The following is a 52,124-nucleotide window of genomic DNA, read 5'->3' on the forward strand; positions in this document are numbered from 1 at the left end:
ATTATCGCTATACTTTTCCCATTTTGGCGATAACTTCCGGCATCCGGTAAAACTTACCTTTTCATTTTGATAGGCCGTATATACAATGTCTTTGCCTTCTTCACCCGAATCGTCGGGTGTAAAAAGTAGAGGTTTGGAAAAACGATATACTCCTTCCCTGAAAAAAACAGTTACCGGAGCTGATTTTTTGTTCTTTATGTTTCGCACCTCATCGCGGGCACGCTCTGCGGTTGCAAAGGGTGATTCAATGGTACCCAGATTAGTATCGTTCCCGGATGGTGAAACATAGACCTCCATCGCCTTCTTTGGTATAAAAACACAAGAGTTTAAAGCGAATAACAAAATAATGATAATAGCATTTATGTTCATATATATATTCATTTTATTTTTCAAAATTGAGTTGTACTGCATAGTTTATTTCTATTTTTTGAGGAGTTGAATATTCAACAGCCTGAGGAACCATCCAATTCTCAGGTGTAAATAACAGCTTCTCTCCTTTTGTTATGCTAACATTTTTATGATTACTCTTTGCAATGACATTAATCGGATGGAGAGGAGGCATAGCTAAAGTAACCAAAAGAGTCTGTAGCCCTGATTTATTATTCTCGGCAGAATCATATTTACAAATAAAATTTCTGTAACCGGGAATCCAATATTCTCCACCCAATTCATAGGCACCTATGTCTGGTGCTTTTCCTATATAATTATCATTGATCCCTTCAATTCGTCTGGCAGCATCTACCAAGGGAGAACCTTCACAGGGACGAAATTCCATTCCGGTTGAATTAACCAATAGAGAATCAGGGTTGGCAATAACTAGGTTGTTAGAAAGTCGAGGATCATCAGCAGGATATAGTCTGCCAATATGGTGATCGGTTATCTTATGAGTTAAATTATTCCAAACTGGTGTATGCTTGTTTTGCTCATCTAACAATGGCCACAACTTTCGGTAATGTGGTTTGTCCGGCTCCGGCCATACCTGAACATTTAATCCCCAGTTCGATGGAGATTTAGGTTTTAGCGTAGTATTGTGGTAAACATTGTTATCTTCTCCTTTTACGACCAAACTTCCTTTGCTTGACCCCCACATTACATTATGATGAATACAAACTCCCCGCGACTGGTCATCTGCACGGATACACAACTTATACATTGTACTGACCCAATTGTGGTGAATAGCAGACCCCCGAATTTGCGGCAACGTAGTATAAATCATTGAAACATCATGAACGAAATGACCACCATCGTAAACGCGGTTGTAACTGATGTCATAGTTGGGCTGTTCAAAAAATCCGAGTACAATATTTCCAGAGCCAAACAGGGTATTGTAACGGACAGCACAATTCCCTGCTGGTTTTGCCTTGTCGGGATCATGCGCAGCAACAATATTACCGGTTGAGCCACCCCATTTCACCTCTTTCAACTCTTTGGAAGTAGCTTGGGAGACTGTCTCGTTTAACATCCCTTCATATTTCAGACCACCTTCCCAGGAATAATTATCTTCCAGACTACCCATCCATACATTTGCGTAAACCAGCGCCCCCACCCAATTTACATCGTATATCAGGTTATTTTCTACGACATTATATGAACCAAGCATACGAAGTCCGAATGTAGGACTATAGGCCAAGCTGGAATTGCACACCGTATTGTGATGGCCTATCATTTGTGTACATATTGTTGGCCCCGATGGTATATTTAATTCATTTAAAGTTCTGGCAGCATTAAGAAATCGCAGGTGGCAGCCATTAACTGTACAGTTATTGCATTCGCGGAAATTGAACGTGCATGCAAAAAAATGTATTCCTTCAATCTTTAAATAATCCGATTTTTCTACTAAGAATCCATAGTTGCGTTGCTTATATTCAACATCATCTTTCCCCGGATGATCTCCTTTCGGAGTAAAAAGATAGAGATATTCGTCAATCGAATCATAAAACCACTCCTCCGGCGCATCCAGGGCCTCCAATTTCCCGGACAGATAATAAGAACCGTTACCAGCCTGGGATGGGTTTACAAATTGTTTCCATTGAAGAGCTTTTGAATAATAAAAATGATCTGCTCCCTTTTCATGATTTTCAACAATTGCGGTCCATTTATTCCAGTTAGGTCCAGTGTTTAAGGTTACTACTGCATCGGTCCAATCAATATTCATTTCTGACAATGCAGAGTCTTTTAGCATGCCAAGAGTACTTTCATGATGGGTAGTTCTCCATTTCTTATTGCTCCACCGTTGGTTAAATGAGGCATTTGGCCAACGCGCCCAAGTCATCAGTGAATCATTCAGAAACACCTGTAATATCTCATGTGTTGTTTCCAGCTTTATCCTGTATATTTTCCCTTTATAATGTTCCCATTTACCCGTAACACGTTCAGTTCCTGAAAGGATAGGTATTTCACCAGGATAAGCTTTAAAAACAATTGGCTGCTGCCTGGTACCTCCCCTGTTTACTTTTACTGTTTCACGATAGGTACCACCGCGTATAATACATGTATCCCCGGGCTGTAAATAATAGGTAGCCTTATTAATTGTTTTGAAAGGCGCATGCAAAGTTCCGGGATTATTGTCGCTTCCACCTGGAGAGACATAATATACATTTGCAGAAGAAAATTGCACAGAATATAGAAGCAAGAAAAATAATAATAGTTTCATAGCGGCAGATAATTTTTACAGAACATCAATAGCCTATTTTTCAAATTCCTCTTTCATCTCTTTAATTATGCTTAACGAGTGATCAGAAACTGTTCCATCTTCCCACATCATCAGATTTATAGAGAGCGGGACTCTTCTTTGCTTAGCACTTTTCAACCATTTTACTAAAGTGTCTATATCAATCCGCGGATTAATTTTCTGATTTGGTTTGTATATACCCCATCCATTTTCCATTGTGAACATCGAGTGCTGTAATAGTCCTTTTTGTGGGCCTGATGTAAAAATCCCATCGCCCCCAACAGGTGCGCTACCTTCTGAAATCTCACCATGGCTACCTTCTCCAAAATAAACATCCTGAAAATCGGTATACCTGGCACAAATCCACGAATTGTAGGCAACCAATCTATCGGGGTTTCCTCTTCGTGCCACAGCTCCCATTTTTTCGAAAGGCGCCGGATAATAGATCAATCCATCATCGAACCACCAGCCATCAAGGTTCTTTCCTAATTTTTTTCCGATTTCACCAACAACAGACATCCAGTTTTCAAAAAACAGTTCACGATTACCTGTTCCCGTGGCAGCAAATTGTGCCGGCCATTTTTGCGCTTGCCACCAATCGGTTTTACCTCCTATATGACTGGCATGCCCAAGGTGATAGTACAACATAAACCGGATATCACTCTTCTGAAGCTCTTCTGCCAGTTTCCCTATAAAATTATATGAACTTGTTCGCTTGCTATTCCCAACAATTTCATCGACAGCCTGCACGGGCATCATCATGTTATAATCCCACCAGGTTAAAGACCAGATGACGTACTTCGCCCCTGTTGACTTCACCATTTCGATAAATGCTGGAATGTCGAAGGTTTTGGCCAACTCATCCAGAGATTTCTTTGTGTCTCCATTTTCAGGATAAGTCCAGCCACCAAACTGAAACATTAATCCATAGCCACTATCAGACAGCCATTGAGTATCGGCTTTAAATTCCTGAATGCGTTGCAATTGTGCTGCACGTTTGCTTTTCTCAACTAATTCCAAAGATTTTATGCTGACAGATGAATTATTGGTAAGTTTTCTCAGGGCAATGGTGTTTATTCCTTTAGAAAGAGAAATAATTCCGGCCTCAGTTTTATCCCAGCCTTTTGTCGTTTTCTCGAACCTTGCAGACGATTGGTTATTGATTACTTCAATCTCAAAAGTCTCTCCAGTAGCCGAACTTAACAAGGCATCGACATAAAAGTCAGCTTCTTTTTCTGAATAGATTTCCCATTTCAGAAAATCTTCAGTCTGTTCTAATCCTTCTACCCAAAAATGCTTAGGCGGCTTATCCGGCCATTTTACCTGCAGGCCCTCACTCATTTCTGCACTGGCTGCCATCAGTACCGTGATATTATCGGTATTTCTTTCAAAATCGATGACGATTACATTTTCAGGTATTTTCGATTGACCTGAAACATCTTCATCTGCGCTGCACGACAATGAAAGGAATAGAGAAAGAATAAGATATAAATATTTCATTTTTTGAACATTATTTGAAGTTTTTATTTTACTACAGATAAAAAAATCAGGAGCTACCGTAAAATAGCCCCTGATTTAGCTATATAAATATACTCAACTCAAATTCTAGTATCCCGGATTATTGGGTGCCAGATTTGAATTTATATCAATCTCACGTTGCGGAATTGGCCATAAATAATTTTTATCGGCAAACTCGTGCGTATATGCGACATAATGGCCATCTTCATTAACCTGAATTGCACCAGTATAATTGCCAGGATCGTCAGTAATCTTAATCCCCACAACCGGACCATTCATTTTTTCTTTTACGATATCCCATCGGATTAAATCCCATAGCCGCAATCCTTCAAAAGTTAATTCGATCCTGCGTTCTCTACGCACAATCTCTTTTAGTTTGGCAACATCTAGTTCTGTTACAGGAGGCATATTTACCGATGGTCTTGACCGAAGCATATTAATTGTCTGGTCGAGCAAGGTCTGATCAATGTTATCTCCTGCTTCAATTTTAGCTTCAAGATAGCTGATTAATACTTCTGCATACCGGATATAGACGACATCTCCACCATAAAGATCAAAGGACCCAGTGAATTCTTCGTCACAATATTTTTTTATACAATAACCATTTGAACTGTTAAAAGGTACTGTATCGTCGGTTTTTGCCGAGTCGGGATGAGATTGATATACCTCGCCCCGATACAAAGTATAACCCGGCAAAAATACCGAATAATACAGTCTTGGATCTCTGTTCTCGAAAGGTCTCTGCGGATTATAAAGTGGTGATTCTTCAATGGTCTTTCCATCATTCATAAGATAATCATCTACAAGATCCTGTCTTACATTTGATTCATGGAAACCACCATATCTTGTAGGATTAATAGCTCTTTGAAGACTATGACCATAACCTGCCTCTTCGAGATAAATTCTGCTGTAGATTATTTCACTGGCTGTTTCTCCCTCTCCATCAAGAAATAAATCCTTGTATTCCGGGTAAATAGTATGCACATCCAAATCAATGATTTGTTTAAAAGCTGCTGCTGCATCTGACCATTGCTTTTGTGCCATATGCAACCTTCCTTTTATTGTAAGGGCTGCCGATTTGAGAATACGCCCCCGTTCACTTGCCGGCCTGGAAGCCGGAAGCTGACTGGCAGCATCTTCAAGCTCGTTAAACACAAATTCGATGATACTTGATTTAGGGTCTCTTGAAACTTCATTGGACTCTTCAATGGTTAAAACTTTTGTAACCAATGGCACATCACCGAAAGTCTGACTCATCCAAAAATACTGATGTGCCCGCATAAACTTAACTTCGGCAATCATTTCGGCTTTTTTCGCGGCATCCATTTCAACATTTTCTATATTATCCAGAAAATTATTACAAGCTGTAATTTTAGACCACGCCCTACTCCAATATCCGGCGGGCTGTCCATGAGAAGAAGTTAACTGGCTGTTTGACAGCCAAAGTGCATTATTATCTTTGTCGTAACTATCATCGGCAGCATTAATCATTCCTCCTTTACCGGTCATGCCTTCCCAGCCGGCATTAACGCTGTATACTCCCACCAAGGCCATCATTGCATCATCCTCGGTTTGCCAGAAAGTTCCTGATGATAATTGATTTTGTGGATACTTTTCCAAAAAATCATCATTACATGAAGAAAAAAGAATTGATAAGACAATGAAAAGTCCCCCACTTCGCTTTAGAAAATTATTTAGTTTTTTCATTTCTGATCGTTTTTAGATTAAAATTTAACATCCACTCCGAAGGTTACAGTTGTTGCCAACGGATAATGAGCCCCCCAGAACCAATCATCTACTTTAATGTCCGGGTCCCACCCTTTGGGATACTTATCGAAAGTGTACAGATTAAGGGCATTTGCATATACGCGAACATTTTTTAGTCCAACTGTCTCTGTCAGGTTTCGCGGCAAAGTATAGCCCAGTTGTACATTCTTAATTTTCAGGAAAGTTCCATCTTTTAACCAGAAACTTGATTCCCATGTTGTTGGAAGCGTATTGGGTTTATACTCCAGTCTCGGATAATCGGGATATCGGGTAGGATTTGCAGGATCCCAACTGCCTTCCCATTGCCACCTTTGTATGTTTCCAAGATTATGAAATGCTGTCCCGGTCAATCCTCCCAGCTTTCTTTTCATTCCGCCTTCACCCTGAAGTTGAACAGATAAGTCGATATTTTTGTAGGCAAATGAGAATGTAGATGCATAGATAAACTTCGGCACTCTTGATCCTATTACTTTTCTATCATAAGTAGGATCTACCATACCGTCGGGGATACCATCCGGACCACTAATATCTTTGTAACGCAATTGGCCGGGAGAAGCAGAATAGGGCTGTGTTGGATAACTGTCAATATCAGCCTGATCAAGGAACATCCCATCATATACATATCCGTAGAAAGCTCCCAGTGGTTCTCCCACAAATAATCCTTTGCTAATATCCTGTTCAACAGTAGCTAACTTTACAACTTCATTTTTAACGTAAGTGAAGTTTGGTCTTATACTATAAGAAAAATCTCCTTTCTGGTTCCTGTAATTCATAGTGATTTCAAATCCCCTGTTTCTTACTTCGCCTGCATTTACTTCGGTAGGAGATAATCCCAATAAGTTAACAACAGATATATTGTAAAGAATATCTTCTGTTTTTTTATTGAATAGTTCTGCGGTAACATCCAGTTTCCCTTTGAATAATGTCAGATCAATACCCAGGTTGGTAACATTTGTTGTTTCCCATGTAATGTCTTCATTTGCAATGGTTGTTAGTCTGGCTCCGGGAGTAATTGTACCTCCAATCGGGTAGTTATTACCTACCGCAATAGTTTGTTGATAAGGATATAGTCCGATCTGCTGGTTACCCAATTTCCCATATGAAGCCCTGAGCTTCAACTGATCCATCCATGATGCTTCAGGAAAGAAACCTTCCTCCGAAATTCTCCATGCTCCTGAAAAGGACGGGAAGAATCCCCAGCGACTGTCAGACGGGAATCTTGATGAACCATCGTAACGGAAATTTGCTTCCAGTAAATATTTATCTTTAAAATTATATTGTGCTCTTCCGAAAAAAGACCGAATGGACCAGGACGTTCCATTTCCTGTATTCGTCTGACTATCCGCATCTCCTGCACTTAATTCATGCAGATTGTTGTTAGGGAAATCTTTTCTGTATGCGTATACATAATCATTTTGAAATTCTTCCTGCTCAAAACCACCTAATACATAAATACTATGGTCGCCAAATGTTTTATTGAACTCAGCCATAGTCCGTAATGTAAGTGTATTAGAGTTCGTATTTCTGACACTCAATTGCTCAGGACCTGTTGTATATGTTTCATTCACATAAAAAGCACTATAAAAGCGTTTATCAAAATTCTGATTAAACGTATAGGCTGCCTCACCGGTAATAGCCAACGACTCCAACAATTTATATTTTATTTTTGCATCTGATAACAGATAATGGGTTGTAGCAGTACGATTATTAGGGCTGTCAAGAGCAGCAAGAGGACTTGCATAAAAAAAGTTACCGTAAGTGCCATCAGCTTTTCTTCCAGGTTGTGTGGCATTAAACCATGCAGCATTGTAAACCATCACATCGGTGGCAAGTGAGCCATCCCATAAAGTTGAATGCATTCCTAACGGTTTCGAATCAATATTCTTTATACCTGCCAGGTTTACCTTAAGATTTAATTTTTTGGTTATCTGATTATTTATATTTAACCGGATGTTGTATTTTTTTGAAACAAATTCATCAACGATACCATTGTTCTCGAGATAACCTGCTGAAAAAAAGTAAGTACTGTTTTCTCCACTTCCTGAAAAACTAAGATTATGGTTGGTTTGGAATCCGCTACCGGAACCAAATACATTTTTATAATGATTCTCATCAGGATAATTCTCCCGATCTGTTCCTGATTTGTACTTTTCAATTTCTTCCTGCGTATAAACAATACCTGAACCTACATTGATAAAAGCCTCATTAACAGCTTCGGCATATTCCCAGGAATGTAAAAAATCTGGCCATTCTATTGGCTTTTGCCAACCGGCATAAGCACTGTAATTTACTTCGAAACCTTTTCTTCCTTCTTTTGTCTCAATAAGAATTACCCCATTTGCAGCTCTGCTACCATAAATAGACGCGGAAGCTGCATCTTTTAATATAGTTACACTTTTTATATCATGAGGATTGATCCAGTTAATGCTTGTTGCAACCCCATCAATAATAATCAGTGGGTTATTTCCTGCACCACTAAATGTTCCCATTCCGCGGATTGTAATATCGGCGCCGTCTTCTCCAGGCTCACTGGATCGCTGTCTTACCGAAATTCCAGCCATTTCACCTGTTAATGCCTGCGAGGTTTGAGTAATCGCTCTACCTTCCAAATGTTCAACATTAACAGAGCTAATTGCTCCTGTTAAATTAGCCTTTCGCTGAGTACCATAACCAACAGCAACTACTTCTTCAATACCGATGGCATCTGTCTTCATTGTTACATCAATTGATCTCTGATCGCTAACAACAACTTCCTGGCTAAGCATTCCAATAAAAGAGAATAAAAGTGTACTATTAACAGGTACATCAGTAATAGAGTAATTACCATTAATGTCGGTTACTGTGCCATTATTAGTTCCTTTAAGAAGAACTGTTACTCCAGGAAGAGGTTCTCCACTTTCATCGGTAACTTTTCCTGAAACTGACTTTTCCTGTTCAACATTTATGTCGCTACCTGAAATCTCTGGAGTTGTGAGTAAAATAAACGGGTCTTTTACTTTATATACTATATCTGTGTTGGCAAAGAGCTGGTCTAACACTTTATCTATTTTTGTATTTTTAATGTCGACTGATACCGTCCTGTTTACATCAACAAGTTTTTCGCTGTACATAAAATAAAATTCGCTTTGCGCTTCAATATCCTTAAGCACTTCTTTTACAGTACCATTTTTCATGCTAAGATTTAGCACTTTTGTTTGAGAGTAGGTTTTTCCAGCAAACACACTAATTACAGAAATTAGTAATAAAAAGACAGTTAGTTTCATTACCCTTAATAATTTTTGTAATCCGGGAATTTTCCATTCCCATAGAAAACGGTTGTTTTTTTTCATACTTTTGTAATGTTAAGATTTGAAATTACCCTGTACGATATTACAGGGGTGGTTTTAAAACTCTCTTCAGGGAAGTGTTGGCGCATTTCCCTGATGTTTTAATAGTTATTTACTTCATTGGCATATTTTTTATTCGTTTAGTTTTAGTGTTCTTTTCTCTATTCGTATTTTTTGTTTTGAGAATGTACCGTTAGCAAGCTTTTTTCGAGGATAGACCTTGTAAGTTATATCAGTAACCTCCGCCATTAAATCCAGGATTAGTAAAAGCGGATCATCTATCAGAGTAACTGTATAAGTGTAATCCTTTATATTATTGGCAACTTCAATATCAACGTTAAACATACGACTAAGCTTTTCTGCCACACTGGTAATTGGTGCATCATCGAATATTAGTTTCCCTTCTTTCCAGGCAACGTATTTTTCAACGCTTCCTATTATTGAGGTTGTTTTACCTGAATTCAAGTTGTAATCTATATGCTGCCCCGGAACCATTGTTCCAACAGACTCTGTTTTCTCATCTGCCAATAATTTTTCAATAATAACTTTCCCTTCTACTAATGTCGTCGAAATAATATGGTCTTCGGGATATGCATGAACATTAAATTCTGTTCCCAGAGCTTTCACATTCAACTGTCCGGTTTTAACAATAAACGGTTTATCCGGATTATGAGCAACATCAAAATATCCTTCACCTTCCAGACTGATTTCTCTTGTATCTCCTTTAAAATGTCTGGGATATTTTATTTTACTCCCATAATTCAGGTTAACCTCTGTCCCATCAGATAATTGAACAACCGTACGTGATCCTATTGGAGCAATTATCTCAAGGGAATCAACAGCAAGATCTGTATATTGATTAAATTGAGTGTTATGGTTCGCGAACAAGTATATAACCATCCCCAGTAAAGGGATAAACAAAATTGCGGCTGCCCGGCTAAATAATGATGCCGCTTTATCCATATTTATGGTTTTGCTTTTTCGCTGTTCTTTACGCTTTATTTCGGAGTGAATTTTATTTAGCAGCAACTGGTATTTTTGATTATCCTTATTTTTCATATCAGGATCAAGAGAGTTCCAATCGTCGAAGCCCCAACTTTTACCTTCTTTACTTGCTGCTTCTTTTATTATCCAACTGACCAAAACATCAAACTCTGCATCAGTACAATTATTATTTAAATATTTATGGAGTAATTCTTTATTCATGTTTTTTAAATTATGTACCTCTCCATAAACAGAGAGGTACTAAAAACTATCTAACCAAACTAAAATCTATGCGAAAGTTTGTAAGCTGGTTTAACTATATTACGCGGAAGAATAAAAAGAGGACTAAGAAAAATTTATTTTTTTTAGCTAAAAAACAAATAGAAAATCAAAACACTGACAAACTGCCCATTAGCAATGTTACATTTAAAATATTTTAAGATAGTCACCAAATGGTTTTTTACTGTATTTTCAGAAATATCTAATTTATGGGCAATTTCTTTATGTGTGAATCCCTGCTCTCTGCTTAAAAGATAAATCTCCTTCTGACGAGGGGTCAATTGGTTAAATAAAGATTGTATTTTTCTACTCAACTCATTAAACTGGATTTCGGAAATCACGGAATCAGAAGAATTGATTTGTTGTAAGGATTTTAAATATTCTCTTGATTTCCTTTCACTAACTCTTTTTCGTAATAAACTAATGGTAGTGTTATAAGCAATAGTAAACAGGAATGATTCGAAAGACGAATAAACATCAATTTTTTCCCGATTTTCCCATATCCTTAGAAATACTTCCTGCACAACTCCTTCTGCATCTTCTTTCTGCTTTAAATACCTCAATACAAATTCATACAATTTATGGCAATATTTGTAATAGATTGTATCGAAAGCAATCATATCGCCTTTCTTCAGGAGTTTTACAAGCTCATTATTTTCTTCGCTGTTCTTCAAATTCATTTCTTCCAGCTATTTTAATTCTGCATCACAAAGTATTCCCAAAAATCCATACTGCTTCCGGCAAACGATAATGAATCATGACCTGCACCAAGGTTGTAGCGGAATGTTTTCTGATATCTTCCGTTTTCCTCCTTTTTCACACGATCCGGTTTTTATGAAAATAGCTCTTACTCTACACGAGAACATCCATTAGTAATAATGATGCTCCGGGTTGTAGTCTCTTCATAATCGCCAGTATCCTTATTTATCCCTCAATTCAAAACATGTTAATATCGCGAAATTCTAATAACTATTTGTACTGTGTCTGTAATAATCAGAATTCGACTTGAAAATATTCTTACAAAAAGTCATCATTGCGCAAGATTTGTATTTTAAACGTCAGCATGAAATCTTTTCAGTGCTAAAGCTATAAATGCCGATTTTTCTTCAGTAAAGGTATTTATGCATACTGGGTGCTTTCTTCACTTCGAATCATTATTAAGTACTTATTGCTTATTTATTCTGCCTTATCATTTCGCCAACGCGGCTCAGGGTTTTAACGTCGATATCACGAATTTTTCCTTCGTAGTTTGGTCCGACATCGATTGAAAAAATATTTCCATATTTAACCGCTCCCACGTAATCTTCATACAATTTCTCTGCAGAATGACAAAGCGTATCGTGTTTAGGCAATGAATAAAACCAGTCGGCACCGCCTTCATGTTTTGGTAGAATCGGATAAGTGAATTCCGCAACCAAGAAATTATCATAACTGTCTTTTAAATGACCTTCGTTCCAAACGGTGCTTTTATCGCCAATTGGTCCCGGGCGTCCACGTTCCCGCAGGTTTAACCGACCGGCTGTTTCTCCGGTATTAAATCCGATAAAACAGTTGGGTTGAAACTGGTGAATAAAATCGACCGTTTCTTTGTGCGATAAACCACCGTCGCCAACTGCATGGTCCATCCAGAAGAACTCGATGGGCCCATATTTTGTGCAAAGTTCCTCTAACTGGGCTTTTTTCATTTCCGGATTAATACTTTTCCCCGAGCGCCAGCTTTTGCCATCCACTGCTCCCGGCCAGTTCCAGTCGCCTTCTGAAAAATACAGTGCCATTTTAATACCGTATTTATCGCATGATTTCCGAAGTTTTGCCAAAACATCGATACCCAATTCACTATTCGTTACCTTTTTATCAGTGGTTTCTGTATCCCACAAACAAAAGCCATCGTGGTGCTTGGTCAGAAAAAGGATGTAGCCCATGCCAGCATCTCTGGCCGTTTTACACCACTGATCGGTATCACAGCCAGTGGCCTTAAAAAAGCTGGCATCTTTATCTAGTGTTGGAGTCCATTCGCTTCCGTAAAAAGTACTGAACGACCAGCAAATAAACATTCCCCATTTCATATCTTTAATTTGTTCCGCCCTTACTTCATTGTCTGCTTTAACCGAAAAGTTTGATTGGGAACTCAGCGTTCCTGCCGTCAGAAGAGATATTGCCAAGGCAATCAGAATCTTCTTTCTTGAAAATGATTTCATATTTTTTTTGATTAGTTAGTATTAAAAAGATGATCTAACAGTTATTTGTCGATATTAATCCAGGTGATAGACTTCTTCCATATCGGCCCACCACTCTCCCTTCCTGGCAAAAGGGACAGGTTCCTGACATGGATCGGTTAGCTTCCACCAGGCCAGGATAGTCGAGTCGGCAGCTAATTTTCCCATATCAGCCTCCCAGTTTGTTCCGGTATATTCCAGATAACTAAACAAATACCCGTCGCGGTAAAAAATAGAATAATTACGGATATTGCATTCCTTCAATTTTTCATTGACACTTTTCCATGGATTGGCATGAAGATCTTTATATAAATCCAGTTTGTCGGGTTTTAAGAGGATTACCGAACCTTTTCGGATGACCTTTACCTCCTGGTGTGGCTCATTCTTGTATGTTCCCGTGCACCCATAAATACTTCCCAGAATACCGAAAACAACTATTAAATATCTCATTGTATCTTTTTTAAGGTTTTCCATATATTTTCACCATCATCGCCCCTATTGGTTGCGGCGAATCATTTCTCCTGCCTCTTTAAGGATTTTCGCATTCATGTTCCTCATCTTCCCATGATAATTGGGAACTCCACTAATAGAAAAACAATTAATGTGTTTTACTGCAAACAAATAGTCATCAAACCGTTTTTCAGTTTGAAGACAAAGATTATATGCTTAAACATAGAACATAATAAATTCAGCTTTTCACATTCTCAGGCATTGCGACCTTACCGTGCCCATCGGCACCATACCTTTCCTTGTTTTTCTTGTTTTCTTCTTCCGATGAATTCAGGTTTACGATAGAATAAGGCAGCTCTGATGGAATTTTCTTACAACTTATTTTTACCACATACGCCATTTCGTCATCAAGGCTTTCGGGGATAGTAAGCTCCAATCCACTTTCTGAAACTTTCCAGTTTAACTTGTTGTTGTAGCCCACCAAATCAACAGAGGCAATATCCTTTTCCGACCATTTTGCAAGAGAGCCGATGACTGTTTTTCCACTTGGTCTATTTAGGAATATGGCGTAAAGATGCTTGTTATTCACCGTAAAGCGAATATCGCCCTCACTAAATGTTTTCCATGGGCGCGAACTATAAATAGCTTCACCATATTTGCTTAACCAAAAGCCAAAGTCTTGTAAAATTTCAAGAGAACTATCATCAAATGAACCATCGGGTTTGGGAGGGATATTCAACACAAAATTACAGTTTTTGGAGACTACATCAATCATTTCGTGCAACAAGCTTTTAGAAGTCCGGTAACCGGTTTCATTTCCATTGTAAAACCATGGCCCGGTAGAATTTTCCGTTTCTCTGGCCGGATATACAATGTTATTTTCGCGTGTCCTTTCCAGTACCACCGACGAAATTCCTTCGTAATAAAACCCGTGCTCTTTAATATCTTTAATAACCATTACCCCCTCGTTTTTGCCATTATGGCGAGAAGCATTATCGTTGTAGTAATGTGCAATAACTTCCATCCCGGATTTGCCACTGTCATTCATAAATGGAATGGCTCCATCGAAATAGAAATGATCGGGATGGTAATTGTCAATTAAGTCAAACATCCTGTTTTTCCATTCGGTCATCCATTTTTCAGAAGGAGTTAAAGGATGGCGAATTTGGCTATGGGTAGTTCCAATTTGTTCGGGTTTTGCTTTTTCAAGGTACAAATCTTCGTATGCCGGATCGTTTCCATCGTAGGCTACACCTTTTTTAGGCCCTTCAGAATCTGCACCTTTGTTGGTTTGAAACCAGCTGTAAGTTCTGCCTAAATGAGTTCTGACTCCCCAACGCAGACCTTCTTTTTCGCATGCCTGTTTCATTTGGCCACAAACATCCACTTTAGGGCCATAATTCAATGAGTTCCATTTGGGTTGATATTTTGAATCCCAGAAATCAAAGTTGTCATGATGAACAGCCATTGTTAAAACATACTTTGCTCCTGCATCCTTAAACTGGCGTACCCAATTTTCCGCATCAAACTTATCGGCATTCCAGGCTTCTATAATATCTTTATAACCAACTTCAGAAGGGTGCCCCCAGTTTTTCAAATGGTCGTTATACGCAGGATGCCCCTGCTCATACATGTAGCGGGCATACCAACCATTGTTACTGCTCTTCGATGCCGACTGGGCATTCCAATGACAGTAAATTCCAAACTTGGCATCTTTAAACCACTTCGGAGTTTCGTATTGCCGAAGCGATTTAACGGTGGGCTCAAATATTACTTTTTCGGGACGATTACACCCAAAAAGCATGAAAGCTGCTATTACAAGTAAAGGCAAACTTCGTTTCACAAAAAACATAATAATGTTTTCCATAAAAAAACATTTTATTTCCTGGTTACTTTGAACTTTATAGATTACTACAATCTGTTTGCTCAAATTACCTTCAAAAGGAAAATGAGCGCAGATTTTTACCGCTCACCTTTAATGTCCACGCATGCTCACAGGGTTTCTCTGTTGGTAACTCAATTTCAAGCCCTTTCGAGCTATACTGAAAAGCCAATTTAGCTGTCGAACCAAGTAATTCTACTTTATCAATCTTTGCTTTGTTATTTGAATTTTTAGCTAACAAACGCAAAGTTAGTTTTCCATCTTCCGGCCATTTCATAAAAAAAGCATTCAATATTTCCTCTCCCTCACACGTATAGCGAAAATCTTCGGAAGTATAAGTTTCTGCGACATCATGTGATGACGGATTAAAATCTTGTTCTTTCGTACTTTTCTTCTTTGTTGATGGGCCTTCTCCATAAACATTCCATGCTCGGGTTCCATAAAGCCCTTCTCCGTTAATTTCCATCCATTTTCCAAGCCCCTCTAAAAGGGCCCTCTCTTTTTCATCAATCGATCCGTCGGGATGTAAAGGGATATTCAATAAAAGGTTTCCGTTTTTACTAACAATATCGATTAGGATGTGTACCACATGCTCCACAGACTTATATTTCTGGTTGGCGTTATAGTACCAACCTCCAATACATGTTTCAGTCTGCCAGTAATCTTTACGTATATCATCGGCAATTCCGCGCTCAAACGATTGCATGGCCACTCCATCGCGAAAAGTACCGTGATTTGCAGCATTCTTATTGCTTAACACGGCTTCCAGCTTACCTCCATGACACTTCATGTTCGAATTGTAGTAATGAGCCATTATACGCCTTCCCACAGACGATTGCTCATTCTCCGAAACCAAATCTCCCTCATTAAAAGGAATTGATCCGTCGAAATACATAAAATCAGGCTCATATTGGTCAATCAGATCCTTGATTCGCAGATACCATTGATTTTCCCATTCTTCTGGAGGATTAATTGGGTAACGTATCTGGTAATAGTTTGTGTTTTCAGGTTGTTCAAATGGTTTGTGGTACAGTGCTTCATATTCCGGATTATTGCCATCGTATGGCACTCCTTTCATTACGCCGGAAGTGTCTGCACCTTTATTTGATTGGAACCAGCTATAACTTCGGGCCAGATGGGTTGTAACGCCAAAACGCATATCGTTTTTTAAAGCTGCATCGCGAAATTCTCCAACCAAATCACGTTTGGGACCCTTTTTTACCGAGTTCCACTCATGGTATTTCGAGTTCCACAAATCAAAATTATCATGATGCACAGCCAGAATTACCGCATATTTACCCCCGGCCTGTTTGTAGAGTTTTAACAATTCATCGTAATTAAGTTTAGTTGGATTAAACATTTCTATTAAATCTTTATATCCAAATTCTGAAGGGTGGCCGTAATGTTCTAAATGATATCTGTTTTGCCTGCTTCCCTGCACATACATATTTCGTGCGTACCAGTCGCCTTGCAAAGGCACAGCCTGAGGACCAATAATTGACCAGAATCCCAGTTTTGCATCGCGATACCATTCCGGAACATTGTATTTTTCAAGTGATTCCCAGGAACTATCAAAATCTCCTGTCTCCATAGGATAAGCTGACCAATCCCGACGTTCTCCGGTTGACGATTTTGTTATTTTCGTTTGCCCCTTGCAGGCTGAAAAAATCATTGTCAGTGCTAAAATTAGAACTACATTCTTCATTTTTTTAGTTGTTTAGCTCTTGGCTTCTATTTTGTTAAATAAAAATCCGTAAAACGATGTTGCCAGTAAAGGAATAACGACTACAATGAGAGAGGCTTGCAGACTAAAATAATCGGCAATTGCTCCAAAAAGCAGGGGAATAAAAAATCCTCCGGAAATGGCCATTATCACAAACGATGATGCCTCGTTTGTATGCTCGCCTAATCCCCTGGTGGCAAGAGCAAAAATGGAGGCAAACATAATAGAGATAAAAAATCCAATTGAGGTAATGGCATAAATTCCCGTTTTGCCTCCTATTATCATCGATGTAAGCACGAGCAAAGCAGCAATTAATGCAAAGAAACCAAGAATTTTTGCAGGATTAATTTTTGTCATTGTCCATGCCCCCAATATACGTCCAGCCATTAAACCATAAAAAATAATGGCAGACAAACGTACAGCTTCTGCATTACCAATTTGTCCAACTTCTTTAAAATAAGGTGTCATAAGCTGGTACAATATAGCCTCGGCTCCCATGTATAAAAACATGATAATAAAACCAATTACAAAATGACGGTATTTGAATGCGCCTCCCGGTTTTAGTTTCCCAATTTTTCCGTCCGAATTTGCTTCTGTTGGATTGGCAGGCATTTTAGTAGTACCAACAAGCAGCGCCAGCAGAAAAAATATACCCGCAACAGCAAGGTAAAAAATTCGAATCCCGCCAAACACATTATTTTCGAACAATTCGAGCATGAACCAGCCCCCCAGCGGGGCCGTTAATGCGGCACCAATTGCACCAATTCCCTGGGCAAAATTAATCCGTGCCTCCCGGTTTTTTGAGCTGCCCAAAACGCCAATGTATGGATTACAAACCGTTTGCAAAATGGTTACTCCGCCAAAGAGTACAAATAAACCTACCAGAAATAAATTATAACTTTCGGCCAGTGACGCCGGATAAAAAAGCAGCAACCCGAAACCGGTAATAGCCGCTCCTGTTACAATTGAATTTTTAGTACCGTATCTGTCAATAATTAGTTTTGCCGGATACGACATAAGGAAAAAGGCAAGAAACGACAATGATGTACCCAACGATACCTGAATATTGGAGAGTTCAAACGATTCCTGAAAAAAGGTAGCCAATACATTAAACAGGTTCCATATAAATCCCCACATAAAAAAAAGAAAGAACACTAATAATAGTGATAGTAGTTTTGGTTTTGATTGATTGTTCATTTTTTGGTTTTTAGCTGAAGAGTGGATAGTTATTTAGATGTTTAATCTGTTTATTAAATAAGATTTCATTCCCAAATTAATCTGAAATAAATCGGCAACTTCACGATTTGTAAAAGGTAGTGTTTGCAGGTAAGGCTTTGGTCCAAATTCAGTAGCAAGCGGGAATATTTTTGTCCCCAGCATTTTCTGATGATCTATTATTTTTTGCCACCAGAACAGGTGTTTATCCAGGGCCTCGTTATTTTCAGGCGCAAAGGGATGGTTCACCTGCGGCCCCTGACTGTACCCAACCCGCGCATGAATATATTTTGTTCTTTTTATGGCTTCGTACATAAGATCATCCTGGCCTTCGAGCAGGCTTTCAGATACACAACACCAGTGCGAAAAATCGGCACTGATTTTCAACTCCGGAAGTTCGTCAAAATACAACTTTGCCATTGGGGCCGAATACAAACACCGCCCACGGTGCGTTTCGTGATAAACGTTTACACCTGTGTTGGCTGAGATAATTTCTGCTGCCTTGATAATCCGGCAATTGTCTTCGAACGAAAAATAATCTTTACCGGTGTGCGAATTAATAAAAAGCGGATTGAACGATGCCAGATAGATGAGGTGCCTTTGCAGCTGTTCGATGTATTTTTCTATGCTCTCGTTTGCAAAAGGTATATTTTGCTGGGCAATCAGCAACAAATTGTTTTTGCCCAGTAAATCTTTCAGCTTATCGGCATATTCTTCGTTATACGGAATCGACATTTCAACGCCATGATACCCGGAGTCTTTAATTTTTTTAAAGAAATCGGGCAGGGGAAGGTGCTCATTTCCCCAACGCGGCATGAAATATTTAATTTCCATAATTGTGCATTAATTTACTTCATCCACTTTTAGCTCTGTCCAGGTAACTCCAAAACGATTGGTTACAGGTTTTCCCACAAAGGTTTCACGCAATTTTTTAAATGCTTCATACGAATTCACCACTTCATCTTTTCGGGTTTTGCTGCGCACTAAAAAATCGGCGTCGGGGGGGTAGCATGCCGAAGGCACATCAGGATTTATATTCTTTTTTGAAGCTTCCTCAGTCTTTGTTATTTCTGCATTTGTTGGCAGGCTGGCACTTTGATACCGAAGATCCATACTCCATCTAACGCCTTGGGTTTTGTTCTTAAAACTGGCATGAATTACTTTGTTCGACAACAATAAAAGCCCACCTTTAGGAACGGCACATTCTACCCAGTTTTCTTTCGGTACCAGTTCTTCTTTCACAGCTAGGTATTTTCCTGTTTTGTGCATTTCGTGCTCCACCACATTTCCTTTATGTGTTCCCGGAATGACAAACAAACATCCGTTATCGGCATTCGTATCAACTAAGGGAATCCACATGGTCATTACCAGCGAATCGTCGCAGTAAGGCTCGAAATAACCCGAATCCTGGTGCCACGGAACTTCGCCGTAACCATAATTCGGAATTTTTGGACGTAGACGGTAAACCGAACTTGCAATCAACTCTTCACCACAAAATGTTTCAGCGACATCAAGCAGTTTCGGATTTGATATTAATTCAAAAATAGCCGGGCCATGTAAAATGCCATTCCAGATTGAAACAGCCAGTTTAGGTGTTTCTGCACTTATTTTGGCCAGCCTTGTTTCAAAAGGTTCATTTGCGTACAAATCCGAAATTTCGCCCTCTGCAAACAAGTCCTTTGCCCGTTTGTCAATTTCCGAATTCAACTCATCAATTACATCCTGCAGATCACTGTTTTCAATTACTTTCTCCAGAATCAAATATCCGTTTTCCTTAAAAAACTCCTTTTGTTCTGTCGATATTTCAAGTTGCTTCATACCCATTCGTTTTAAATTATTAGACTACTTCTGAACAAATCCGGAAATTTTAATTTTTAGTCCGGCATTATCGTCCCTGAACTTCTCGATACGTTTATAATCTGCCAAATCAGATTTAGCTTGGCCCAAACTCCATGTCTTATTCAGCCGCTCGTATTTATCTTCGCAGATATCGTTAAACAAATTCATTTCCCATTCGGTAAACAGCGCTTTATATTTATCGGAAATCAGTTTTGCAATAGAATTTAAATTTTCAGCTCCATCAGTGGCTCCTGGAATAATGGGGGTTCTGAACTGTAATTCAGGACCATCATTTTTCGATTTATAAGCGATTATCCAGTGCAGCGATTTTAGTATTTTAGAAATGCCCCGTCCTGTCCACTTTATGGCCGGTTCTTCTTCCAGTATTTTTAAATCGAAAAACACCAAGTCGGTAAACGGAATAATCTTTTCAAGTGCCATATCTGAAATTTGGCCCGAAGTATCGAACGCCGTGTGAATACCCGCTTCTCTGCATTTTTCGAAAAGCCGGCCTACAAATTCCGGATAAGTCCCGGGCTCTCCTCCGGTAACTGTTACTCCGCCTCCCGAGGCATCAATAAACGGTTTGTCTTTTAGCAAACGATTAAAAACTTCATCAACCGAATAATCTTCACCAATCTTTTCGATAGCTTTCGACGGACAGGCGTCGGCGCACCGGTAACACCCCTCGCATTTATTCCGGTCTACTTCAATTTTACCATCCTTTTGCGAAAGGGCAGAATTGGGACAGGCAAGAATACAACTTGTACAGTCAATACATTTAGAATGAATAACCCAGATCTCTTTTTTCGATGAAATACCTTCGGGGTTGTGGCACCACAAACAATTTAGGGGGCAGCCTTTTAAATAAACCACAGTGCGGTATCCCGGACCGTTGTGTGTGTTCAACGATTCAATTTTAAATATCCTGCCTTTTATCTCTTTGTTTGCCACTTGCATTCCTGTTCTCCTGTTACAAGCTTTTATAATTTACCCGTTCAATAAATTCTTTCTGAAATCGTTTGTCCATACTTACAAAATGGCTCGAATACCCGGTTACTTTAACGTTTATATCGTGATAAGCCGGATTATCGTTGTCGTGCATTGCTTCTTCAAGCACCTTTAAATCAACTAGGTTAAAGTTAATTTGCACACCTCCTTTTTTGAAGAACGCAACAGAAAAGGCTTCCATCATTTTATCTTTTTCAACACCGGCCTTAAAGAAATCGGGAGTTAATTCAATTTGGAAAGAGCCACCCTGGTATTTTGCAAAATCCAATTTTGTGAACGAATTTACCGTGGCAGCTATACCATTATTATTACGTCCGTGCATCGGGTTCATTCCATGGGCTAGAGGTTCTTTTGCCAAGCGTCCATCGGGAGTTGCCCCCAACATTGGCCCAGCATAAGTGTGCCCCATGTACTGGAAAAGTGACGGGCGAAAAGGGAAACCTTTGTTGTTTCTTTTGCTCTCTAACACTTCTCTTACCTGCTCCGAAACCCAAACAGCCATTTCATCAGCCCCATCGAGGTCATTGCCAAATTTGGGCACATTCAGAAAGTGTTGTCTCATTACTTCGTTATCTTTCCAATCGTTGTTTATGGCGTTCTGCAAGTCAGCCAGCGAATATCTGTTTTGCTCAAAAACGAGTTCTTTAATTGCATAAACAGAATCGGCAACATTGGGAACTCCCAGAACATTTACCGAAGTAAAATTGTAACGTACAGCATCTTTGTCGGTGCAATCTTTTCCTTTTTCAATACAATCGTACATGCAAAACGAGGTTACCATTTCGGGCCATACTTTTGCCTGCCAATCGTAGGTTGAGTTTTTAAATTTCACCAGGGCATCGGCAGTTCGATCTACTTCATGGCAATACATCTCCCAAAACTCATCGAATGTTTTGGTGTCGTTTTCTATTGCGGCGGCAATTGCTCTTTGCATAGGCTTTACCAGCACCAAACTGTTTACATCCTGGTCGTTATATTCGGTACCTACTCCGCAATACCACTGACAACCACTATATGCCACATTCCATGCATCTTCTTCTCGGTACCCGCTTCGCACTTCACTAGCCTTTAGTACATCGTAATTTACAAGAATCGGGACTCCGCAACCATGACGCGTTAAGACATCATTGGCATAGCGGTAAAAATCCTTGTCCATATCGTCATGCCACATTACCCCCATATGATTGATTCCGCCAACCAAATCGTATGCTTCCAGACACACCCAGCTCATTTCATTTGTGGCATCTGACAAATCCTTTAATCGTCCGCCAAGGGCAGTGTAACTGCCATATTTAATATACATTTCGCCCACCAGTTCACGGGCCATTTGTCGGGTAATTTTTCCTTCGGAAATATCTTTCTGATAAAACGGTTGTAAAAGCTGGTCAGTGCGTCCGTAGCCGTTTCCATGACCATGCATCCGTTCAGCTACCTGGAAAAACCATATCCACTGAACTGCCTCGTGAAGAGTTTGTGGTGCGCGTTCCGATAAGTTCTCGCATACTTCGGCAATGGAAAGATAAAGATCGATCTGTTTGGAATCGGAAGATTTACTCGCTTTATCCCTTGCAGCGTAGGCATGACGTTTGATAAAACGCTGAATGGAAAGCGCAATAATTTCGGAGCCATTTAAATAGTTTACCTTTTCAGTTTCTCCTGCTTTCTCAAATTTGGCAATATTGTTTCTTACCTTTTCAAGTAATCCGTTCCAACCTAAACTCAGGCCAATGCTTAAATCGGGGCAGGTATGTGTAAAGCTTATTCCACCTGCTCCCAGTTCGCGTGCATCAAAACCAGCATCGCGCTGTTCCTGTGGGTATTGAAAGAATCGTGCTTCATCCAACTGCCAGTGAAATTCTCCAACGATCAGTTCATTCTCATGAACTTCTGCAGGACTGTTATCGATAAAATAAACATAGTCTTGCGCCCAGTTTAAAGGCGTATATTCAAACTTACCTTGCTTCGAAGGCATTTCTTTTGCTTTTGGGAATGGTATACCTACATCAACACGTGCATTGTGGTCGCCAATATTAATGCGGTGATCAACATCGCAGGCATGTTCGCCGGTTGCAGGCGAAAACGACGCGGCTTCGCCCGACCAGTGATAAACCAGAAACTCAGCATTATCGCAATACAAATCCCGTTTTTTTTCGATTACTAATTTTAGCCTACGGGCAATCAATGCTTTCATCCTGGCATCCGGCACAAATTTCTGATTTACATTTGTTTCCTTCATTATTCTTGTTGATATTTTGACGATCTAAACTATTTAGATAATTTTACACAATCAAATCTACACATTAACAAGTAGATATAAAATAAACAAAACAAACCTAAAACTATACTATCTTAACTTTATGGCAGCAGATTCGTTTGAATGTAAATTGATATCAGGGGGATTTAACCATTGCGACAGCTCGTGGAACAAAAGCAGTGATGAACTCGACCGGTGTTTTAAAATTTATAATCCGGTAAGCGGGAATGCAATAATCAATGTAGATAATACCGAGTACCTCATCCAGGCAGGTAATATCTATTTTATTTCAGGATTCAATATAAAATCCCAAAAGTGCACCTCTTTTATGGATATTTACTGGCTGCATTTTATCCCGGCTTCGCTTTATTTACGGCAGGTACTATTAAGTTCTAGTTCCGTTCATATCTGGGAAACAACCGACTTCCCTTTTATGAATGATTTTAACAAATTCATACAAAAGATATTTGGGAACAACAATCCCATTACATCCCATGTTCCACTTCTACCCTATTCGTATGAAGAAGCAAAAATTCATAGCTTTGTTTTGAATATTATCGCAGACATCTTACAAACGACACAGGCCATGGACGACTCTACCTCGCTGGAAATAAAAAAAATGGAACCTTCCATAAACTTTATGAACAGTGAGTTTAGAAAGAATCCTGCACTTGAAGAAATTGCATCCAAATCAGCTCTATCTCCCAATTATTTTCACCGTATTTTTAAACGAAATTTTGGGATCACACCTTTAAATTATATGATAAGACTGCGAATGGAACTGGCCATAAAGCTGCTTACCGCAACCGACAAAAGTGTAAAAGAGGTAGCATACGATACTGGTTATCAGAACGAATTTTATTTTTATCGCCAATTTAAAAAACAGTATAATTACAGTCCGGGCAAACTTAAAAAAGTGAGACCTTTCTAAATCCTCCAGATTTGATCCTGAAATTTCTTAGAGATACCAATATAGAATGCATTCGGATCAGTTTAAATTTCTGGTAAGTAAAAATTATTCTCATCTTTACTTTGTATTTTTTTCATTAGTCTCCATTAAAAGTAAATTATCTGTCCAGTCATTTTTCAGCCCCACCCTGTATGACTACTTTTGATTAACCACAAAAAAATGGGAAAACATCATGTAGCAGAGCGATATGTAAAAAAGTTTATCACCTGGCTTAAGAAGGGGATAAAAGCGTATACAATCATTAAATTTAACAACTTTAAACTCAGCAAATCCTTAGGTGTCCCTTCAACAAAACGATCATGATTCAGAGGAATCACCAACAGAAATGAAAGTGAATTAACTTGCGGTATCTATGTACCAATATAATTTTCACACTATGTCATCAGCTGTTGAAGAGTTCCCACGAATCATTGAGCGTGGCTGTGGACTTGATGTTCATCAAGGCACAGTTTTAGCCAATATCAAAGGTAAAGATATTATTGAACGTACGGTAACCTTTGCCACCTTCACTGAAGACCTTGAACGATTGGTTTGCTTTCTTCAAGACGAAGGAGTTACCCAAATTGCGATGGAGAGCACCGGGATATATTGGAAACCGGGTTATTATGTATTAGAGGAATATTTTGAGATTTTTTTGTGCAATGCCCGTCATATTAAAAATGTTCCGGGACACAAAACAGATAAGAAAGACAGCGAGTGGATCGCCAAACTTTTATTAAGCGGATTACTGAAAGGAAGTTTTATTTCCCGTGAAGAGATTCGCCAGTTTCGCGATTTACATCGCCATCGCCGTAAGTTAATCAGCCAGCGGACCGCAGAAAAGAACAGGCTTCAGAATATACTCGAAGATGCCAACATCAAACTGAGTAGTGTTGTAAGTGATGTTTTTGGAAAAACAGGAACTGCCATTATTTATGCACTGGTCGCAGGGGAAAGAAATCCGACAAAACTGGCCGGTTTGGCAAATGGCTCATTGGTTAAAAGAAAGCCGAATTGAAAAAAGCATTGTATGGGCGTATAACCGAACATCATACTTTCATATTACAACTGATTCTTTCATCTATTGAGCATATCAATCATCAAATTGCTTTGATAGAAAACCAAATAGACAAGCATCTAATTCCCATGCAAGAAGAGGTGGAACTGCTGCAAACAATCCCCGGAGTATCCGCGCAAATAGCCACGGGCATTCTGGCTGAAATCGGAAACGAAATGGAACATTTCCCCTCACATAAGTCACTGGCCTCCTGGGCAGATGTTTGTCCGGGGAATAACGAAAGTACCGGCAAGAAGTACTCCTCCAAAATCACACATGGTAATAAATACCTGAAAACAACTCTTGTTGAAGCTGCATTGGGCGCATCTCATTCGAAAGACTGCCTGATGGCTGCCAAACATAAGGCGATTGCCGCCAGAAGAGGAAGTAAGAAAGTAAACATTGCAATAGAACATAAAATCCTGACGGCTTCTTACTTCATCCTTCGAGACAAGACTCCTTACATTCAAAATAGCCAGAATAAAAATATTGCAGAGCAGCGTAGATTGAAAAAAATTGAGCGATTGGAAAAGCAGTTAAGAAACCTGAAAAGCGTCTCATTCAATTAAAAGGTCGTCTTTTTTTGGTGGTAAGTCCCCGGAAATAAAACTGACAACAGACGTTAAGAACCAACAGTTGTTGCCAAATAGAGCACGTGGGAAAAATTATACTTTGATTTTTATCGCTTACAGAAGAGACTTTCAACAAAAAAACGGAATGCCTGCAGTTGAGACATCCCGTTTTTGTAGAGCTTATTCTATACTAATCAAAATCCAAATTTTGCGGGCAACCACAAGCTAAGCTGAGGCAGGTAAGTTACCAATAACAAGACAACTACCATTGCTAAAAACATCGGGATAAGGGGTTTTATCACCTTGTCGATGCTAAGCCCGGAAACGCTACATCCAATGAAAAGTACGGAACCTACCGGAGGTGTACACAAACCGACACTCAGGTTTAGCACCATAATGATTCCGAAGTGAATCGGATCAACTCCCATAGCCGTAACAATGGGCAGGAATATTGGCGTGAAAATCAAAACAGCCGGAGTCATGTCCATAAAGATACCGACCACCAAAAGAATCAGGTTGATGAGTAGCAGGATGATGAACGGATTGCTTGATACCGATAACAGCCCCTCGCTAACATTTTGAGGAATGTTTTCATAAGCCATAATCCATGATAAGCCCAAGCAGGTAGCTACCAGCAACAAAACAATACCGGTTGTTTTAACCGAGCGTAAAAGAATTTGCGGCAAATCGTTAACCTTAATTTGGCGGTAAATGAATGCCAGAATTAGTGAGTATAACACGGCAATAGCCGAAGCTTCGGTAGCGGTAAAATAACCGGCTACAATACCTCCAATTACAATAATCAGCATCAGCAAACTGGGAATGGCATCCAATAACTTCTTGGTGCCATCCAGGGCTTTTTCTTTGTTATTTTTGGTTTTGATGAAGGCAAAAACAGCAAATGCAGCCAGTGCAACCCCAGACAGACTTCGGTTAACAGCCGGATTAAATGATTCACGAGCCAAACTGATTCCCTGGAAAGCCAGGACTAAAGCAATGGCAGACAGCACTGCAATGCCAAGGCCTTTTAGTGCAGCCTGAAGCCCTTTCCGCTTATAAATAAGCATCGTAACAGCCGTGATAATAATAGCTAACCCGGTCAAAATACCCGGCACATAGCCCGCTAAAAACAAGGCCGTAATGGAAACACCACCACTTGCCAAAGAATATACGATCAGGATATTACTGGGCGGAATGGATAAACCGGTGGTTGCAGAGGTAATGTTAACTGCAGCACTGAAATTCTCAGGGTAACCTTCTTTTTTCATTTCGGGCCCCATGATACTTCCAATGGCCGATGCCGAGGCGGCAGCTGAACCGGAAATAGCTCCAAAAAGCATATTGGCCAGTACGTTTACAATGGCAACACCTCCGGGGATTCCACCAACCAACACCCGCGCAAAATCAATCAGACGAATGGCAATTCCACCGCTATTCATGATGTTACCGGCTAAAATAAAGAACGGAATAGCCAGCAAGGCAAAACTATCGAGCCCGGTAGCCATACGCTGCGAAAATGTAGTTAAGGCCGGAATCACATCAATACTAACCAGCATGGTCAGGATTCCGGAGATACCAATACTGAACGCGATGGGTACACCAACGACCAGCAAGAGGATAAAACTAAAAACGAGTACAAATATTTCAAGAAATTCCATAATGCTATTTTTTCCGGTTCTCTTTAACCATGTTGTACATATTATCCAAGTCGAAATAAGCAATCAACAAACCGCTGATTGGCAGCACCAGGTAAACCAGTCCCAGCGGTAATCCTAATGCAGCTGACTTTACCGACAAGAAAAAACGGGTGTAAACCAACCACGATCCGCCAATAACCATAACGGTAAGCGCAAACACAATGACCACCACACTAATGATCATTTCTAGTTTAAACTTCCGCTCAGGTGAGCTTCGCTGAAGCAGCAAATCGATAGCCAGGTGTTCGCGCTGACCAGCCACATATGCAGCTCCCAGCAAACCTACCCAAATCAATAAGAAGCCCGCCAGTTCATCGGTAAAGCTGCTGGGCTCGTTCATAACATAGCGGCTGAAAACCTGCCATAGCACATCCAGCACCAGGATTCCCATTAGAAAGACCAGCACCCACTCAATTATTTTATCAATATATTTTCGTACAGTCATGTTATTTTGATTTTATTCAACCGCCTGAATACGCTTGATGTATGAATAGATTACCTCATTATCCCGGTAACTCTCCAGTAAAGGCTGTACCTTTTCAATAAAAGGAGCTTTATCCGGATAATTCACCTTAACACCTGCTTTTTGAACTTCCTCCAGGGATTTCTTTTCGGATTCGGCCCACAGTTTACGCTGCAGAACAGCCGACTCATCAGCCGCCTGCTGAATCCATTCCTGCTCCTGAGCGGACAACTTATCCCAGATAATCTGGCTAAAAACCAGAACATCGGGGATGGTGGTATGCTCATCCATCGAGTAGAATTTACACACTTCGTAGTGACGTGAGGTGTAAAGGCTTGGAGGGTTGTTTTCAGCGCCATCAACTACACCACTTTGCAAAGCCGTGTAAAGTTCACCCCATGAAATTGGGGTTGGCGAGCCACCCAGCGCCTTGGTCATTTCAACGGCCGTAATACTGCGCATGACCCGAATCTTCAAACCAGCCAGGTCATCGGGATGATTGATGGGTTTTGATTTGGTGTAGAAACTACGTGATCCGGCATCGTAGTAGGTCAAACCGCGAATCCACTTATCTTCTGTACTCAGCAGCAAGTCTTTTCCGATGGGGCCATCCATAATTTTAAAGGCATGCTCTTTGGATTTGAAAATGTAAGGCAAGCCAAAAACTTTGTAGGCATCGGTAAAGCTTTCCATTACGGCAGCCGAAACCTTCGTAATTGCCAAACTTCCAATCTGAAGTAATTCCACACACTGTTGCTCCGAGCCCAGCTGCTCGGCCGGGTAAATCTCAATCGTTAACTTGCCTTCCGACAATTCGGCTGTTCGCTGAGCCATAAACTCCATGGCTTGGTGCACCGGGTGGTCCACCGGAAGCCCATGCGCCAGCTTCAACTCCTTTTTAGCCGAAGGGCCCGTACAGGAGAAGCAATTTATCAGCATAGCAAGTATGAATAGTTTAGTTGGACTGATTTTAGTCATTTTATTGTTGTTGGTTATTTTTTGTACTTCTGAATGATGGCCAGCGCTTCCTGGCATTTTTCGGTAATATAGGCATAATTCTTCTGAGCCAGTACCTCTTTGGGGAACAGCTGCGAGCCCATGCCCACGCAGTGTACTCCGGCCTTGAACCAAGAACTCAGATTGTCTTCGTCAGGCGAAACACCGCCCGTTGGCATAATGCTGGCATACGGCATTGGCCCCATTACTCCTTTTACAAAATCAGGTCCACCCACCGATGAGCCCGGGAAAATCTTCACCACTTCGCATCCCAGTTCATGCGCACGACCAATTTCGCTTACCGAGCCACAACCCGGGCTCCAGGCAATTTTACGTTTGTTGCAAACCTTAGCCATTCCTTCATCAATCAAAGGTGAAACAATAAAGTTTGCGCCGATGGAAATGTAAAGCGCAGTGGTAGCCTCATCCACGATGGACCCAACCCCCATAATCATTTCCGGACACTCTTTGGCAGTCCATTTGTTCAGTTCGCCAAACACTTCTGCCGCAAAATCGCCACGGTTGGTAAATTCAAAAACACGAATGCCACCTTCGTAACAAGCTTTTACTACCTGCTTGCACAAATCAACATCAGCGTGATAGAATACCGGCACCAGGCCTGTGGTTTTCATTGCTTGCGCTACATCTATTCTTGTAAATCGAGCCATTTTATCAGTTTTTTTAGTTCGAATTTCGAATGGTTCATGAGTAGATAAAGGAAAGCCAGGCCTTCCTTTCCCATCCTTTAGATTCCAGGTACTCATTTCCGCTTTCGAAACGGATTGAATTATTATTAAATATCGATACTCCTTTTCCTTGGCTATTATCGGGCTACACGGCCTGAGGCATCGCCACCCATCAGTTTTTCAACTTCATGGACCGTTACCTGGTTGTAGTCGCCATAAATGGTGTGTTTCAGGCAGGATGCGGCCACTGCAAATTCCAGCGCTTTTTGGTCATCATTCGGATAGCTTAGCAATCCATAAATCAGTCCACCCATGAACGAATCTCCCCCACCAACACGGTCAACAATATGTGTAATTTGATACTGACGTGATTCGTACAATTTTTGGCCATCCCAAAGCACACCAGCCCAGCTGTTGTGGTTAGCATTGATGGAACCACGCAAAGTCGTAATCACTTTTTTGCATCGTGGGAATTGCGCCATAATTTGTTTTGAAACCGACTCGTAAGCAGCTCCTTCCACATGACCTCCGGTCACATCAACTCCCTCAGGATGAATACCCAAAACCATGGCTGCATCTTCTTCGTTTCCAAGCACCACATCGGTTCCGGCTACCAATTCAGGCATCACCTCGCCGGCTGTCTTTCCATAGTTCCACAGATTCTTGCGGTAGTTCAAATCGCAAGAAACCGTAATTCCTTTTTCATTGGCTTTTTTGATGGCTTCCAGACACACATCGGCAGCTCCCTGCGAAATGGCCGGAGTAATTCCGGTCCAGTGGAACCAGCCGGCTCCTTCAAATACCGCATCCCAATCAATCATGCCTGGTTCAATTTCAGCAATGGCTGAATGTGCCCGGTCGTAAACCACTTTACTTCCGCGGCTTACAGCACCCGTTTCCAGGAAATAAATCCCTACACGATCACCACCAGTTACAATCTGATCAACCCCAACACCATAGCTTTTCAAGTCCATCTTGCAGGCACGGGCAATATCATTTTCGGGCAAGCGAGTTACAAAATCAACCGGAATGCCATAGTTAGCCAACGAAACAGCTACGTTGGCTTCACCTCCGCCAAAAGTAGCAGTCAAGCTATCAGACTGGTTAAATCTCAAATATCCGGGTGTTGCCAACCGCAACATAATTTCTCCAAACGTAACAACTTTCTTATTCATTTTTCTTTCCTTTTAATCGATCAATGCAATCGATTGCAAAAATATAACTCTTTTATTCAAGAACAAATTCAAATAGCGTCTTTTAAACGCCTTTGATCTGAAAATCATTGAAATTTGAAATAATTGCGAGCATTGTTGTAGCAAATATTTTCCACCATTTCGCCCAGCAGTTTCAGGTCGTTCGGGATTTCACCATTCTCGACATCATTCCCCAGCAGGTTACATAAAGTCCGTCTGAAATATTCGTGACGAGTGTACGACAAAAAGCTGCGTGAATCCGTTAACATTCCCACAAAGCGACTCAGCAATCCCAAGTTCGATAGCGCATTCATTTGCTTTTCCATGCCGTCTTTCTGATCCAGGAACCACCAGCCTGATCCGTATTGAATTTTACCAGGAACTGATCCATCCTGGAAGTTGCCGATCATGGTGGCATACAACTCATTATCGCGTGGATTGAGGTTATACAAAATCGTTTGACTCAGTTTGTTCTCCTGATCCAGACGGTCGAGCAATTTGCCCAGCGAAGCTGCTACCGGCTTATCGCCAATGGAGTCAAAGCCCGTATCGGGACCTAACTTTTTAAACAAGCGGGTATTGTTATTGCGTTGTGCGCCAATATGAAATTGTTGAGTCCAGCCGCGCGAGTGATCCATAATACCAAACTCATACAACATGCACGATTTAAACTTCAGGATTTCGTTTTCATTCAAAGCTTTCAACTGCCGGATTTTATCAAAAACAACGTTAATTTCCACCATGGTATAATCCTCCGCATAAGCCGTGTCCAGTCCATGATCTGACAAACGACAGCCATTGTCGTGGAAGAACTGGTGACGCTTGTCCAAGGCAACCATGAAAGCATCGAAGCTATCAATATCCACATTAGCCACCTCGGCTAACTGGTCAACATAGTCATTGAAAAAGTCAACATTTTCAACCATCATTGCCTTGTCCGGACGCCACGCAGGCAATACCGCCACTTCAAAGCCATCCTCTTTAATAGCCTGATGGTACTCCAAGGAATCCAAAGGATCGTCGGTTGTGCAGATGGTATCAACATTGGCCATACGAATAATGTCGCGGCATTTATAATTGCCGGAGGTCAGTTTTTCATTGCACTCATCCCAAATTTCCCTGGCTGTTTCCGGATTCAAAACTTTGTCAATGCCGAAGAATTTTTTCAGCTCCAGATGCGTCCAATGGTAAAGCGGATTGCGCAGGGTATGCGGAACTGTTTCCGCCCATTTTTCAAACTTCTCCCAATCGCTGGCATCGCCGGTGCAATAGCGTTCGTCAACGCCATTGGTGCGCATGGCACGCCATTTATAGTGGTCGCCATACAACCAAATCTGCGTAAGGTTTTCAAACGACTTGTTTTCTGCTATTTCCTTAGGAGAAATATGACAGTGGTAATCAAAAATCGGCATTTTAGCCGCATGCTCATGATACAGTTTCCGAGCTGTTTCGGTATGAAGCAAAAAATGCTCATCCATGAATTTTTTCATCTTCCTTTTCCTTTTTACTATTATTTACTGAGCCCGTTAATCAGCACACAGCAAACCAACGGGCTCAATTCATGACTTTCTACAAATTAAATAAGCGCTTCAGGTGACGGTCATAGATGTTTTCTTCGACGCAAGCACCAACCACATCAGCATTTTTTTCCAGCAACGAATAATAGCGTTCGCCCATTTCGGCGGCTACTTTGTAGCCCACGTGAATAAGTTGACGGAAGTTCAGGTTGTAATCCGGGTGCCCCGGAATATGACGTAGCGCATTGGCAAATTTTTCGCCCGACCAGCTGTTTACTTCAGCCACCGCGGGCAACTGGCTATCATCAATGTCAATCACATCGGCATACGGTCCACACAATTCATCTTTACGCCCCAAAGCGCTGGCGTAAATCTCCTTCGCTGCTTCAAGCGCTTCTCCGTCGGCCACAGCCAGTCCAATCACTTCTTCCAGCCAAGTGGTTCCTGCGGTTTTTACATGCAGCCCTTTATCGTATTTTTTAATGACATCAGCCATAATCGGGTAAATTGAAAATTTGTCGCTGCCTGAATGAACACTCAGCTTCAAATCTGCCGGCAAACCAAACTCCTTGACCGCGTAATCAATTACCAGTACATCTTCTTCAAATTCTTTGGCAAACTGATCCAAATCACCTACGTAATCCACTCCTTTATTAAAACGTCCTGTAAACTTAGGCGCGATCGTTTGTATCGGCACTTTTTTATCGGCCAGCATTTTCAAAATAAAGAACAGGTCAACCGGCGTTTGTGGCAATTCCACTTCATCCATTGACACTTCTGTAATGAAATTCCCCTCTCCTTTCTTCTCAACCAGGTACTGATAAATGCCGGCTGCCTGATCGGTTGCTGCTAAAAATTTGACTGCAATCGCAATCAACAACTCGTCATCCACTTGTATGGGCTCTGCAATTCCCGGAATTTGAAGCACTCCCTTGTATTTTTCGCATGAAGCCAGAAAAGATTCAATGGCTTCCTTGGAACTTTCGTTGCCAATAAAAGCGGCCACATCAAGCGTGAAAAAGTCAGAGGCCTCTACAAAAGGAGCCACAGTCGTCAGGTTGATGTGGTCGGCATCCACAAAGTACGGTTTATTCCAGCCCAAAGCTTTCACGGCCGCGTCAGCTTCGGAACGTACATCTGCCGGAAGGGTTTTAACAATGCCGTGCTCGCGGTTCGACTTATTCCACACCGGACTAACCTCAACTCCTGCCTCATTAGCCCTGCTAATTGCCCGTAACTGAGCTTGTCCCTGATGCGAAAAACGATCGCCAACACCAAAACTATATTTACTTAATTTCATGGTCTATATTTTAATTGATTTTTTAAGCAATTTCTTCACGGAGAAAAACACACTCCGTGTTCGCACACGAAAGTAGATCATTTCTTATTCACTACCATAGAAAAAATCAAAAATCGATCGAAAAATGTTATAAAATAGTTTTAACCGTGTTCGCACACGAATAAAGGAAAAATTACATAGCTTTGTTGGACTGAGATATGTTTAACGAAAAATAGGAAAGTTATCAAACCGACAAGAAGAATACGAATCAAGGACATTGCCGAAAAGGCCAATGTATCCATCGGCACGGTTGACCGGGTAATTCATAAGCGTGGCGAGGTATCACCAGCCACACGTGATAAAATCATGAAAATAATTGAAGAACTGGACTACCACCCGAATATACTGGCGAGCACACTGGCATCCAAAAAGGTCTATTCGCTGGGAGTAATCATCCCCGAACCTCAAACAGAAGAGGCTTACTGGAACAAACCGCTGATTGGGATCAGCCGGGCTTTCAATGAAATTCAGCAATACGGCATTGAAATTGAAATTCATCAATTTAAACAGAATGATGTTGCAGATTTTAAGGCAAAGGCTGAGAGACTTTTAGAAAAACCTTACGATGGTGTGATGCTGGCGCCTTTCTTCTCGCGCGAATCCAAGGCCTTTATACAGAAACTGGAAGAACGTAATATTCCTTTTGTCTTCATCGACTCGAACATAAAAGACAGCAGCAAGTTAAGCTACATTGGTCAAAACTCCTTTCAAAGTGGAACCCTGGCAGCTAAACTGCTCGACTTTTCCGTTCCGAACGATGCCACCATCCTGCTTGTACATGTGGCCAAGGAAATGGATAACCAGAACCATTTAATGCAGCGCGAAATGGGCTTTTACAACTATTTCAAAGAAAAGAAGAGCCCGGCAGACAGAAAAATTCTCACGGTTGAAATCAACGATGCCGCTGATGATCATTGTTATCTGAAACTCGAAAATGAAATTCAAAAAGCGGGAAATGTCAAAGGAATTTTTGTCACCAATTCACGGGTTTACAAGATTGCCGAATTTGTGGAAGCACATCCCATCCCCGACCTACGCCTGGTTGGGCACGACTTAATTCCCAACAACTCCGAATTTGTACGAAAAGGTGTTGTTGACTTCCTGATCTGCCAACGTCCGGAAGAACAGGGTTATCAAGCCATTGTTACCTTGTTTCAGCACCTGATTCTGAAGAAAACAGTGCCTTCGGAAAATTACACGTCAATTGATATAATAACCAAAGAAAACCTGGATTTCTACCAGGAGTTTAATACAAATAACTATGGAACCAATTAGTTTTAAAGACCTAAGCGGCAAAGTATGTGTCATCACAGGCGGTGCTGGTGTTATCGGAGTTGAAATGGTAAAAGCTATGGCCTCTGTTGGAGTTAAAATTGCCATTGCCGATATTAATAAAGAAGTAGCCGAAAAAGTAGCTGCAGAAATAGCCAGTGAATTTAAATCACAGGTAATTGGCGTTGAAGCCAATGTGCTGGACCGGGCTTCGCTTGAAAAAGCCAATGAAGAAATCAAACAAAAATTAGGACCGGTTGAAGTCCTGATCAATGGCGCCGGTGGTAACCACCCTTCAGCCACCACCAAAGTGGAGCAATTGCTCGAGGAAAACATCGACAATTTGGAAGACTCTTTCTACGGATTGGAGATGGACGGCTTTGACAAGGTATTCGCCTTGAATTTTAAAGGCACCTTGCTTCCCTCCATGGTTTTTACCAAAGACATGCTCAAAAACAGAAAAGGAGTTATCCTGAACATTTCCTCCATGAACTCCTATAAGCCATTAACAAAAATCCCGGCATACTCAGCCGCCAAAGCATCGGTCAACAACTTTACCGAATGGCTGTCGGTTCACCTGGCAAAAGTGGGCATTCGGGTTAACGCTATTGCTCCAGGGTTCTTCATTACCAACCAAAACCGTTTCTTGGTAACCGATGAAAAAACAGGCAACTTCTCCCCTCGCGGACAAAAAATTGTGGACAACACCCCGATGGGCAAGTTTGGCGAACCGGAAGATTTGCAAGGCGCTACCTTGTTTTTGATCTCCGACATTTCTAGCTTCATCACCGGAGTAGTACTTCCGGTTGACGGCGGATACAGCGCCTTTGGCGGCGTATAATCGGTTGTTACTTCATGGTCAATTTCGATCATCTGGTAATTTAATTCTCATATAAATAATCTAGTCTCCAATTTCTAAAATCGTTTAAACATGAGTCTTGAACTAAAAAATAATTGCCAATATTCCTTATTGGTTCCCACAAGTATGGGGGTGCGCATTACCCCGGTTAATGGTCAGCCCGTGCATAGCAGCGATACCTTTAAAATGCAGGCCACCAGCGCCGAAACCAATGTAGCCAGCATTGCTTCATACTTGGGCTTACCCGTTAAAGTGCTGACAACTTTTGTAAAAGGAAGCCCGATTGCTCAGTTTATAAAAAGCAATCTAAAGAGCCGCCACATGGACTACGAGGGTCCGGAAGTAGAACAGGGCGATCCGTGGGGATACCGCCATCAGTTTAACATTGCCGATAGCGGTTACGGATCACGGGGACCTCGTGTACAAAACGACCGTGCCGGTGAAGTGGGTCGCACGCTCAATGTCAAAGACTTTGACTTGGAACGTATTTTTGGTGAAGAAGGCGTACAAATCGTTCACCTTTCCGGCTTAATCGCGGCCCTTTCGCCCGAAACAAGCGCGTTTTGCCTGGAGATTGCACGAGCAGCCAAAAAGCACGGCACCCGTATTTCCTTCGACCTGAACTACCGTGCTTCGTTCTGGAAAGGCCGCGAGCAGGAACTACGTGCAAACTTTACGGAAATCGCATCCGTAACAGATATACTGATTGGCAATGAAGAAGATTTCCAGCTTTGCCTCGGCATTCAAGGCCCCGAAGCTGGCGGAAAAGGAATTGAAGAGGAAATTGAAGGATTTAAAGGCATGATCGGGCGCGTCAAAGAAGCCTTCCCTAACGCTTCTGTATTCGCCAATACCTTGCGTGAGGTTGTTAGCGTGAATGAGCATTTGTGGGGCGCGATTATGCTGGAAGGAGAAAACAACTGGCAAGTTATTGAGCCCCGAACCATCAACGTACTTGACCGCATTGGCGGAGGCGATGGTTTTGTTGGCGGCTTGCTTTATGGAATTCTGAAGGGGTGGGATCCCGAAAAATGGCCCCAGTTTGGATGGGCGACCGGAGCTATGGCCACCACCTTCCTGACCGACTATGCGCAGCCCGCCGATGAAGAAATGGTCTGGAGCATCTGGGAAGGCAACGCCAGGGTGAAGCGATAAATGCATTAACCATTGAGCCAATTACTATTTACAAATTACAAGCATGAACTCAGAAGAACTAAAAAAGCGGTTCAAAGTTTTTGCATTGAGAATAATTAAACTCTCTGATCGGTTGCCACATAACTTAACAGGGCAAACGATTGCGAAACAAATTATTCGTTCAGGAACATCGCCTGGCGCAAACTATCGGTCTGCTTGTCTGGGGAAATCTGATAGAGATTTTCTGAATAAATTGAAAATAGTCGAAGAAGAGCTTGATGAAACGCTTTATTGGTTGGAACTGATTATTGAGGCAGGATTGCTTAAGCCTGCCTTACTTGATGACTTAATAAAAGAAAATCAAGAGCTTTTAAAAATAATCGTGAGTTCGATTAAAACCATGAAGCAAAAAATGAACCAGGGGAAAAGCTGAACCAGCTGGATCAGAAATAGTAAATTGCAAATAGCTAAATTGTAAATAAAGAAGATGTTATATTACGAAATAGGTTCAACAGAACATGAATTGACCGCGGAAGACCTAAAAAAAGGGCTTTACACGGCATTGGACAAGCTTAGCGGAATTAACAAGGTGCTGGCTATTCCTCCGGATTATACACGCTTACCCAGTCGTTCGGGAGAACTAACCGAATTTGCCTGGCAGTACTATGGCGATAAGCTCACGGATGTGCTTCCGGCCTTAGGCACCCACTCGCCCATGACCGATGAGCAAATTGCGCACATGTTTGGCAGCTTGCCCAAATCACTCATTCGCGAGCACGACTGGCGGAATGATGTGGTGAATGTAGGCGAGGTTCCGGCTGAATTTGTAAAGGAAGTATCGGAAGGAGCAGTCGACTTTCCATGGCCTGCACAAGTCAACAAACTTTTGCTTTCCGGAAATTTCGATTTGATTCTATCCATCGGGCAGGTTGTTCCACACGAGGTGGTTGGCATGGCCAATTACAACAAAAATGTGTTTGTGGGCACGGGTGGCGTTGAAGGAATCAATAAAAGTCATTTTGTAGGGGCCGCATACGGCATGGAGCGCATGATGGGACATGCCGACACACCGGTACGCAAAATCTTTAATTACGCCTCGGATAAATTCACCAATCACCTGCCGCTACTCTACGTACAAACCGTGGTTGGTCTGGACAAAACCGATGGCAAAGTGAAAACCCGTGGTTTATTTATTGGTGATGACTATGAGGTGTTTGACAAAGCGGCCAAGCTTTCGCTGCAAGTCAACTTTGAGATGCTGGACAAGCCTTTGAAGAAAGTGGTCGTCTGGCTCGATCCCACAGAATTTAAGTCAACCTGGCTGGGCAACAAATCGGTGTACCGTACTCGCATGGCTATTGACGACGATGGTGAACTTATCGTGCTGGCGCCGGCACTGAAAGAGTTTGGCGAGGACAAGGAAATTGATCGCTTGATTCGGAAGTACGGTTACTTTGGCACTCCGGCTACCTTAAAAGCCTGTGATGAAAACGAAGAACTTCGCAACAACCTGAGTGCAGCGGCTCACCTGATTCACGGTTCTTCCGAAGGCCGTTTCAGCATTACGTATTGCCCGGGCAAAAAATCCGGTAACCTGACCAAAGAGGAGATTGAGAGTGTTGGCTTCAACTATGCTGACATCGACGAAGTTACAGCACGTTACAATCCCGAAACGCTGAAAGATGGTTACAATACCTTGCCCGATGGAGAAGAAATTTTCTATATTTCCAATCCGGCCATTGGCTTGTGGGCCTTTAAAGACCGGTTTAAGTATTAGGAGCAGAAATAGCCTTAAACATTCAGAAAGGCTGGCATTCAAAAACTTGACTCATGAAGTTTGATCAGATAAATTGGGGCATAATTGGCTGTGGAAATGTGACGGAAGTCAAAAGCGGACCGGCTTTTCAAAAAGCGGAGCACTCCAGCTTGGTTGCAGTTATGCGGCGCGACAAAGAAAAAGCAGCCGATTATGCCAAGCGGCACGGCGTTCCGAAATGGTACCACCAAGCGGATGGTTTGATTAATGATCCGGAGGTGAATGCCATATACATCGCTACCCCACCCGACACACACGCCCAATACGCCATTCAGGCCATGCGTGCCGGCAAACCGGTGTATGTCGAAAAACCGATGGCTCTAAATCATGCCGAGTGTCAGCAGATGATTGAAGTCTCCAAAGAAACCGGAATGCCACTGTTTGTAGCCTATTACCGCCGCACGCTCCCTGCATTTTTAAAAATGAAGGAACTGGTGGAAAGTGGCGTCATTGGCAAGCCGATTAGCGTGAGCATTACGCTGGTTAAGGGCGCTTCAGAACAGGATAAGAACACATCGAATGACAATTGGCGGGTGGATCCTAAAGCTGCGGGGGCCGGCTATTTTTTCGATCTGGCTTCGCATCAGCTCGACTACCTTGATTTTTTGTTTGGCCCAATCACCCGGGTAGCCGGTACAGCTGTTAACCGGAGCGGCTTGTATCGGGCTGAAGATACGGTTGTTGCCAGTTTTGCGATGGAAAGCGGCGTGGTAGGAAACGGACTTTGGAGTTTTGTTGCTGACGAATCCGCTACAAAAGATGACTTGGAAATCATTGGTACAAAAGGAAAAATTAACTTACCCAGTTTTCAGCATACCGACCTGAAGCTAACAACGGCCAAAGGTACGCTGAGCTTCAGCTTCCAAAACCCGGAGAATATTTCGTATAACCTGGTAGACCAAGTGGTACAAAGCCTGCGGGGGGAGGCCGAATGTGTAAGCACCGGAGTTTCTGCAGCACGCACCAATTGGGTCATGGAACAAATTGTTCAGGATTATTATCACTGACAAAGTTGAAAAAAACAACGAAAGCCCTATGATAATGGCTATTTTTGACATTTAAAACAAACATAACCACCGCTGCTAAGTCTGGCGGCCACAAACGAGGAGCATGAAATTTATTATTGACGATAAAATACCCTACATCAAGGGCGCACTGGAGCCTTTTGGAGATGTTATTTACTTGCCGGGCCCCAAAACCACACCCGAAATTGTGCAGGATGCCGACGCGATTGTTACCCGTACGCGTACCATTTGCAACGAAAGCCTGCTTGGTAATTCATCGGTCAAAATGATTGCCACGGCCACCATTGGCTACGATCATATTGACACCGAATATTGCAAACAAGCAGGTATTGAATGGACCAACGCGCCGGGTTGTAACAGCAAGTCGGTGGAGCAGTATGTGCTTTCGGCGTTGCTGGTTCTGGCAGAGCAGAAAGGTTTCGAACTTAAAGGCAAAACCATCGGGATTATTGGCGTTGGGCAAGTGGGTTCAAAAGTGGCCCGTGTTTGCGAGCTGCTCGGAATGAACGTGCTGCTGAACGACCCGCCACGCGAGCGAGCAGAAGGCCCCGAACAGTTTGTCAGTTTTCAGCATATCATCGCAAAAGCTGATATCATTACATTCCACGTCCCTTTAACCATGCAAGGCGAAGATGCCACGTTTCACATGGCCGACACCCTGTTTTTCGAATCCTTGCAGCAATGTCCTATTATTCTGAACACCTGCCGCGGCGAAGTGATCGATACCTTTGCTGCCGAAACAGCCATTGAGCGCGGACAAGTTTCGGGCATGGTAATGGATTGCTGGGAACGGGAGCCACAGATTGACCAAAACCTGCTGCAACTGGTTGATTTGGCCACTCCACACATTGCCGGCTATTCCAAAGACGGAAAAGCAAACGGAACAACCATGAGTGTCCAAGCCATTAGTCGGTTCTTCAATCTTGGAATTGATGACTGGCAACCGCAGGGAGTCGACCTTCCGGAGCAAACAAAAATTCATTTGAATGGTTTAAATCGCACAGAAGAGGCTATTATTCGCGAAGCCGTGCTATTCACCTACGACATTCGGGAAGACGACCAACGCTTACGCACACAACCTGAGCTGTTTGAACAGCTGCGTGGCGATTATCCGGTTCGGCGCGAATACCCAGTCTTTCACATTACCCACGAAGGAGTGGATGAAAAAATCCTGGAAAAATTAAGCAAACTGGGATTCAATATTGAAAATTAACATGAATTAGCAAACATAAAAAAAACAATAAAAGAGCAATACCATGACAAAATTAGCAGACATCGGTTTAATTGGGTTAGCCGTAATGGGCGAAAACCTGGTATTAAACATGGAAAGTAAAGGCTATACGGTAGCCGTTTATAACCGCACTGTTGAGAAAGTAGACAAATTCATCAAGGGACGTGGCGCCGGCAAAAACTTCATCGGAGCGCACTCCATCAAAGAGCTTTGTGCCTCGCTGCAAAAACCCCGTAAGGTAATGATGCTGGTTAAAGCCGGACAACCGGTTGATGACTTTATCGATTTGATTATTCCTCATTTGGAAGAAGGTGACATCATCATTGACGGTGGAAACTCACACTTCCCCGACACCATTCGTCGCACCAAATACGTTGAAAGCAAAGGATTGCTGTATATCGGAACCGGGGTTTCAGGTGGTGAAGAAGGCGCACTGAAAGGGCCCTCTATGATGCCAGGCGGATCGCCAACTGCATGGCCTGCTGTCAAAGACATTTTCCAGTCGGTTGCTGCCAAGGTAGAAGATGGCTCTCCCTGTTGCGACTGGGTGGGTGAAGATGGTGCCGGACACTTTGTAAAAATGGTACACAACGGGATTGAGTACGGCGATATGCAAATCATTTGCGAGGCCTACCAATTGATGAAAGAAATGCTGGGCATGAGTTCCGATGAAATGCACGAAGTATTTAAAGAGTGGAACAAAGGTGACCTGGATTCTTACCTGATCGAGATTACCCGCGATATTCTGGGTTATAAAGAAGATGGCGAAGCACTGGTGGAGAAAATTCTGGATACGGCCGGACAAAAAGGCACCGGGAAATGGACTGGCGTTTCAGCGCTCGACCTCGGTATTCCGTTAACCTTGATTGGAGAATCGGTGTTTGCCCGTTGTTTGTCAGCTCAAAAAGATTTACGCGTGGAAGCATCCAAAGTCATTGAAGGCCCCAAGGTGAAATTTGAAGGCGATAAAGCCCAAATGATCAACGACCTGAAGGACGCCTTGTTTGGAGCCAAAATCATTTCGTATGCGCAAGGTTACAACCTGATGATGGAAGCGGCCAAAGAATACAACTGGAACCTGAATTATGGCGGCATTGCCCTAATGTGGCGTGGCGGCTGTATCATTCGTTCGGTTTTCTTGGCCGATATCAAAAAAGCATTCGACAAAAACCCAACACTGGCCAACTTGCTGCTTGACCCTTATTTCAAAGGAAAAGTAGAAAAAGCCCAGGCCGGGTGGCGTCGGGTTTGTGCAACGGCCCTGTCGTATGGAATTCCGGTTCCTGCGTTAACATCGGCTCTTTGCTATTTTGACGGCTTTCGCAGCGAGCGCTTGCCAGCCAACCTATTGCAAGCACAACGTGACTATTTTGGAGCGCACACTTACGAGCGTATCGACAAGCCACGTGGCGAATTCTTCCACACCAACTGGACTGGTCGTGGCGGCGACACCGCTTCAACCACCTACGACGTATAAGGAAATAGTTAAGTTGAAATAAACACGAAAAGCCACTTCTCATATTGGGAAGTGGCTTTTTTTATTTTGAACGTATAGGCATGTTACGGCTCTGATAGGCTGGTAATTTTTTCAGCAACCTGCCACAAATCCCAGTCGCCATAGTATTCCAAGGAGTTCCCACAATGAACGATGATTACTTCCTGTGAGGGAATCACATAAATGTTTTGCCCAAGGTTGCCCGAAGCGGCAAATTGAAAGGTGGAATCACAGTTGGCATGCCCCCACCACTGAAAGTTGTAATAGGTTCGTTTACACCCTTCACCAAACCAGTCGGGATAGCTATTCCGAGGAATATTTTTATTCTCACGGGTTGATTCCACCACCCAGTCTTCCGAAACGATTTGCCGGCCGTTCCAGTTTCCATGATGCAAATAGAGACGTCCAAATCGTGCATAATCAATAGCCCGCGCAATAAGGCGACTGGGCATGTATTCGAAGCCTGACTTCTGGCTGTCGATGGAAAAAAGAGCGTCGTATTCCATTATTTTACCCCATAACTTCTCCTCCAGGTAGGCAGATACGGTTTTGTTGGTTGCCCTTTCGATGATTAAGCCCAGGTAGCTGGTGTTGTAGTTACAATATTGAAAGGCCTGCCCCGGCTCCGACGCAATTTCGACATCTTTCAAGAGCAACTTTCGGACATTGTTGTGGTAGTACCCCACCGCTTCGTCGTGCCAGGGTAAATGAATGTAAGTGCCCGGAAAGTACCCTGTGAAGTATTTAAGGCCCGATCGCATTTCGAGCAAATGCCGGATCGTAATTTTTTCAAAGTCCGGATCCCGTTCCTTCAGCTCCGGAATATAGCGGGTCATCGGATCATTGATTCCTCCAATAAAACCATCATCAATGGCTGCTCCTATCAAAAACGAGATAAACGATTTGGCCATGGACTGAGAATGAAAATAAGACTCCCGGTAAAAATCGTTAAAGTACTTTTCGTATAGAATGGTATCTCTGCGGATAAAAATCAGGGCGGTGGTTTGCGATTTTTCAGCCCATTCATCAAAGGTTTCCATCCCTGACCCTACAACCCGGTCGTGAAACAAACCTTCGACATAATCTTCATCCAATTGCTTTTGGAACTGAAAAACATCTTCAGCCCCTTGAATGACCCGGTTGTCAAAATATTGGTAGTCGTAAACATCAGCAACATTCATGCTTACCAGGCGGTACACATACACCGGAGAATAAGCAATGGCCAAGGCGCCAAAAAACAGCACCAGCAACACCACAGGGCTTAGTAAAAGAAGTATAATTACCTTTTTCATTGGCTTAATTTTAGAAAGGAACCCAATTTTTCAATTCCTGGACTTGGAGTCTTCGACCGGTAAAGTCATCAGAATCACCCCAATATAAGAAATTACATCCTAAGACTAATCGTAATTTGCACTTAACTTGCAATCACACAGTCAACAAGCCACGCTTCGGGTACAAGGCTTGTTTTCTCCTTGGTCAATCTGAAATTTTTTGGAAACAAACTATTGCAGAAAACTAAAAAAGCTTTTACTTTGTATTTCAAAGTACTTTCAAATCAGACTATGAAAACGACCGATCACTACCTGGACGAGATCAAAGAGATCAAGAAAATGATGGAACAGTCAACCCGATTCCTGTCGCTAAGCGGATTGTCGGGCGTTCTCATTGGCGTGTATGCCCTAATTGGCTCCTTCATGGCCTATAAAATGATTTACTTGCCCGGTCCTCTGGAATACCGAAAAGTTTATGCCAATCAAATAACAACGGAATTGTTTCTACTGGCAGCCGGCCTGCTGCTTGTTTCCTTGTCGACCGTTGTTTGGCTTACGTTCTCCAAAATAAGAAAGACGAACCAAAAATTCTGGTCTGCCGGCTCGCGGCGCTTGCTCATCAATTTAGCCATTCCGCTGATTACCGGCGGCATCCTGATTTTAATTTTCTCCTACCGGGGCGTTTACGCGGTTGTGGCTCCCTTCTGCCTGGTTTTTTATGGCTTGGCTTTGGTCAATGCCGCCAAATACACCCGACAGGAAATTTTCTACATGGGGCTCGTTGAAATTGGCCTGGGCTTGCTTTCGGCTTTGTTTCCCGGCATCGGACTCATTTTTTGGGCCCTGGGCTTTGGGCTTGTTCATCTGATTTATGGAACAGTCATGCATTTTCGCTATGACAGAAAAACAGAGTAAGCGTGAAAAACATCATTCAAAATCTGGATAAAGCATTTGAAAACAAGTTGCGGCTAGGCATCATGTCCATTCTTTCGGTCAATGCATCCATCTCTTACAACAGCCTGAAAGAGACCCTGGAAGCCACTGACGGAAACCTGGCGAGTCACTTAAAACACCTCGAAAAGGTGGGCTACCTCTCGGTGACCAAAAGCTTTATCAACCGCAAGCCCAACACGGAGTATTCCATTACGGAAAGCGGAAAAGCAGCCTTCGAAAAACATTTAGCGGCCCTTGAAGCCATCATTAAAGGCTTGTAATTTTTTTTACCTGTCCACTTTGAAATGCAAAGCACTTTAAACCATAAACAATTCAAACATGAAAACACAACAATTCCTGGAAGAAAAAACAAAAAGTAAAAGCTTCAGATTTAGTGTCAAACTGATGACCATTGGCTTCATCATTTTGATTTTGCTGATTCCAAAAATGATGATTATGGGCGTGATTCATGAGCGCAAAATGACCTCGGAATCAGCGCAGATGGAAGTGCACCGGTCGTGGTCGTACGAACAGACCGTCCGCGGGCCCATTCTCAGTATTCCCTACATCGAAAAGATTGTGGATAAGGACGGAGAACTGGTTAAAGAAGACATCACGAATATCACCTGCTTCCCAAAACACTGAATGTTCAGGGCGAACTTTTTCCCAAAGAACTGAACCGGAGCATTTACCACAGCATTGTTTATGAGAGCGAGCTTCAAATCAACGGTCATTTTGAGAAGCCGGATCTGGCAAGTTTTGGCATTAAGCCCGAAGATGTCAAGTGGGATCAGGTTCGGCTATCGCTGGCTGTGGGCGACCTACGCGGCATCAGTTCGGCGGTAGCCCTGAAGTGGAACAACCGGACAATCCCCTTCTCCCCCGGCATGACAACCCAATTGCTGGGCAACAATGGCATTTCACTGACCCTGGCACAAAACGATATCCAGAACATGCCGGCTGACTTTGCCATCCAGCTCCAGCTTAAAGGCTCCAGTGCCATTTCCTTTGCGCCACTGGGCGAAACAACCCTTGTCAACTTGGCTTCAAACTGGAACGATCCCAGCTTTAAGGGGCTGTTTTTACCAACCGAACGTAGCATCAGCGAGAAAGGGTTTACAGCCCAGTGGAAGGTGTTGAACTACAACCGTGATTTTCCGCAGCACTGGACCAACAATGCCTACGACCTGAAGACAAGCGACTTTGGGGTCACCCTGGTTGACATGGCCGACCACTACCAGAAAAACGAGCGAAGCGCCAAATATGGCATCCTGATTATCGTTTTCGTCTTCCTGTCCTTCTTTTTAAATGAAATCATTACCAAGCAGCGCGTTCATCCCTTTCAATACATTTTGGTGGGTTTTGCCCTGCTCATTTTCTACCTGCTGCTGCTTTCCTTCTCCGAGCATGTTGGGTTTAACCGGGCCTACCTAATCTCTGCCTTGTCGGTTATTGCCATGGTGCTTGCCTATTCGCGGTCCTTCCTAAAAACCTGGCTCAGCTCCCTGACCTTAACCGGAATTTTATCCCTGGTTTTCCTCTTCATCTTCATCCTGCTGCAACTCGAATCGTTTGCGCTGTTGGTTGGAAGCATCGGCCTGTTCCTGATTTTAGGACTCACCATGTTCTTCACCCGAAAAATCAACTGGTACGAATAAGACCTGCCCTTTCTCCATATTCCTGCCTGACCGGATGACTCGAGTTGTCCGGTCAGGCAACTGAAAACGAATTATTGGGGTAAGCGATACTTTATTCCAAGGGCAATTGAAAACCCATAGTGCCTCAGTTGGTAGCCGTCAAAATAGCCGGAATTCGAAAAAGTGGTGAAACTGTGCTTGTAACTGAAGCTTGAACAAAGAATAAGGCGTTCAGACAAATCCGTTTCAATACCCAATTCGCCAATACCTCCCAAATCAAACTGAGTGACATAATCCTTGTGATCAACGGTCTCCCACCCTGTGATCATCCCATTGTCATCAAAGCCTGGAACGGTAATTTCGGCCTTCATTACAAGAGCGGGAACAATGCCAATTTTCGGAATTAGTCGCACTCGATTTCCGAATACATAGCCAAATTTCAGGGGAAAACTCAAATAGTCGTAGTTCATTTCGGTCTTGATCTCTCCGGTATACACCCCGTTGTCATCCATGAGGTAAAATTTATCCTTAATGCCTCGCTGAGCATACAAAATGTCCAAGCCAAACCGGTATTTATCGTTCAGCAGCCAATCATAAGTTAGCCCGCCTATCCATCCGGTCCTGAATGTTGTATTTTCAAAACTTTCGTTCGAGCTGAAATTAGTCAGATTTACCCCTCCCTGGATTCCGATCAGGTGCTTTTGCCCTAAAGCCACTGATGAAACCAGAAAAAAGAACAGGATGATAAAGTGTCTCATTAGTATCTGTTTTTAAGTTGTTCCAACATTACAGCATGTTACCTTCCCGGGTTGGCTCCAATAATCGCCCCATCCAGTCGTACAATCTTCGCTTTCAGAGCATAGCAAGACCACAGATCCTCCCCCTCGGCACCGCTTCGCTAAGACGAGGGGAGTTGGGTAGAGTCAGCAAGAAAGAAATGAACTGATTTCTAGTATTTAGCATAACTCTAATCATCTAAATACTCAATCTCATTTTAGTTCTCCTTTAGTATCTAGATGTTCATATTTATCCGCAGCTATTTCTAATAATTCTTCTTTTTTCTCTGAGCTAATATCCATCCTCTCCAACATATCCACTAATTGTATCCATTGAGTTCCAAGATCCATAGAGGAATCATAGCCATAACCAATCGCAACCAACGCCCTATCCAACTCATAAATCGATGCTTGAGAAAGTTTAGGGATATTCATATTAAGTGTCTCTATTGTTGCATTCACAATGCAGCATAATTTTCCTAACTCATAGGGTGGTTCTTTTGTAAATTTCATTTTCTTCTGATTTAATTAGTTTCCATTTTGATATTTTCAATACAACTTTTCACTTATCTTCTCTAATGTCAATTAGGAATCGAGTCTCATCACAATTCAGCGAAAACTTCCAACAACTGCCTCACTATTGCTCAGGCAACTGAATACTGACCGTCATAATAAAGCTCAATTCCTAGCCTATAGCCTAAAGGTTTGCCTCCAAAACCTGCCTGACTTCAGCCGCTTCCGGACTTACCAAAACAACCTTACCGGCTTTGTCAACCAGTATACAGGTTCCACCAGCCTTTTCAATGCCATAGTGTTCATTCAATCTGGAGTCAAGTTCCGGCTTATCAATCAGGGTTAACCAAGGATGCTGCTCTTTTTCCAAAAGCTTTTCCACCTTGCCTATTTCTTCATATTTTGAAGCAACACTAACAACCGTAAAGCCCCGATCTTTGTAGTCCTCAAACACGGTTTTCATGTCACGGCTTTTGGAGATACACGAACCACACCATGGAGCCCAAATATTGATAAGCGCGTATTTCCCTTTGATCTCATCTGAAAGCGTATATTCCCTCTCATTGAAGTCAGGTAAGGTGAAATCGAAAAAATCCCCTCCTGGCTTCATGTTCTCCATACTCCACAGAATTTCGTTACTGTATTTTGTGTAAACATGCTTCTTAAACTTCGACGCGTATCGCTTCTGCAAAGCACTGAGTTCGTCAAAATTGAAGGTTTTCGTTGCATATTTGCTCACTCTAATGGCTTGAATTAACAAATAGTAATTCGGAATCGTCAAATTCGACGCTATCCGCTCAATGCCCCTACCTTCAATCATTCTCATCACAGAATCATTTTTAGCCACAAGTCTTTTGGCGGCTACGCTTAGCCCTTCACCCGATGGACTAAAATAATTCTTGCTATTCTGCAATACTTGCAAGCTATCCCGAATTTGTTTTGTTTTGGTGCGAACCTCATCCATCTTTAGCTTCACAGCCACCGCAAATTGCTGATTATCCTCTCCTCCCTCAATCAGATTTTTTGCATGATCCTCCATGGGGTAAAGCTCCATTTCCAGCGTTCCATTGGTGGTAAAAAAAATAATTGGGCGCGATCGTCCTTGCTTATATTCATCCTCGAATATGAGCGTATAAGCTTCCACATCGGTATAGTTAATCTCATAATGAAAGCTGCCGTCCTGAATGGGAATAAGCGCCACAGAGCGTGAACGAGAGTCCTCAAAAGCCTTTGTCAGCCGGAGATGGGTACTCTTTGGACGATTGATTACTTTTCCTTTAATCACGCAGGTCTTTTCTGGGGGTGTGCAGGCGGCAACCAACAGCACCAGACCAATAAATACCAAGAGAATTTTAATTTTCATGTTAGGTTCAATTAATTTGATTCGTTTCTTTTCGCAATACGTATGTTGATTCATTTTCGTTCAAGATGGTCTTTAGGAGCGATGAGTCAATCTGACTTCAATAGTCGCGGTTCGGCTTTATTGAGTCTTAAAACCCTGCTAATGTTTGCTAGCGGGGCAGGCTAATCGATACCAGCTGGCTTTTATTTCCTTCCTTCTGAAAGAGCTAATAATACAAGCCATTTTCCAGGATAGAGCTTATTGCTTTTTTCTCGTGTTGTATTAAAAGAGCATATTTCTCTTTAGTTAGATTGCTTTTTACTCCAATGAACTTCATTTTATACTCGGCTAAAATTTCATTGAAAATCAATTTTACTCTGTCTAAATGGTAATCTGAAGTAATTATTGTCAGGGTTGTATTCTTAAAATTCGATAAAATTGATTTTATTTTCACAGCATCATCAACAGTATTTGAGGATAAGGCAAATTCTAAGAAATCCTCTTCTGAGACGTCCTTTCTTAGCAGGTATTTTTTTGCATAACTAGCGTGAGAATAGTTTGACGTATTAAAATGTGTTCCCCACCCCCCTGTGCACAGTATCAATTTACCTTTTTCATACAGTTCTTCACAATAATCCAGTCTACTTTTGGCTATATCACTTAGTTCACCGGAAGGAGAATTGGGTGAGCCCAATACAATCAATATTTCTTTCATCATATCTTAAATAGTTCGCATTCAATACTAAAATTTAGGTGTCGTGCTTAAACTGGCAGGTAACGTTCCGCCGCTATGTGCCGTAACCCATAGGGTATGGCATATGAGCGGCTGTTGTAGCACCTTATTTATATTCATATTTACTCCGCCAAATATCTTCTCCTTTCAAAAAGTCAAGCAGTATTTCAGTCATTTGGTCAACCGTTTCGATTGGTTTTATCATCAGTATGTGGTCATCATCTGTCACAAGTCCAGAAGCCAATCCATCTTGTCCTAAACTTCCACTTACATGCAAAGCCTTAAATCCATTACTATTTAAGTCCTCAAGTTGCACGATGTGAAATTCATTCCAGTTAATGGATTGCATCGTACTCTTAATTAACTCTGAAGTCACATTTTTAGAAATAACTTTTTCATTTCCTCCAAAACCAGACGATACGGTCAGTCTTAGATTCCGTTCTTCTTGTCGGATTTCCTCACCCTGCTTTTCAATTCTATTTTCAACGTTTTCGGTTCTTTTTAAATTCCCTTTTGAACTCCAACTACTTAAAGTCAATATTCCAATTAAGGTTAAAATTCCAATTGTTATGTAGGTATTCATTCTTTTCACTAGATTTTGATTTAATGTGCTACAACACTTGCATATCCAAAGTCATGTGGATATATCCGGTCTGCCCCCTCGGCACCGCTTCGCTAAGACGAGGGGGAGTTGGGGCTGTATTTATTCATTCCATTTTTTAATATTATCAATCAAAATGTCAAGCTTGTTCTTTAAATCCATGATTTCCAATGTACCAGAGTCGATGTAATCTGCTATCTCAGATGAAAATACAGTTTTGTTTAAGTTATATTTTATATTGATTTTGCTATTGGAGTTGAAGATATTGTCTTCAAGTTTTGTATCTTTTTCGTTATGGAAATTTGTTATAACTCCATGTTTATCCTTCAACCAATTAGTGATAGTTTTATCAGATAAATAGTTTTCTATTTCTCTGCCTTTTGTTATCCAACAATTACCTTCACCAATCTCGCTTGTAATTCTTTTTTTTGTTTCATTAATTTTCCCATGCATAGTTTTTCCGTCTCTATCAATTACAACAAAGGCATTGGAATTTATTTTTAATAGAGGAATCACCTCTCTATTAAACCACTCAAAGTCAAATGAAAGGTTAGATAATAGCCGACCTCCATAAAACATAATTGAGAAGTGCAGCCCCTCCTGTAGGCCAGGAGATAGTATTTTCAACCACTTATTTATATAATTCCTATCACTTGGTCCTTCCACCCAAATCACACCGTTACTTTGGAGTATGTCACTTGCTTTAATCCCTAAATCATTCAAGATTTGTTTAGCACCATTATGGGATAATGCAGTGCTAGAACTAGACTTTAACCCATCATTGCTTACATGAATTAATTGAGAGTTTTTGTAAGTCCCAAATGCATCAATTACGACATTGGAATGAGTTGTTAAGAAAAAAAATGAAGAGTGTTTTTCTGAATAATTACGAATATAATTGTACAAACGCCTTTGAAGTGAAGGGTGAAGATTATTTTCTAATTCTTCAAATGCAAACACGTATGAATCATACTTTCTACTTTCTACAACTGGTCTTACAATTAGATTTAATAGAACCAGCAAAACAGTTTTAATGCCACTTCCCATCTTAGAAAGTGCAATTCGCTTTTTATTATTATCCTCAAAAAATATTTCCCAATGATTATTATCTCTTAGTTGGACAAGAATCCGTGTAAAGCGTATGTCAGGATTAATAATAGAATTCAGCTCTTGAAGGAGTTCGTTTTCAATTAATCGGCTGTCTCTATTTGTCCTATTTATTATCTGTTGGACAATATTCGTTGCACCCGTGCCATTTGGTGCAAACTCAATATTGGCATTGGTTTGCTCTGGTAGAATATCTCTCTCAGCAGAAATATTACAAAATCTCTTACCTGTAAAAGGAGGATTAAATGTGCCTACCAAATTGTCAAATAGATTTTTTGCTTCATTTACAAATTCGGCATTTACATTAATCAACTTTTTAGTACCATTTTCTCCAAGTTGATATGTGCAAACTTTGTTTACAAAAGTTTTTCCATACTCAAAGAAGTTTAAAGCAGGTATTCCTCCTCCACTTGTATTTTGAGGGAAAGCTTGTGCAATTTCATTTTCTTTTATTCGATGCTCAATTAAAACTTCAGGACTTATGTTGTCTCGTCCTGTATCTATGAAATCTTTGTTTTTAGTTACGATAAATTGAATAAGGTCAATTAAGCTGCTTTTCCCAGAATTATTTTTTCCAATGATGATATTGATTGGAAGGATTTTATCAAATCCACCACCAGTAGAATCAAAGCATTTATAATTTTTTACTCTTATTTTTTGGTCTAGTATCATCGTGGTTGTTGTTTAATATTGCACCTAACGTTCTAGTATTTTATCCATCGTTCTGGCATGCTGTTAAATTAGTAATAATAATTGATATTGTTATTTTGCTATT

At 41.6% G+C, this 52,124-nt stretch carries 44 protein-coding genes and 1 pseudogene; 14 read left to right on the plus strand and 31 right to left on the minus strand.

Annotation, left to right across the window (positions count from 1 at the left end; genetic code table 11):
* The 17 genes from Q1A18_RS17650 to Q1A18_RS17730 form a co-directional block, all read right to left on the minus strand.
* Positions 1-369, minus strand: a 369-nt coding sequence (locus Q1A18_RS17650; protein WP_299583866.1) for a hypothetical protein, incomplete at its 3' end; no start/stop codon positions are given.
* A gap of 13 nt (positions 370-382) precedes the next feature.
* Positions 383-2,653, minus strand: a complete 2,271-nt coding sequence (locus tag Q1A18_RS17655) for a hypothetical protein (protein WP_299583869.1) — start codon at positions 2,651-2,653, stop codon at positions 383-385.
* Positions 2,654-2,686: 33 nt separating this feature from the next.
* Positions 2,687-4,171, minus strand: coding sequence for an alpha-L-fucosidase (locus Q1A18_RS17660; protein WP_299583872.1), 1,485 nt, complete (start codon positions 4,169-4,171; stop codon positions 2,687-2,689).
* A gap of 105 nt (positions 4,172-4,276) precedes the next feature.
* Positions 4,277-5,896, minus strand: coding sequence for a RagB/SusD family nutrient uptake outer membrane protein (locus tag Q1A18_RS17665; protein WP_299583875.1), 1,620 nt, complete (start codon positions 5,894-5,896; stop codon positions 4,277-4,279).
* A gap of 17 nt (positions 5,897-5,913) precedes the next feature.
* Complete coding sequence (locus Q1A18_RS17670) at positions 5,914-9,285, minus strand: TonB-dependent receptor (RefSeq protein WP_299583878.1); 3,372 nt, start codon at positions 9,283-9,285, stop codon at positions 5,914-5,916.
* 129 nt (positions 9,286-9,414) lie between these two features.
* Positions 9,415-10,488, minus strand: coding sequence for a FecR family protein (locus tag Q1A18_RS17675; protein ID WP_299583881.1), 1,074 nt, complete (start codon positions 10,486-10,488; stop codon positions 9,415-9,417).
* A 143-nt stretch (positions 10,489-10,631) separates the two neighbouring features.
* The gene (locus tag Q1A18_RS17680) at positions 10,632-11,225 is read right to left on the minus strand and encodes an RNA polymerase sigma-70 factor (protein WP_299583884.1); all 594 of its coding nucleotides are present in this window, start codon (positions 11,223-11,225) and stop codon (positions 10,632-10,634) included.
* A 14-nt stretch (positions 11,226-11,239) separates the two neighbouring features.
* Positions 11,240-11,365: a hypothetical protein gene (locus tag Q1A18_RS17685; RefSeq protein ID WP_299583887.1), complete on the minus strand. Its 126-nt coding sequence runs from the start codon at positions 11,363-11,365 to the stop codon at positions 11,240-11,242.
* A 352-nt stretch (positions 11,366-11,717) separates the two neighbouring features.
* Positions 11,718-12,743, minus strand: a complete 1,026-nt coding sequence (locus Q1A18_RS17690; RefSeq protein ID WP_299583890.1) for an alpha-L-fucosidase — start codon at positions 12,741-12,743, stop codon at positions 11,718-11,720.
* Between the two features lie 54 nt (positions 12,744-12,797).
* The gene (locus Q1A18_RS17695) at positions 12,798-13,211 is read right to left on the minus strand and encodes an L-rhamnose mutarotase (RefSeq protein ID WP_299583892.1); all 414 of its coding nucleotides are present in this window, start codon (positions 13,209-13,211) and stop codon (positions 12,798-12,800) included.
* 238 nt (positions 13,212-13,449) lie between these two features.
* A complete protein-coding gene (locus tag Q1A18_RS17700) occupies positions 13,450-15,078 on the minus strand; it encodes an alpha-L-fucosidase (RefSeq protein ID WP_299583894.1) in 1,629 nt (542 codons plus the stop codon).
* A 70-nt stretch (positions 15,079-15,148) separates the two neighbouring features.
* Positions 15,149-16,798 (minus strand): alpha-L-fucosidase, encoded by a 1,650-nt coding sequence (locus Q1A18_RS17705; RefSeq protein ID WP_299583897.1) that lies wholly within the window; start codon positions 16,796-16,798, stop codon positions 15,149-15,151.
* 12 nt (positions 16,799-16,810) lie between these two features.
* Positions 16,811-18,013: an MFS transporter gene (locus tag Q1A18_RS17710; protein WP_299583900.1), complete on the minus strand. Its 1,203-nt coding sequence runs from the start codon at positions 18,011-18,013 to the stop codon at positions 16,811-16,813.
* Between the two features lie 33 nt (positions 18,014-18,046).
* The gene (locus Q1A18_RS17715) at positions 18,047-18,865 is read right to left on the minus strand and encodes a TIM barrel protein (protein WP_299583903.1); all 819 of its coding nucleotides are present in this window, start codon (positions 18,863-18,865) and stop codon (positions 18,047-18,049) included.
* Positions 18,866-18,874: 9 nt separating this feature from the next.
* Complete coding sequence (locus Q1A18_RS17720; RefSeq protein WP_299583906.1) at positions 18,875-19,849, minus strand: phytanoyl-CoA dioxygenase family protein; 975 nt, start codon at positions 19,847-19,849, stop codon at positions 18,875-18,877.
* A gap of 24 nt (positions 19,850-19,873) precedes the next feature.
* On the minus strand, positions 19,874-20,830 hold the full coding sequence (locus Q1A18_RS17725) for a glycyl-radical enzyme activating protein (RefSeq protein ID WP_299583909.1): 957 nt from the start codon (positions 20,828-20,830) through the stop codon (positions 19,874-19,876).
* A gap of 13 nt (positions 20,831-20,843) precedes the next feature.
* Positions 20,844-23,117 carry a pyruvate formate lyase family protein gene (locus Q1A18_RS17730; RefSeq protein WP_299583911.1) on the minus strand — a complete coding sequence of 758 codons (2,274 nt, stop codon included), beginning with the start codon at positions 23,115-23,117 and terminating at the stop codon, positions 20,844-20,846.
* 346 nt (positions 23,118-23,463) lie between these two features.
* Here Q1A18_RS17730 and Q1A18_RS17735 point away from each other — a divergent pair, with 346 nt between their 5' ends.
* From Q1A18_RS17735 to Q1A18_RS17745, 3 genes are all read left to right on the plus strand, one after another.
* Positions 23,464-24,066 (plus strand): AraC family transcriptional regulator, encoded by a 603-nt coding sequence (locus Q1A18_RS17735; RefSeq protein WP_299583914.1) that lies wholly within the window; start codon positions 23,464-23,466, stop codon positions 24,064-24,066.
* Between the two features lie 391 nt (positions 24,067-24,457).
* Entirely contained in the window at positions 24,458-25,102 is a 645-nt protein-coding gene (locus Q1A18_RS17740; protein WP_299583917.1) for a transposase, read from the plus strand.
* Positions 25,099-25,710, plus strand: coding sequence for a transposase (locus tag Q1A18_RS17745; RefSeq protein ID WP_299583920.1), 612 nt, complete (start codon positions 25,099-25,101; stop codon positions 25,708-25,710). The genes Q1A18_RS17740 and Q1A18_RS17745 overlap by 4 nt, the downstream gene beginning before the upstream one ends.
* Before the next feature lie 197 nt (positions 25,711-25,907).
* On the opposite strand, the gene Q1A18_RS17750 is transcribed toward Q1A18_RS17745, so the two are convergent.
* The 7 genes from Q1A18_RS17750 to Q1A18_RS17780 form a co-directional block, all read right to left on the minus strand.
* Positions 25,908-27,371, minus strand: coding sequence for a TRAP transporter large permease (locus tag Q1A18_RS17750; protein ID WP_299583923.1), 1,464 nt, complete (start codon positions 27,369-27,371; stop codon positions 25,908-25,910).
* 4 nt (positions 27,372-27,375) lie between these two features.
* Positions 27,376-27,855 carry a TRAP transporter small permease gene (locus Q1A18_RS17755; protein ID WP_299583926.1) on the minus strand — a complete coding sequence of 160 codons (480 nt, stop codon included), beginning with the start codon at positions 27,853-27,855 and terminating at the stop codon, positions 27,376-27,378.
* A gap of 12 nt (positions 27,856-27,867) precedes the next feature.
* Positions 27,868-28,812 carry a TRAP transporter substrate-binding protein gene (locus tag Q1A18_RS17760; RefSeq protein ID WP_299583929.1) on the minus strand — a complete coding sequence of 315 codons (945 nt, stop codon included), beginning with the start codon at positions 28,810-28,812 and terminating at the stop codon, positions 27,868-27,870.
* A 53-nt stretch (positions 28,813-28,865) separates the two neighbouring features.
* Positions 28,866-29,537, minus strand: coding sequence for a bifunctional 4-hydroxy-2-oxoglutarate aldolase/2-dehydro-3-deoxy-phosphogluconate aldolase (locus tag Q1A18_RS17765; protein ID WP_299583932.1), 672 nt, complete (start codon positions 29,535-29,537; stop codon positions 28,866-28,868).
* A 155-nt stretch (positions 29,538-29,692) separates the two neighbouring features.
* The gene (locus tag Q1A18_RS17770) at positions 29,693-30,730 is read right to left on the minus strand and encodes a sugar kinase (RefSeq protein ID WP_299583935.1); all 1,038 of its coding nucleotides are present in this window, start codon (positions 30,728-30,730) and stop codon (positions 29,693-29,695) included.
* Positions 30,731-30,834: 104 nt separating this feature from the next.
* Positions 30,835-32,238 (minus strand): glucuronate isomerase, encoded by a 1,404-nt coding sequence (uxaC, locus tag Q1A18_RS17775; RefSeq protein ID WP_299583938.1) that lies wholly within the window; start codon positions 32,236-32,238, stop codon positions 30,835-30,837.
* 79 nt (positions 32,239-32,317) lie between these two features.
* A complete protein-coding gene (locus Q1A18_RS17780; RefSeq protein ID WP_299583941.1) occupies positions 32,318-33,565 on the minus strand; it encodes a tagaturonate epimerase family protein in 1,248 nt (415 codons plus the stop codon).
* A 255-nt stretch (positions 33,566-33,820) separates the two neighbouring features.
* Between Q1A18_RS17780 and Q1A18_RS17785 the strand changes: the two genes are divergently transcribed.
* The 8 genes from Q1A18_RS17785 to gnd all read left to right on the plus strand — a co-directional run bounded on the left by Q1A18_RS17785 (position 33,821) and on the right by gnd (position 42,418).
* Entirely contained in the window at positions 33,821-34,879 is a 1,059-nt protein-coding gene (locus tag Q1A18_RS17785; RefSeq protein WP_299583998.1) for a substrate-binding domain-containing protein, read from the plus strand.
* Entirely contained in the window at positions 34,866-35,717 is an 852-nt protein-coding gene (locus Q1A18_RS17790) for an SDR family oxidoreductase (protein ID WP_299583944.1), read from the plus strand. Before Q1A18_RS17785 ends, Q1A18_RS17790 begins: the two co-directional genes overlap by 14 nt.
* A gap of 90 nt (positions 35,718-35,807) precedes the next feature.
* The gene (locus Q1A18_RS17795) at positions 35,808-36,890 is read left to right on the plus strand and encodes a sugar kinase (protein WP_299583947.1); all 1,083 of its coding nucleotides are present in this window, start codon (positions 35,808-35,810) and stop codon (positions 36,888-36,890) included.
* 43 nt (positions 36,891-36,933) lie between these two features.
* Positions 36,934-37,302: a four helix bundle protein gene (locus tag Q1A18_RS17800; protein WP_299583950.1), complete on the plus strand. Its 369-nt coding sequence runs from the start codon at positions 36,934-36,936 to the stop codon at positions 37,300-37,302.
* Positions 37,303-37,356: 54 nt separating this feature from the next.
* A complete protein-coding gene (locus Q1A18_RS17805; protein WP_299583953.1) occupies positions 37,357-38,646 on the plus strand; it encodes a lactate racemase domain-containing protein in 1,290 nt (429 codons plus the stop codon).
* A 53-nt stretch (positions 38,647-38,699) separates the two neighbouring features.
* Positions 38,700-39,692: a Gfo/Idh/MocA family oxidoreductase gene (locus Q1A18_RS17810; RefSeq protein WP_299583957.1), complete on the plus strand. Its 993-nt coding sequence runs from the start codon at positions 38,700-38,702 to the stop codon at positions 39,690-39,692.
* 103 nt (positions 39,693-39,795) lie between these two features.
* A complete protein-coding gene (gene pdxB / locus Q1A18_RS17815) occupies positions 39,796-40,923 on the plus strand; it encodes a 4-phosphoerythronate dehydrogenase PdxB (RefSeq protein ID WP_299583960.1) in 1,128 nt (375 codons plus the stop codon).
* Between the two features lie 43 nt (positions 40,924-40,966).
* Positions 40,967-42,418, plus strand: coding sequence for a decarboxylating NADP(+)-dependent phosphogluconate dehydrogenase (gene gnd / locus Q1A18_RS17820; RefSeq protein WP_299583963.1), 1,452 nt, complete (start codon positions 40,967-40,969; stop codon positions 42,416-42,418).
* Positions 42,419-42,501: 83 nt separating this feature from the next.
* On the opposite strand, the gene Q1A18_RS17825 is transcribed toward gnd, so the two are convergent.
* The gene (locus tag Q1A18_RS17825) at positions 42,502-43,728 is read right to left on the minus strand and encodes a serine hydrolase (RefSeq protein WP_299583966.1); all 1,227 of its coding nucleotides are present in this window, start codon (positions 43,726-43,728) and stop codon (positions 42,502-42,504) included.
* 270 nt (positions 43,729-43,998) lie between these two features.
* On the opposite strand from Q1A18_RS17825, the gene Q1A18_RS17830 reads away from it, so the two are divergent.
* The 3 genes and pseudogenes from Q1A18_RS17830 (at position 43,999) to creD (ending at position 46,298) form a co-directional block, all read left to right on the plus strand.
* Positions 43,999-44,622, plus strand: a complete 624-nt coding sequence (locus tag Q1A18_RS17830) for a hypothetical protein (RefSeq protein ID WP_299583969.1) — start codon at positions 43,999-44,001, stop codon at positions 44,620-44,622.
* Positions 44,623-44,624: 2 nt separating this feature from the next.
* Entirely contained in the window at positions 44,625-44,921 is a 297-nt protein-coding gene (locus tag Q1A18_RS17835) for a transcriptional regulator (RefSeq protein ID WP_299583972.1), read from the plus strand.
* 169 nt (positions 44,922-45,090) lie between these two features.
* A pseudogene (gene creD, locus Q1A18_RS17840) lies at positions 45,091-46,298 on the plus strand (cell envelope integrity protein CreD).
* A 71-nt stretch (positions 46,299-46,369) separates the two neighbouring features.
* Here the strand turns inward: creD and Q1A18_RS17845 are convergent.
* The 6 genes from Q1A18_RS17845 to Q1A18_RS17870 all read right to left on the minus strand — a co-directional run bounded on the left by Q1A18_RS17845 (position 46,370) and on the right by Q1A18_RS17870 (position 52,021).
* Positions 46,370-47,035 carry an outer membrane beta-barrel protein gene (locus Q1A18_RS17845; protein ID WP_299583976.1) on the minus strand — a complete coding sequence of 222 codons (666 nt, stop codon included), beginning with the start codon at positions 47,033-47,035 and terminating at the stop codon, positions 46,370-46,372.
* Positions 47,036-47,266: 231 nt separating this feature from the next.
* Complete coding sequence (locus tag Q1A18_RS17850) at positions 47,267-47,566, minus strand: hypothetical protein (protein ID WP_299583983.1); 300 nt, start codon at positions 47,564-47,566, stop codon at positions 47,267-47,269.
* 184 nt (positions 47,567-47,750) lie between these two features.
* Positions 47,751-48,929: a TlpA disulfide reductase family protein gene (locus tag Q1A18_RS17855; protein ID WP_299583986.1), complete on the minus strand. Its 1,179-nt coding sequence runs from the start codon at positions 48,927-48,929 to the stop codon at positions 47,751-47,753.
* A gap of 205 nt (positions 48,930-49,134) precedes the next feature.
* Positions 49,135-49,626: a YdcF family protein gene (locus Q1A18_RS17860; RefSeq protein ID WP_299583989.1), complete on the minus strand. Its 492-nt coding sequence runs from the start codon at positions 49,624-49,626 to the stop codon at positions 49,135-49,137.
* A gap of 121 nt (positions 49,627-49,747) precedes the next feature.
* Positions 49,748-50,224, minus strand: coding sequence for a hypothetical protein (locus tag Q1A18_RS17865; RefSeq protein WP_299583992.1), 477 nt, complete (start codon positions 50,222-50,224; stop codon positions 49,748-49,750).
* A gap of 120 nt (positions 50,225-50,344) precedes the next feature.
* Complete coding sequence (locus tag Q1A18_RS17870; RefSeq protein WP_299583995.1) at positions 50,345-52,021, minus strand: AAA family ATPase; 1,677 nt, start codon at positions 52,019-52,021, stop codon at positions 50,345-50,347.
* Positions 52,022-52,124: the final 103 nt, after the last annotated feature.

It is taken from the genome of uncultured Sunxiuqinia sp., assembly GCF_947495665.1.
GTDB lineage: Bacteria > Bacteroidota > Bacteroidia > Bacteroidales > Prolixibacteraceae > Sunxiuqinia > Sunxiuqinia rutila.

Bases quoted from the DNA above. Each gene is read 5' to 3' on its own strand.
- Q1A18_RS17655 (WP_299583869.1), bottom strand. From the start codon at position 2,653: ATGAAACTATTATTATTTTTCTTGCTTCTATATTCTGTGCAATTTTCT.
- Q1A18_RS17660 (WP_299583872.1), bottom strand. From the start codon at position 4,171: ATGAAATATTTATATCTTATTCTTTCTCTATTCCTTTCATTGTCGTGC.
- Q1A18_RS17665 (WP_299583875.1), bottom strand. From the start codon at position 5,896: ATGAAAAAACTAAATAATTTTCTAAAGCGAAGTGGGGGACTTTTCATT.
- Q1A18_RS17670 (WP_299583878.1), bottom strand. From the start codon at position 9,285: ATGAAAAAAAACAACCGTTTTCTATGGGAATGGAAAATTCCCGGATTA.
- Q1A18_RS17675 (WP_299583881.1), bottom strand. From the start codon at position 10,488: ATGAATAAAGAATTACTCCATAAATATTTAAATAATAATTGTACTGAT.
- Q1A18_RS17680 (WP_299583884.1), bottom strand. From the start codon at position 11,225: ATGAATTTGAAGAACAGCGAAGAAAATAATGAGCTTGTAAAACTCCTG.
- Q1A18_RS17690 (WP_299583890.1), bottom strand. From the start codon at position 12,743: ATGAAATCATTTTCAAGAAAGAAGATTCTGATTGCCTTGGCAATATCT.
- Q1A18_RS17695 (WP_299583892.1), bottom strand. From the start codon at position 13,211: ATGAGATATTTAATAGTTGTTTTCGGTATTCTGGGAAGTATTTATGGG.
- Q1A18_RS17700 (WP_299583894.1), bottom strand. From the start codon at position 15,078: ATGGAAAACATTATTATGTTTTTTGTGAAACGAAGTTTGCCTTTACTT.
- Q1A18_RS17705 (WP_299583897.1), bottom strand. From the start codon at position 16,798: ATGAAGAATGTAGTTCTAATTTTAGCACTGACAATGATTTTTTCAGCC.
- Q1A18_RS17710 (WP_299583900.1), bottom strand. From the start codon at position 18,013: ATGAACAATCAATCAAAACCAAAACTACTATCACTATTATTAGTGTTC.
- Q1A18_RS17715 (WP_299583903.1), bottom strand. From the start codon at position 18,865: ATGGAAATTAAATATTTCATGCCGCGTTGGGGAAATGAGCACCTTCCC.
- Q1A18_RS17720 (WP_299583906.1), bottom strand. From the start codon at position 19,849: ATGAAGCAACTTGAAATATCGACAGAACAAAAGGAGTTTTTTAAGGAA.
- Q1A18_RS17725 (WP_299583909.1), bottom strand. From the start codon at position 20,830: ATGCAAGTGGCAAACAAAGAGATAAAAGGCAGGATATTTAAAATTGAA.
- Q1A18_RS17730 (WP_299583911.1), bottom strand. From the start codon at position 23,117: ATGAAGGAAACAAATGTAAATCAGAAATTTGTGCCGGATGCCAGGATG.
- Q1A18_RS17735 (WP_299583914.1), top strand. From the start codon at position 23,464: ATGGATATTTACTGGCTGCATTTTATCCCGGCTTCGCTTTATTTACGG.
- Q1A18_RS17740 (WP_299583917.1), top strand. From the start codon at position 24,458: ATGTACCAATATAATTTTCACACTATGTCATCAGCTGTTGAAGAGTTC.
- Q1A18_RS17750 (WP_299583923.1), bottom strand. From the start codon at position 27,371: ATGGAATTTCTTGAAATATTTGTACTCGTTTTTAGTTTTATCCTCTTG.
- Q1A18_RS17755 (WP_299583926.1), bottom strand. From the start codon at position 27,855: ATGACTGTACGAAAATATATTGATAAAATAATTGAGTGGGTGCTGGTC.
- Q1A18_RS17760 (WP_299583929.1), bottom strand. From the start codon at position 28,812: ATGCTGATAAATTGCTTCTCCTGTACGGGCCCTTCGGCTAAAAAGGAG.
- Q1A18_RS17765 (WP_299583932.1), bottom strand. From the start codon at position 29,537: ATGGCTCGATTTACAAGAATAGATGTAGCGCAAGCAATGAAAACCACA.
- Q1A18_RS17770 (WP_299583935.1), bottom strand. From the start codon at position 30,730: ATGAATAAGAAAGTTGTTACGTTTGGAGAAATTATGTTGCGGTTGGCA.
- uxaC (WP_299583938.1), bottom strand. From the start codon at position 32,238: ATGAAAAAATTCATGGATGAGCATTTTTTGCTTCATACCGAAACAGCT.
- Q1A18_RS17780 (WP_299583941.1), bottom strand. From the start codon at position 33,565: ATGAAATTAAGTAAATATAGTTTTGGTGTTGGCGATCGTTTTTCGCAT.
- Q1A18_RS17790 (WP_299583944.1), top strand. From the start codon at position 34,866: ATGGAACCAATTAGTTTTAAAGACCTAAGCGGCAAAGTATGTGTCATC.
- Q1A18_RS17795 (WP_299583947.1), top strand. From the start codon at position 35,808: ATGAGTCTTGAACTAAAAAATAATTGCCAATATTCCTTATTGGTTCCC.
- Q1A18_RS17800 (WP_299583950.1), top strand. From the start codon at position 36,934: ATGAACTCAGAAGAACTAAAAAAGCGGTTCAAAGTTTTTGCATTGAGA.
- Q1A18_RS17805 (WP_299583953.1), top strand. From the start codon at position 37,357: ATGTTATATTACGAAATAGGTTCAACAGAACATGAATTGACCGCGGAA.
- Q1A18_RS17810 (WP_299583957.1), top strand. From the start codon at position 38,700: ATGAAGTTTGATCAGATAAATTGGGGCATAATTGGCTGTGGAAATGTG.
- pdxB (WP_299583960.1), top strand. From the start codon at position 39,796: ATGAAATTTATTATTGACGATAAAATACCCTACATCAAGGGCGCACTG.
- gnd (WP_299583963.1), top strand. From the start codon at position 40,967: ATGACAAAATTAGCAGACATCGGTTTAATTGGGTTAGCCGTAATGGGC.
- Q1A18_RS17825 (WP_299583966.1), bottom strand. From the start codon at position 43,728: ATGAAAAAGGTAATTATACTTCTTTTACTAAGCCCTGTGGTGTTGCTG.
- Q1A18_RS17830 (WP_299583969.1), top strand. From the start codon at position 43,999: ATGAAAACGACCGATCACTACCTGGACGAGATCAAAGAGATCAAGAAA.
- Q1A18_RS17845 (WP_299583976.1), bottom strand. From the start codon at position 47,035: ATGAGACACTTTATCATCCTGTTCTTTTTTCTGGTTTCATCAGTGGCT.
- Q1A18_RS17850 (WP_299583983.1), bottom strand. From the start codon at position 47,566: ATGAAATTTACAAAAGAACCACCCTATGAGTTAGGAAAATTATGCTGC.
- Q1A18_RS17855 (WP_299583986.1), bottom strand. From the start codon at position 48,929: ATGAAAATTAAAATTCTCTTGGTATTTATTGGTCTGGTGCTGTTGGTT.
- Q1A18_RS17860 (WP_299583989.1), bottom strand. From the start codon at position 49,626: ATGATGAAAGAAATATTGATTGTATTGGGCTCACCCAATTCTCCTTCC.
- Q1A18_RS17865 (WP_299583992.1), bottom strand. From the start codon at position 50,224: ATGAATACCTACATAACAATTGGAATTTTAACCTTAATTGGAATATTG.
- Q1A18_RS17870 (WP_299583995.1), bottom strand. From the start codon at position 52,021: ATGATACTAGACCAAAAAATAAGAGTAAAAAATTATAAATGCTTTGAT.